The sequence below is a fragment of the Stenotrophomonas sp. STEN031 genome (assembly GCF_056759975.1).
The window spans coordinates 1-53,669 of the sequence record NZ_JBRREA010000010.1 but is presented as its reverse complement, the minus strand read 5'-3'; the positions used below and the strand labels follow the sequence as shown (position 1 = coordinate 53,669).

Below are 53,669 nucleotides of genomic sequence, written 5' to 3'. Positions count from 1 at the left end.
ATTGCCACGCAGGCGCAGGACGATGCTGGGCAAGCGCTGTCGCTCGACCTCGGAGGTTTCCTCAAGTCATGAGCACCGTCGCCACCTACTCGTACACGCACTCGGTTACCTATGTGACCGACAACATCCTCAAGAGCTTGAAAGACATCATCCTGCTCAGTGGGCTGGACCCTGAGCACTTTGCGGATCGCTGGGAGAGCAATACCCGAGCCATCAAGACGTGGCTCGGGACCGGTGATCTGCGCAAGGTGATTCTGGAGATCTACAACCCGGCAACCGACAAGCTTGTGACCCGATGGGATATCGACATCGTGTATGGGTGGTCCGATGGCGACGGCAGCTTCTGGACAGATACCGAGCAGTTGAAATACGCGATCAAGAAGGCTGGGCTGTTGCCATCGCAGGCTAAGTACAAAGTCATGCTTGATACAAAGCCCGGGCGGCCTGACGTGGATGGGTGGAGCAAAGGAAGCTATCGCTCGACGGATGGGATGGTCAAGCAGAGCCTGGGCTCGACTGTGGAACACAGCGGCCTGGCGGGTCAGGCTGGATATTGGAGGCAACGCTGATGCTGTCGATCGATGAAGCTTTTCGCAAGTTCAAGTCGCGCCTGGAACTCAACGAGCGCGAGCAGAAGAATGCCTCGCAGCGCCAGAACGAAGTGCGAGACTACCTGCAGACGAAATTCGGTATTGCGCGCAGCTTCCTGACCGGCTCCTATGCTCGATACACGAAGACGAAGCCGCTCAAGGATATCGACATCTTCTTCGTGCTGAAGGACTCGGAGAAGCATTACCACGGCAAGGCCGCATCGGTAGTGCTGGATGATTTCCACTCTGCATTGGTGGAGAAATACGGTTCGGCAGCCGTGCGCAAACAGGCGCGCTCGATCAACGTGGATTTCGGTGTTCACATCGACGCGGAGGACAACACGGACTACCGGGTGGTCAGCGTGGATGCGGTGCCCGCATTCGACACCGGCGACCAGTATGAGATCCCCGATTCGGCGTCCGGAAAGTGGATCAAGACGGACCCGGAGATCCATAAGGACAAGGCGACCGCAGCGCACCAAGCCTATGGCAATGAGTGGAAAGGTCTCGTGCGCATGGTGAAGTACTGGAACAACAATCCCAAGCACGGCGATCAGAAGCCGGTGAAGCCCTCATTCCTTATCGAGGTGATGGCACTGGAATGTCTCTACGGCGGCTGGGGTGGATCGTTCGATCGCGAGATCCAGTCATTCTTTGCCACGCTCGCTGATCGTGTCCATGACGAGTGGCCTGACCCGGCCGGCCTCGGGCCGGCGATCAGCAACGACATGGACGCTGCGCGCAAGCAGCGCGCGCAGCAACTGCTGTCGCAAGCGAGCCAGGACGCAAGTGTCGCCATCGACCACGCGCGTCGCGGTCGCAATCTCGAAGCGCTTCGAGCCTGGCGTGCGCTGTTTGGCCCCAAGTTCCCGCTTTCCTGACCCCGTCGGCTGCCATACGTCCAATCGAGGTACAACATGTCCCAGTGGTCGCTTTCCCAACTCTTGTCGTCCTTGCACGAGGACATCCAGCAGCGCCTGTCCGTAGTACGCAAGACCTTCGGTCACCCGGGCACGAAGGGGGATGCGAGCGAGAACGTCTGGATCGACATGCTGGATACCTATCTGCCCAAACGGTACCAGGCGGCCAAGGCGCATGTGGTGGACAGCCTGGGGAACTTCAGCCAGCAGATCGATGTGGTGGTGTTTGATCGGCAATATTCGCCTTTTATCTTCACCTACGAGAACGAGACGATCATCCCAGCCGAAAGCGTGTACGCCGTGTTCGAGGCCAAGCAGACGGCTGACGCGGGGCTTGTGGCCTATGCCCAGGAGAAGGTCGCCAGTGTGCGCAGGCTGCACCGCACGAGCCTGCCGATCCCGCACGCTGGCGGGACCTACCCAGCGAAGCCGTTGATTCCGATTCTGGGTGGCTTGCTCACCTTCGAGAGCGAATGGAGTCCAGCATTGGGCCCATCCATGGACAAGGCGCTGAACGCAAACCTCACCGAGGGGCGTCTGGACATCGGATGCGTTGCCGCCCACGGGCACTTTTTCTATGACCAAGCCAGCGGCGCGTACAGCTACACCAACGAAAACAAGCCGGCGACCGCGTTTCTTTTCAAGCTGATCGCGCAGCTTCAGTTCAGTGGAACGGTCCCCATGATCGATGTGGAGGCTTACGGTCAGTGGTTGACCAAGTGAGGGGTCGCTGTGGCAAGCATACGTTCGGAGTACCACCGGTTCCTAGCGCACTTGGCGCAGCGGCACGTGCACGACGACGTGCGCCGGCTGGCGCACCTGGTGCTCGATCACCTGCAGCCACTGGCCGAGGTCGGTGCTGCACGCCGGGGGCGCTCCACGCGCTTGGCGCCGCTGGCCATCGCGCATCTGGCGCAGATGCCTGTCGCCTACAACGGGGACGCGCGCGGCCCCGAAAACGGGCCGGCGCTCGGGCGACTGCACCAGCTCGAAGTCGGGCCGTTTCGAGGATTCATGCGGCAGGAGACGTTCGACCTCAGCCATGACATCACCTTGGTCTACGGTGCCAACGGCACCGGCAAGAGCAGCTTCTGCGAAGCCTTGGAAGTGGCGATGCTCGGTTCGATCAGCGAAGCGCAGGCCAAGCGGGTCGACCAGCGGACGTACTGCAACAACGCTCGCCTGCGCCGTCATGTCGCGCCTGTCCTATCGTCCCGGGCGGAAGACCAGCCCCAGGCCGTCCAGCCAGATGAAGCCGAATACCGCTTCTGCTTCATCGAGAAGAACCGCCTTGACGACTTCGCCCGCATCGCCGCGCGGACGCCGGGCGACCAGCGGCAACTGATCGCAACCCTGTTCGGCGTGGACCAGTTCAGCGAATTCGTGCGGGGCTTCAACCCTTTGCTTGATCAGGACCTGATGCTCACCGGTGTCCAAGCTGCGCAGCTGGCACAACGCCGCGTACAGTTGGCGAACTCCGAGCAGACGATCGCCGCCTATCCGCAGAAGATTGCTGCGGTCGAGGCCCTAGAGCAGGCCTTGGCGCAGCGCATGTGGCCTGGCGCGACCTACCAGGCCTGCGTCGACTGGCTGCTCGGCACACCGCAGCAACAAGGGCGGCTGCCGTACGTCCAGGCACAACTGGACGCCAACCCGCCTGCCATTTATGAAGTGACGCAGGCCCGTCTGCAGGCGTTGCTGGCAGAGGCTTATCGGATCCAGGGACTGTGGCGGGCGTCTTCCGGGCAGCTTGCCGCCCGCGCCGGCGAGGTGTCATACGCGAAGCTCTACGAGGCCGTGTTGGCGCTGGCGGACGGGGCGACGGCTTGCCCCGCCTGTGGAACTGCACTGGCCGCTGTGGCGCAGGATCCGTTCGCGAAGGCACGCGCGGGCCTGGAGCAGCTTGCTCAACTGGCTGCCCTCCAACAGCAGGAGACCGGACATCGCACGCAGTTGAGCGAGGCGGTCCGAGTTCTGTGGGAGGAGATGCGCCGCGTGGTAACGGCGGGTGCCGTTGCCTGTCCGGCCGAATCACAGGGTGCTGGCCTGCCGCTGCTGCCTCCCACTGCGGCCGGCAATTGGCTTGGTGCCTGGGTCGATGGAGATCGACGTGCCTGGAACGCTCTGCTGCGGATCGCCGAGATCATTGAAGGGGTCGACGCGCAGGCGCGGGAAGTGCATGCCCAGCGCGGCGCATTGGCACAGGAGCGAGATGGCCTACAGCAGCACCAGTTGGAGGTCCAACGACTGCGCACCTTGCGGGGGGCGGCCGATCAGGATCTGGCCACTGCCCGCCAGACCGTCGCCCAGTTCGACGAGGCGAACCGCGAACTGATCGAGGTCGTTGCTGCGGAAGTGGCGGTGGTGGCGCACCATCAGCGGGTCAAGGTTGCCTACGACGGCTTTTTGCCCGAGATTCAGGCCTACCTTGCCGCACTTCCAGGTGTGCTGCTCCAAGGGCTGGGAGAGCAAGCGCGCCAGCTCTACAACGCATTCAACCGGGCCGATCCGCCCGGCGATCTGCTGCACGCGCTGTGGCTGCCAGTGGCCGAGAACGGCAAGATCGAGGTGGAGTTCGCTGGGGAGCCGGGTGTCCGTTACGACGCGCTAATCGTGTTCAGCGAGGGGCACATCAAGTGCCTCGGCCTGGCGATACTACTCGCCAAAAATATCGCGCAGGGTTGTCCCGTCGTCATCTTTGATGACGTCGTCAATGCGATCGACGATGACCACCGCGACGGCATCTGGCGCACCTTCTTCGAGGATGGCCTGCTCGACGGTAAGCAGGTCATCCTCACCTCGCACGCCGAGGAATTCCTGCATCGCATCCAGCAGGAGCTGGGCGCCCGGCGCGCTGGCGCCATCAAGCGCTACAAGTTTCTCCCGCATCAGGGAGAGCACGAACTGCGGGTCGACAGCGACCCGCCAGCGAAGAACTATGTTCTTCTGGCCCAGCAGGCGTTGGCGGCTGACGAGAAACGCGAGGCACTGCGTCAGGCCCGGCCGGCGCTGGAGAGTCTGACGGACCGCCTGTGGACGTGGCTGGGTCGGCGGACGGACGGCCGGATCGACATCAAGCTGAGCGGGCCCCGCGCGCCTTGGGAGCTGAACAATAAATGCACCAAGTTGCGGTCGGCCGTCGAGCGTATCGCGGCGCAACACGCGGGTGCGCCGGATGCCGTGGGGGCGTTGGTCAGGCTGCTCAATGTCAGCGGTACGAGTATTGAATGGGGTTACCTCAATAGCGGTGTGCACGACGCTCAGCGCGATCATGAGTTCGATCGGGCGACGGTAAGAACGGTCGTCGAGGCGGTTACGGCGTTGGATGCTGCTCTTGATACCCTGCAGAACCGATGAACGGCACACGGCTTTGCAGAGCAGTGCCGCCCGTGTCACCTCATAAGTACTTCTTGAAGCTGCCTGCGGTCAGGCTAACTGCCATCCCCAGCAACGCCGCGCTGGGCAGCAGGATGACCAGAGGATGCACCGATATGGGCAGAGCGAGATAGGTGACCCAAGGCAGCACGGCCAACGGCATCAGGCTGGCCTTCGCGCGGTGGTAGATGAAGCCGGATTCGCGGCCCGCGCCGAACCGGCGCACATCCCGTCGCACCAGGCCGTCAATCAGGCCGACGAATGCCGCCGTGAGGATCAGCGGCAGCGTGAGCACCAAGACCAGCAGGCGCACCAGGAAGGTGAGCGTCGTGAAGGCCGCAGCGATCAGGTAGCTCTCGGTCCAGACATAGACCTGGCTGATCCAGTAGCGGAAGTTGTGGGTCTGCCCGTGGCTGGGCGCTCGGGCGCGCTCGGCGGTCTGGCTCATGTGCTCCAGCAGCCCCGAGCGCACGAACACCCATTCGTATCCGGTGTCCACCAGCTCGTGCGCCGTCCGTCCCGGCTCCTGTACGACCACGCTGCGCGTGAAGTGGCTGGACAGGTGCCCGAGTTCGTACTGCAGCATCTGCTGGGAGTGGCGCCAGCCCTGGTCCTTCCAGAACAGGTGCATGCCGACGCACTCCACCACGATCGAGAACAGCAGCGAGCCGATCAGCACCCCGAGTAACCGGAACGGTAAGGTGAGGGTGCCGACGATCAAGCCTTGGCGTTGGTTCTGCTCCCGCTGCGCGGTCGAGGCGGCATCCTTCATGGCACGGCCTCGTTGCCCGCGCCATCGTCGGCGCCGGTGGCCACCGCGTCGGGCTCGGCCGCAGCGGCATCGTCCAGCAGGTCGTCGGGCAAGGCCGCATCCTGCAAGGCCGGCGAGCTGGTGAACTCCCACCACTGCGTGGCCTCGCTGTAGCTCTGGCGCATGTACCCGGCCAGTTGCTGCAGGTCCGCCGGCATCACTTCATCCGGGTCCGGCGCCGGCAGCGGCATGCGTACCTTCCAAAGCTGGCCGCCCTGCAGCAGCGCGAAGCATTGGCCTTTGGGCAGTCCAACGACGTGCGACGGCTCGATCATCGGCACGCTGGACATGCTGATGCGGTCCTGCGTGTTGCTGGTGAAATCCGTCGCCCCACGGATGTCCGAGCTATCGGTCGCGCCGGAGACGATGGTGGTGGTATAGACCTCGACCTTCGGCAACTGCCTCGTCAGCAGTTCGGCCGTGGCCGTCTCCCTGACCCTGAGCATGAACAGGTTGTTGAAGTTACCGATCACCTGACCGGCCTTCGCGCGGTTGCCGATGCGGGCCTCGATGTCCGAGAGCGTCTGCGTGTACGCCGTGACTTGCAGGCCGGCACCGCCGCCCTTGTTGATTAGCGGGATGAATTCATCGCCCATCAATTCATTGAATTCATCGGCATGAACGTTGATGGGCACGCGCGCACCGGCCGTTGCGCCCGGGAGGCCATCGTCGATCCCGTGCTTGTAGATGTGCCCGGCGACCGACACGAGATCGCTGAACATCGAATTGCCGACCGCTGCGGCAACCTCGGCGTCGGATAGCGCGTCCAGACCCACATAGACGACTGCGCGCTTTCGGATGACCTGCATCCAATCGAAGATCGGGCGCGGGTCGGCCAGGTCGGAATAATTTGGGGCCAAAAGCTGGGAAATCTTCCCGCTGGTGAGCTTCTCCAGCAGCGGCAGCAACGACGCGACGATCTTGTCGAAATACGTCTTGTCGTAGCGAACCGCCGAGCGCAGGCCGTCGAGAACCGGGTCGTAGTTGCGGGCCTGGGAGAGGTACTGTTCCAGCGCCACCACGCGCTTCTCGCGCCCGATCATGTTGCGCGGGATGTTCTTCTCGTTGAGCTTGGCCTCGATCTGGACGATCACCTCCCAGGCTTTGGGCTCAGTCTTGGCGAAGTAGTGCTGGGCGTACTCGATGAACAGCGCGTCGATGTTGATGACGTGCCGCTGGATCAGCATGTAGTCCGGGCGCTGCCCCAGCTCCACCAGGGCGCGGGCAATGATGTTCACGAAGCGCCATGCGAACTCGCGGAACGCCGCGCTGTTGCCTTCGCCGGAGAGCTGCCCCGCCACCCGGGTCGCCACTTCGCTGATGCGGCCGAAGCGGCCCACCGCGTTGTAGCGCGCCGAAATGTCCGGCCAGCCCAAGTGGAAGACGTAAAACTCGCCTTCACGGCCCGCGCGCTGGGCCTCGGCATACATCCGCTTGAGCAGGTCCGCGTCCCCCTTGGGGTCGATGACGATCACGACCTCGTGCTCGCCTGCGGCGTTCTTGCGGCGGATGTCCTGCGTGACGAACAACTCGGCCAGCCGCGTCTTGCCCACCCGCGTGGTGCCCAACACCAGCGAGTGTCCGACGCGCTCCCCCAGCGGCAGGCTGACGTCCACCTCGTCGGGCTCGATGCCATGCAGGCGCGGCAGGCCGCCGACAGGCGGCAACGGGCGCACGGGGTTGAAAGGCACGTCCCAGCCCGTGAGCGCGGGCAGCCGGGACAGCGGGAACGGCGCGAACTCCAGCCGTTCCTCCAGGCGCCTGGCCAGCCGGTAGGCCGGCGTCGGCTCGACGTAGCGGCGAAACTCCGGCCGGTACGTCTGCATCAGCCTATGGGTGTGCTTCTGCTCCCAGAGAAACCCGCGCCCCACGAACAAGCGCTGCTGGCTGACCGGCACGTCCTTGCTCGTCATCACGTACCGCGGCAGGCGGCGGATGTTGTGCCGGTAGCGCAGAATGACGCGGGCATCGCGGTAGCGGATCGCGCCGTAGGCACCGAATGCCAAGGCGCTGCCGACGCCCATCGAAGGGCTCAGCGCGAGCGACCATGGGGCCACCAGGCACAGAAACGCGGCGCCTGCACACGCCGCGATGGTGTATAGCTCCACCGCTGGGCGTAGCAGAACCTCGACCGGCTGTTTCCCCGACATGGCTTCATTGCTCGATGCCAGTGGCCGTGATCAGCGCCGGGTAGTGCCGCAGGCCCAGGCGATCGGCCAGGTCGTCGCTGGCAACGGGGGCGAGCGGCAAGCCTGGCGCCAGCGCGCGCAGCCGCGCCAGGCCCTGCGCGGTCTCGACGTTGACCACCAGGCCGACCGCGCCACGTTCGCGCAAAGCGGCGGCGCGGCGCTGCAACCAGGCCCGGGAAGCCTCGTCGTCGCCGATGACCACGAACGGCCGCAGGCCGGGCGCTTCAATCACACGCCGCGCGACGGTGCCAGGCGTGAGCTTGGCGCTGCGCACCGGCAGCATCGCGGCTTCGTCCGCCGGTGTGGCAGGAAGCTGGGGCGTCGGGATGGACGGCCGCGCCGGTGCGTTGGCGCGCGGCTGGAGATTCAGGGCTTCGTAGTACGGCAATGCCGACGTGCCGCCACGGTCCTCGACAACGATCAGTGGCTCGCCGGCACGCGAGGCCAGCGGCAGGCCTGACAGCAGCATGAGTAGGCCCGTGAACGCGAGATGGGCGGGATGGGGTTTCGTCATGGGGAGGTCTCCTGGCGCGCCGCGAGGACCGCGGCGGCTGGTCGCGTGCCCTACCCGCGGGCAAGGTGGCGCGACACGCTGCGCCGATAGCGGGCGGCGGGCTCGCCGCCTGCGGGGCGGTGGTAGCGGCCGATCGCCAGCAGCCAGTCCTCGCCGGGGGTGTGCTGCTCCTTCAGGATCTCGGCGGCAACGGCCAGGTTGCGATACGGATCCAGCAGGTCGCACGCGCCGGTAAAGCGGTGCTTGTGGTAACCGAGGTTGATCTGGCCCAGGCCCGCATCAATGCGCGTGTGCGGCGTGGCGCGCATCGCCTGCTGCAGGCCAGCGCAGGCGTCGGCGCGCGTGGCGAAGCGGCGCGACTGGCCGGCGACGTTGAGGGACCACGGCCACGGCACCAGGCGCCCGTTGCGCCGGATGCCGCTCTCCTGCAAGGCCACGGCGTAGAGCACGGTCGAGGGGATGCCTGCGCGCTGGGCGGCAAGCTGGTAAGCCGGTGGCGGAACCTCCTGGGCCAGGGCGGCAACGGCATACAGGCCGGCAGTGAGCACCAGTGCGCGCAGGGGCATGGCTACGGCTGGCGCTGCCATTGGCCGTTCACTTCGCGCACGGCGGCGGGCAGATCGCCGGGCAGGCCCAGCGACAGCCAGCGGCCGCCGTCGTGGTTGAGCGTGATGCTGCCGGCGCGCACGCGCGCCGGGTCGATCTGCGCGCGCTTGGCCCAGTCGCGGATGCGCGCGTCATCCTGGCGGCTGCCCACCATGTACAGGTCGAACTCCGCGCCCGAGGATTGCAGGCGCTGCACGAGCTGTCCGCAGGCTGCGCAGCCGTCCTTGACGAACACCGCCATGCGGCCGCTGCCGCGCAAGGGACTGCTGGATGTGCCGGCGCCCGGCTTGTCGTCGGGCAGGTTCACGCGCTGCATCCCCGGATTCAGGCGCTGCCAGGCCTCGTCGTAGGCGCGCTGGTAGGCGAGCAGCTTCTCGACGCGGCGCGCTTCCACCTGCACCTGCAGTTCCGCATAGCGGCGCCGTTCTTCGTCCGTGCGAGCTTCGATGCCCAGGGCGGACAGCGGGTCCAGGTTGGGCGAGTAGATACCCAGCGGCCCATCCATCAGCTCGCGGTAGCGTGCCCATTCTTGTGGCTGCAAGCCCCATTCGGTTGCCACCCGGTCGTCCAGCACGCGGGCGGCCAGCGGGCGCTCCTGGCTCTGTGCGTTGCGCGCCGGGGTCGTTGCGGGCTGCTGCGCCCAGGCGGGCCATTGCGACGACGCCACCAGGACCGCGAAAAGGAGGATCGACGGCTTCATGGGGTGCTCCGGTCAGGGAATCGCCACGCGGCGGGTGTGGTTGCCGGCCTGGAACACTGCGGTGTTGCCCTCGATCGCCTGCAGGCGCCACGGGCCGACCGCATCCCCGGGCAGCAGCACCTGAAGTTGGGCGGGCGTGAAGTCCCCGGTGCTCGGCGCGACGGACACGCTGCGCTGGCCGGCGCGCAGTTCGGCGCCGACGACGCGGAATGACAGCGGCGACAGCTCGGTCTTGGAGGCGGCGGACGTGCGCGATGCGCGCCGCTGGGCGGGTGCGGTGGCACGTGCGGCGGCTTGGCGCGCCTTGATCTGCTCGACCTCCGCGCGAAGCGCCTGGAGGTCGTCGGCCGCTGCGTAGCCACTGAGAGATTTCTCGACCTGGGCCGCGCGTGCTTCCAGGATCTGGCGGGTGTCTTTGAGGTCAGCGTCCGTCGCGACGGCCGGGCGCTGCTGGATGGCCTCGATCGTCTCGGCCAAGCCAGTTGCCTGCACTTCCAGGCGTTGCAGGCGGGAATCCAGCCGCTCCTGGTCGGCCTGGTCGCTGAGGGCCTGGTAGCCCAGGGCCACCAAGACGCTGAGGAAGACCAACCAGAGCCACAGAAGGCTCTGCACCACCACGACGGCGCCCGGGCGCCGGGCAGACTGTGGGGAGCTCATGGCTGGCCTCCCGAAACCGAAGGCTCCAGCGGGAACGTCTGCACCGCCTCGGCGGCGGGTGGCTCGGATGCGGGTTCGATGACCGCGCTGTCGGCGGGCCGTTCGAAGCAGATTTGCCGTGCGCGGTCATCCGCGTGCAGTTCCCAGGCCGGGCCAGCCAGCGTGAGCAGCGCATCGCGCAAGGTCATGGGGCCGAGGTGCAGGTGCGCCGCCGGCAGCGGCAGCGCGTACAGCTCGATTACCGCGTGTGCCGTCTGGCACAGGCTGTAACCGCTACGCTTGAGCACATGCCGCAGCCCATCGCCGACGGTGGCACGGGCATCTTCGGGCATGGACACGTCGATGGTCTGCAACAGCAGGTCGCGCTGCGCCGCTCTGGGTGCCAGCTCGACCAGCGTGTAGCGACCGTAGCGCACGACGGGGATGTACTCGGGCGCCTCGGGTTCGGGCGCGGCCGAGACTTCCTCGATGGCATCAGGTGCGGGCGGCGCAGTCGTCGTAGCGCAGCCGCCAGCCAGCACCGACCAGAGCAGGCCGAGGACTCCAGCCAGCAGGCGGCGTTCGGGATGGTGAAACCAAGGTGGAGAGGGGCACATAAGCTCGGCGTCCTGAAACATCGAGCCCTCACCATCGCCGCTAAGACCCGGGGCAGCAGCAAACAATGCGAACCACGCTGCGTCCGATTTACCGGCAGCGGTCTAGTCGAACAAAAGCGGCCTTGAGGGGGCCGTAACGGAAAAGCTCGGTCGCGGTCGGCGGATGGAGGCCGGCCGCTTGACTGCTACTATTTGTTAAAACACCAGTGGACGGGGGCGTAAATGAGGGTTTCTCGGGTCAGGTTGATCAATTTCGCCAATTTCTCGGATGTTGATGTCGAGACGGGGGAAAGTATCGTCATCGTGGGAGAGAACAAGGTTGGCAAGAGCAATTTCATTCGCGGCCTGCAGTTGATCCTTGATCCGGGCTTGTCTGAGCGCGATCGACAACTGGGGCTTGAACATTTCTGGGACGGACTTGGCGAAGACAAGGTTGGTGCGACCATTGAGGTCTCTGTGGATCTAACGGACTTCACAAACGATCCCCGACTGATGGCTCACCTCAACGATTGCGTGATTGATCCTGGCCCACCCATGGTGGCCCGACTCACCTACCGCTTCCAGCCTAAGGCGGGCCTGGGGCGCGCTCCGGAATCGTTGAAGGACTATGAGTATGTGATCTTCGGTGGCGACGATCCCGACATGCGTATCGGCGGCGCACTCCGCCGGATGTTGCCAATAGATGTTCAGGTAGCCCTGCGTGACGCTGAGAAGGACCTTGCGAGCTGGCGCAATTCGCCATTGAGGCCGCTCATTGAGGATCTTGCCGCGTCGTTGGATGATGACGCCCGTGAGGAGATTCAGGATCAGGTCGACCAAGCACAGCGAGAGCTGGCTGGACACGAGGAAGTGGTAGCGACAGCAGAACGGATCAGCGAACGGCTGATCGCCATCGCTGGGGGGCAACATGCCGTTCCGGTATCGCTCGGACTTGCACCAACTAGAGTCGACGCGTTGCTGCGCAGCCTGCGGCTGCTGATCGACAACGGCGTACGCGGAGTCGGCGATGCCAGTTTGGGAACCGCGAACCTGATCTTCCTGGCGCTGAAGAGTCTCGAACTGGACCGCCTCGTTTCCGATGGAGAGCGCGACCACACCTTCTTCGTAGTCGAGGAGCCCGAAGCGCACCTGCACCCGCACGTGCAGCGTCTAATCTATCGTTACTTCCTTGGCACGGGGGCGGAAGATGGTGAGGAACAGCCACCGCTTACGACAATCCTCACAACCCACTCGCCACATATCGCAAGCGTTGCGCCGATCAGATCTATTGTTCTGCTGCGCCATGACACAGCGGAAGGCAAGACTGTCGCGGTCTCGACAGCAAACGCACCTTTCACGCAGCGGGATGAAGAGGATCTTCAACGTTACATTGACGTCACTCGCGGCGAGATTTTCTTTTCTCGGGGGGTGATTCTGGTCGAAGGCGACGCCGAGCGCTTCATCGTTCCCGCGTTTGCCGAGGTACTCGATATTCCCCTCGATATGCTTGGAATCACTGTGTGCTCGGTGGGGGGGACTAACTTCACCCCGTATGTGAAGCTACTGGGCCCTGAAGGACTCAACATTCCCCATGTGATCCTGACGGACCGGGATCCAACCAATGGTAATCATCCATTGGTTCGCAGGCGGCTTATCAATGTCCTTGACGTGATTGAGGGCGGTGTCGATCACGAAAACTTGGATGCGGATGAAGTGATCGAGCTTGCCGAGCAGTACGGATACTTCGTCAACGAGAACACGTTGGAGCCCGAACTATTTGCAGGTGGACTGGCGCAGGACATGCAGGAGGTAATTCGGGAGGAACTGCCGCGATTAAGGAGAGAAACTCTGAATGCCTTGCAGCAGTGGGTGGACGATCCTGATCAGGTTGATGAAGACTGGCTGCTCAGATTGATCGAGAGGATCGGAAAGGGGAGGTTTGCGCAGGCACTTGCACCGTCGGTGTCACAGGACGTTTGTCCGGCTTACATTCGTTCCGCTCTGGAGCATATCCGTGACGCCATCGCGTAGTGTCAGCACAGCCTACTTGGCTCAGGCTGCCGAACTGGCTGGGAATCCGGGTCAGTTGGCAGCCTACAACTCTCAAGGACATTGTGTGGTACTCGCCGGTCCCGGGAGCGGTAAGACCAAGACACTCGTCCTAAAGCTCGCCCGCATCCTAGCCGAAGACGTCGAGGCCCCTCGTGGCGTTGCGTGCATCACTTATAGTCAGGAGTGCGCTCGCGAACTCGCTCGCCGAATTGAAAGCTTGGGACTTCAGCAGGCACCTAATCTTTTCATTGGTACGGTCCATGGGTTCTGTCTGCGTCATCTCTTGATGCCGTATGGACGCCTGGCCGGCCTGCCCATATCTTTCCCACTTTCGGTGGCCACTCAACGAGTCAGTGATCGGTTGTTGAAGCAAACTGGAGATGCGCTTTTCGGCCAGAACCATCCGTACAAAGTTATTGACCTCGGACGGCATCGCCGTTCCGTGCTCAATCGAAATAGCGTCGCTTGGCGTAGCGAGGAGGAACTCGCTGCCTGGGCCGAGACCTACGAGGCCGCTCTGCGCGACGAGGGGCTGATTGACTACGATGACATGGTTGTCTTCGGCCAACGTTTGATCGCCGAGCACGACTGGGTACTACCTCTGGTTCAGGCAAAATTCCCCGTGCTCGCGGTGGATGAGTACCAGGATTTAGGTGTAGCACTGCATCGCATCGTCAAACGCCTTGCCTTCGACGGGGGTGTCCGACTTTTCGCTGTCGGGGATGCGGATCAGTCGATATATGGATTTACGGGGGCTGATGGCGCGTTGCTCATGGAATTGGCGGCTCGCAGAGACATTGAGCCTGTCCAGCTTCAATTAAATTACCGTTCTGGTGCAGGGATCGTGACTGCGTCAGAGATGGCGCTTGGAGAAGCCCGAGGCTATCAAGCGAGCGATCCTGCGCGACAAACGACCATCGAATTTGTCCTGCGCCCGGGTGGTACGGCGGACCAGGCTGCGCACGCCGTCGCGCAGATCATTCCGGCGGCCTTAGCCTCCAAGCCGGGACGAACACTGGGCGATATCGCGATCCTATACAAAGACTATCGCGCAGGCGATATCGTGGCTAAAGCTGTGGCAACCGGCGGTCTCGATTACATCCGTGTGGATACCGCAGCACCTTACCGCAAGGTTGCCCTAACAAGTTGGGTAGAAGATTGTGCGGCGTGGTGCGCGGGTGGCTGGCGTGTTGGACGCCCACAATTGCGTGGACTACTCGACCGCTATCGCGCATTTCATCGGGCGAGCTTGGACGATTCACAGGCCAAGCGCGAAGAGCAAGAGCTAACCGCCTTGCTATGGGAGCTGCGCGCTGACCAGCAACCTGCGCGAGAATTTGTTGCTTCGTTGCGCAACGGTGTAGTGGATCATCTGCTGGCGGCTGAATTGGCGCTCGCTGATCAGAAAGAGCAACTGGATCGCATGACGGCAGCGCTCGCCGAAGGCGGTGCACTGGCTTCGCTAGACATCACTAGTTTGGGCGGTCGGGACGGTTCGCCCGATCACCTGAATCTGCTGACACTGCATTCCGCAAAGGGCTGTGAGTACGACGTCGTCATCATGGTTGGACTCGACCTCGGAAATCTGCCGTGGCGCAATGAAACTCCAGAGAAGTTGCGCGAAAGTCGCCGGCTCTTCTATGTGGGACTCACACGTGCTCGCGACGAGGTCCACATGCTGTATTCGGGCTTCGTTGATGGCCGCTATGGCCCTATGCGCTTTGGGCGCTCGCCATTCCTTGATGAGCTGGAGGCGCGAATGCGTGCCGCTGGCATTTGAGTGTGAACCAGGGAATCTGGAGTGTCGGTGCTGCGTCGGCGCATGTCGAGCAACACCACAGTCGAGCTACATCTTTGCAGCCAAGCGATTGGCTGCAAAACGCTCGCGCGAGAGTCTGGCGGCGTTATTCATCGAGTCTAGGTTATCGATACACCATAGACCGTTGATGCAAAGAAAGCGCTCACTAAGCACTGCTTCAAGTATGTTTGGAAGGGTTGCGTTGAAGAATCCGGCACCCTTGACCGTTGGGGCCGGATCTAGCTCAAGCATCGCGACCGGCAGGTCAGAAAGGCACGGGCCGAAGTGGCCGGCCGAAGGGAACTTGCCCCCAAACTCGGTGCGCAGACGCTCCTTTCCCATGCTCTTGGTGAGTGTGCTATATCGCTCCTGCCGCAGCAACCAAAGAGACTTGACGCCCGCCTCGCGGTACCGCTCTTGGCGTTTACGGTAGTCACGGAGCGACTGATACGATCTTTGGATCTCGACAGCCAACCTAACCCCATTGCGCTCACCCCAGACATCAGCCTGCCAGCGACCTGCATCACCCGAACCCGGCATTTCAACCGAGGCACGGCATCCAAGATCTTCAAGCACGCTGCGCACAAGTATCTTGGCCGCCAGGTGCCATTGGCTTTCTTCGGAAGTACTGCACGCACCTCCTAGATGCGCAAAGAAGGGGTACCCATTAGCACTAACCTTGGGAATCGCTGGAGCGTTGCAGCAAGGCATCAGCAGATCACCGACGCAGTACGCCCGTTGCAACTCTTCCCACTGCGCCTGAGACATATGCAGTGCGTTGGCTGCACCAGTACCATCTGCATATGCTGCTTCGATCACCATAGCCACAGTGCCTCCTTGAATCTCGGTATTGTCTAATCAGTTTAGCCTTCCCCGCGCTGGGAGCGGGGCGGTGATCGAATCCTCCGAGCAGCAATTTCCTAGAAAAATGCCGGCACCCCCGAAAGGATGCCGGCAGACAGCAGATCACGCAGTTACCAATTGCCGGGCCAATGCGACCTCCACGGAATCACCATCCTGGTTCAGGACATCGAGCCCCGATTCGGGTACATCGCCCGAAGTGGACTGCGAGACCATGATCTTCTTGGCCATCAGCTCCAGGCAGGTCATCTGCGAGGAGCCGGCGTAGCCCAGGTACATCACGCGCACGGACAGCTTCTGCCCGATACGCCAAGAGCGGCGTGCCGCCTGCTGGAGCGAATACACGTTGTAGCCCGACTGCATGAACACGATCGTCGGAAACTCCAACAGGTCCAATCCCGTCTTGACAAGCTCCGGATTGGTGATGAGCACGTCGATGCCACGGTCCAACTGCTCGGCGATCCAGTCCTCGCGGCGGCTGGCATCCACGCTTGCGCGCAGTACCGCCACTTTGAAGCCTTCCTGCTCCAGCAATACCTTCAACCGGCTAGTCGTGTCGCGCGTGCCGGTATAGACGGTGTAGGCCAGAACCTTGCGGCCCTGTGCTTTCTCTTCCCTGCAGATGTCGATCAGCTCACGCTCCTTGGGGCTGATCTCGAACTCGTTGAACTGAGCCGGGACAAACGCCAGGGTGTTGCGCGTACGCGGATGCACAACGGTCTCCGACCGGAAGCAGCAATCCGGCCAGGCCAGCAGCACATTGAGGACTACACCGAGCAAGGTAGTATCGCGTCGCGCCAGAGCCTGTTTCAGCTCCGCGGTCAGCCGACCTGCCAGATCGCGGTAGGCCGCGGCTTGCGCCGTGTCCATCGCGACTTCACGAAACTCTTCGTCATACGGCGGCAGGACATTGCCGCCGATGTCTCTGAGCTTGAGGAAGATCGTGAACGGCAGGATGCAGCGCAGCACACCCTTCGGGCCGAAGCCCGGGGCCTTGACCGTTCTGACACTGACTTTCGTGCCTTTCGCGGTCTTGTGCGCCGTCCCGGTGCTCTCGGAATAAATGTCCTTCAGGACACCGTGATCGCGCATGAACGCCATCGCGGCCGAGGTCATGCTGCCGCTCGTGGTCGGGCGATAGCCGTCTTCGATCATCCGCCCGGGAAGGGCTCGGAACAGCAGGTAGAACAGATCGTCGCCGTAGCCGCCCATCAACGTGCCGGTCAGCAGCAAGGTCTTGCGAGCCTTCGCCGCCAGCACGCCCATGGCCTGGCCCTGGGCGCTGCCGCCGTTCTTGTACTCGTGGGCCTCGTCGGCGATGAGCAGGTCGAACGTGCCTTGCGGCAGGTAGCGCTTGATGAACTCGGACGGTTGATAGCCGCCCTCGCCAAAGCCGAACTCCATGTTGGCCATCGCACGTTCCATGCGCGTGGCTTGACGGTCGGAAAACACCAGCTCGCCGTTGCCATCCATGAGGTTGATGAACTCGTGAATGTTGTCGCCGAGCATCGAGGCCAGGAAGCCGTCGCCGAACTTCTGCATCAGCTTCTGCGCGGTGACTTCCCCGATCGTCGGGATGCGCTTCAAGGCTTTGAGCACGGCCGAGGACTGGTCGCTGCCGGACAGGCTGCGCGGGCGGATCAGTGTCCACAGGGGCGCAGCGCAATGGCCGCACTTCCTGCGGGATTCCTCGGCTTCGAGCGCGACCGGGTTGACCGGCTCGCCGTCGAGGTCGGTGATGACCGTGCCGCAGTCCGGGCACGCTGCCACGTCGCCGTGGCGGGTGCGCCGCGTGGTGAAAACGGGCTTCCAGTGGAAGCCCATCCGCATCCTCACGCGGCCCAGGACGAAGAACTCCTGACCCGTGGGCTGGACACCCAACTGCTCACGCAGCTTGATGAGCTTGACGAGCGTATCCGGCCCGTTGAGCACCCACACTTTGGCGCCCGCTACCGTCTCCTGGATCTCGCGCCGCCACTTGTAAACCAGGTGCGGTGGCGAAAGCACCAGAGTGCGGCGGTAGCCTTCGGCGTTGAGCACGACAGCCGTGGCGATGCCGACGGTCGTCTTCCCGCAACCCATCTCGCCGTTGACGATCGCGGCGCGTTCGCCACGGTCGATCAGCAGCTCGGCAGCAGCGTGGACGACTTCGGCCTGGGCCGGGAACAGCTTGCGCTTGAGGCTGGCGACGATGAGTTGCCGGTGCGCCTGCGGTTGGCCGGTATAGACCGGCGGATTGGCGCTGTTGAGGGCGTCGAGCAGTTCGTCGCCGAACTCGCCAACGAAATCCTGAAGGCTCAGGGTCAGAGGGTTGGATTCCGCGTCGAGCAGTTCGCCCTGCACGGGTGTGGCTTCAGCGGTAGTGGTGTCGAGATCGAGGGACATGGTGATGCTCCAAAGAAAATGGGGCATGCACCACCCCCAACGGGGCTATGGCATGCCCCGGAGTGGGAAGAGAATCGGCGCGTGGCCGAAGGTTGAAGGTGCGGGCCTGGGTGGCCTGCGAGTGAACCGTGCTCAGTCCTCGGACGGCAACACGATGACGGTGGCGCTGCGCTGCGCGTCGGTAACGATGCGAATGGCCAGCCCTGGGTGGATCACGTAGTGCGACTCCAGCGAAGCACCTGATTGAAGCGCGGTGCTGTTGGCCTGCCATTGCTGGACGTTGACGTCTCCCCAGTCGCCACGGGTGTGGCGCCTGAAGTACGGGATTGGGTCGAGGCGACCCGCGCGGACCAGGCGGTCAACGGCTCTGCTGAAGATAAGCGCCCCGATGGGGAACGCCAGCCTCTGGCAGTAGGTTTCGATGCGATGCGATGCCATGGGCTCCTCCTTGGTTATTGAGCCACGACACCCCTGGCGGAGTGAAGTGGCTCCGTCAGGTGGATGGGATGACGAGGCGGTGCCTTCAGATCAGGTCGCGCTCTTCGGGAAGCTGGACCACCGTGGTCTGGTGGTCTTCGCTGGTCTTCACGATCAACACCAGTTCCGGCGTGATCCGGTACTGGGAGATCATCAGGTTGTCCTGATCGAGTGCGACATCGTTGGCCTGGCGGGTGGCCTCGTCGATCTCGCCCCAGTCGCCGCGCACGTGGCGCTGCACATAGGACAAGGGATCGATGAGACCTCGGCGGGCCAGCCAATGCACCTTCTCGCTCAACTGCAACGAGGCCGGTGCGAACAAGGGTTGCTTGTGCGGCGCGGGCCGCTTGAACGGATTGGGGAACATGGTGTTTCTCCTTCGATGAAGTGCAGCGGGACGTCAGGCGTCCGGGGGATTAGCGGATGGTCAGCACCTCGCCCCGTGTCGGGGAGCCAGGCGTCATGTCCCATGCGCGGATGACGGGAACAAACTTGTCGGTGAGGATGCGGGTCTCGGCGATCGAGCCGTCTTCGCGTTCGGTGAATTCCCGCTGGAGCGTCTTGTCCTTGTGGGTGTCACCTTTGACGACGAGCACGCGCCCGGTCTTGGAGCGCACAACCCCCGAGATCGCACCCGCGGCCAGAGCCAGGGCGAGATGCCAGTGGGACAAGGCACGCGCCGGCGGACGCAGCGACTGCTGCGCGGCCCCCAGGTGCGTGTCCAGCGACGGCCAGAGGCCTTGCAGCCGGCCGACTTCATCGGCGAACTGCTCCGGCTCCATCGTCACGCGGAAGAAATGCTCCGGCTCGGCCGGACTGGCGGGGACGATGTACGGCAGGAACGGCCAATCGCTCGGCAGCTCCTCGGCTTCGACTTCGCCAAGCCCAACCTGCAGCAGCAGATTGCGCACGGCCTTGACGCCATCGGGAGCCTGTTCACGCTGTCGCACCCTTCGGCCGAAGATCACCACCTGCTTGAACTGCGTCTCCACCGCTCGGTAGATGCGCAGGTCCGTGTAGTGGCGTGTCAGCCAGCCGACCAGCTCCGCATCGAGCACGTAGGCGGGGACGATGAAGACCAGCACGCCGCCGTACTGCAACAGCGACAGCGAACGCTGATAGAACAGCTTTTCGAGGCGGGCACGGCCCTGGCCCTGATAGCCGATGTTGCCGTTGACGTCCTTGGACAAGTCGCCATACGGCGGGTTGAGCCAGAGCAGCCCGAACGACTGCTTGGAGACCATCGTGTCCATCAGGTCCGCGTGCAGGCAGTGATCGACCAGGCCGCGGGCATGGCGTGCCCGCTCCGCGTCGAACTCGACCGCGAACGCCTTGGCCTGCTCGCGCCCGAGGGCATGGGCGGCTTCGGCGATCGCCACGCCTTCGCCGGCGCAGGGATCGAGGATGCACATGGGCCCGTCGCTGGGCATCAGTGCGTTGAGGGCTCTTTCGAGCGTGGGTTCGTCAGTCGGGTAGTAACCGTTCTTAGCGAAATTGCGGGCGAGCCGCGGGAACATGAGGGCCATGGAAGTCTCCTGGTTGGCGGGGAGGAAACACGGAAGCACGCCAAGGCGTGCCTCCGTGGGTGGGTCAGGCCGCTACCACTTCCGGCGTCCAGATCTTGGCCGGGTATGGATAGGCGGTGAGCACATCACTGCGGATCAGCGAACCCAGCGCCAAGGTCAGCGCCGGCACGTCGATGGCTAGCCGATGGCCTTCCAGCGGCCCGAGGGCGAACGGAAGGCGGGCCAGCATCTCGCGGCTTTGCAGCAGTTCCAGCACGGTCTCGCGCCAGTGGTCGAGCAGCGGCAATGGGCAGGTGTCCCGCACCAGCATCCACAGGCGGTCGAGCCGGTGGGCGCTGTCGCGCGGCAGCAGTGCCAGTGCGCTGGCGTTGGCCTTGTCGGGCTTGACGCAGCGGCGGTCGAACAGCCACACGTTGGACAGCGAACCGAACAGCGTTCGCCGATAGGCGCGCGTGACGCGCTTTTCCAGGCGATCGACGTTGCCGATGAACACCGGGACGCTGCCGCCCTGGTCGGTGATGATGTGGAACTGGTCCAGTCCCTGCTCGTCGCGCCCGAGGGTCAGGCGAGCCAGGAACTGCTGGACGGCGGTGTCGCGCGCCCAGATGGACAGGAAGATCAGGTTGCCCTGGTCATCGCCGACGCAAGCGTCGGCCATCACGTCCGGGCATTCGTCGATGCGGTACAGCGTGGTGGAAGAAGTGTTTGCGAGCATGGTGGTGTCCTCGGATTAACGGGAACAGCACCGCCCGCTGGGGCAAGTACTGCCCCAGGGGGTGGAAGAAAAACGCTCAGTCCGGCTCGAATTGCCGGGTGTGCGGGTTGAAGTGAAGCGCCTCGTCCACCGCCGTGATCGGCGTGAAGCCGTCCAGGTAGATGTTGTTGAGGTACTGATCGCGGTAGGTCAGTGCCTGCCGTGCCTGTTCCTCGGTGAGGCCGTTGCTGATGAAGTACTCCAGCATCTCCTCGTCGGAGGACACTTCGTCGTTGGACAAACTTCCTTCAACGAGTGCCAGCAGCGAGGGTGAGAGCGCAGCCAGGATCGGGTCCATGTTGGTTCCTCCTGGCTCAGGCCATCAGCGTCGCGGCGGGAGCCGTGACAGCCGTGGGTGTGCGCCGCCGTGCGTGGTAGGCGCGAACGCCTGCACGCCAGTCGGCGGACTGCTCCGGTGCGAGGTCCAGATAGGACAGCGGGCACGAGTAGTAGTACGGGTGCATGGACTCTTCCAACGGCTTGTAGCCCCACTGGTTGCCGCTGCGTTCCAGCAGATCGCAGCGGATGTAGCGCAAGGACTGGCCCGGCGCGAGATCACGATGCACACCTTCGACCTTGGCGGTCAGTTCGACCACTGACCACAGCACGTTGCCGCGCAATGCGTGAGCGATAACCTTCGCGCTGACGCGCTCGGTCTGCTGTGGTGCGATCAGTTCCGCGATCAGTTCAGACCGCGATTGGGGAGAGAAATACCAGCCCATGAGAGGCCTCCTCGAAAAGTTGAGCTGGAGGCCTCCCCGTGGGGAAGAACCCCCAGTGGGTGATGGAATGCCGCAGGTGCAGCGAAGGAAAACCTATGCCTTACCCTTAGTCCCAGTCGTCATCGTCGCGATCACAACCGGCCGGACAGCAGCCGAACTCGATCCCATGCGAGCAATAGCCATGCTCCGCATTCCAGTCCTGGGTTTCCTGCCGTTCGGCCGGTGTTGCGTAGTCCCATTCCTGTGCGATCTTCAGCGCCTGTGCGCGCTGTTCTTCCGGCAATCGACCGAGTTGCGCGTCGATCGCCGAACTGAAGCGTTCGACGTAGTAGTCGTGAGACAGTCCGCAACCCTTGGTGGCTTGTGCGGCTGCCGTCTCGCAGAGAGCCCGCCACGCGGGTTCATCCAGCGCGGAGCGGGGGATATCGCAAGCGATGGTGGACATGATGAAGACCTCCAGAAGATGGCCAGGGCCTCCCCCGCATGGGGAAGGAACCCCGGCGGGTGGATGAAGAACACCGCGCATGCGGCGTCTACGATCACGCAGGTTGCAGTTCGGCCTGGCGGCTCCACTCCTGCGTCTTGAAGTCCAGCGCGTAGCCCAGCTCGCCCAGGCGGGCGATCTGTGCACGCAAAGCGCGGCGGTCGATGGTCGAATCCAGTTTCACGGACTCGCCCAGCGGCCACAGCAGGCCGAAGAGCGCGGGGTCACCGTCTTGGGTGCTGCCGGGGGCAGCAGCCTCAGCAGGTGGCGGCGCATCCACGCCAAAGGGCGTGGTATCGACCATCGGGTCCGCGGACGCCTGCACGGGTGCGGGCTTGGCGGGCCTGGACGCTTTGGTCGGCTTGGCCGGCGTTGTCGCAGGCTGCGCCCCTTGCTCTTCATCGAGCGGATCGACGTCCTGGGTGGCGAAGCTGCGGGCTTCGTCGCGGCTGAGTTTGTCGATGCCGTTGAGCGTCATGCCGTCGAGGCTGGCACGGATCTCGAACCGCATGCCGCCGCCGACCGGATAGGACTTCGGGAAGATGTACCTGATGATGAATTCCCCGTCGTACTTGCCTTCGGGGTACTGCTCCAGCTCCGGGTCTTTGACCTCGAAAGTACCGAGGTGCGTGGCGAGGCGGCCAACCGTGAACGGGCCGTTCTTGCCGCGGATGGTACGCAGCGTGAGCTGGCCGGGGACGACGATGGGCGCAACCGATTTCTCGGAAGCCGATGGGGTTGCCATGATGGTTCTCCTGATGATGAATGACGGGCCGCCGACGGCACCCGGTGGATGAGAGGAAATGGCCTCGCCCGAGGTGGGCGAGGTCCGCGTGGCATCACGCCTTGAGCTGGCGCATGCCTTCGGCCAGCAGCCACAACGCCCGGTTCAGGCGCAGGTTCTGGTCGATGCCTTGCACCGGACGGGTGCGCTGATTGCGGCCGTTGGCCGTGCGTCCGTTCAGGCCCCCTTTGACGAGGTTCTCCTGGACGCGGTTGAAGACGGCCCACAAGTCGTTCTTGCGGTCGTCCCATCGCCGGGGTGCCAGCAGTTGGCTCTCCGTGACAGGCGTGGACTTGGCTGGATCGTCGTACTTGAGTGCGAGCGCGGAGTTTGCAAAGACCTCCGCTTCGCCCTCATCGAGGGTGATGGTGCGCATCGCATCGCGCGCGTTCTGCACGCGCTCGAAGCCTTCGAGGACTCCGTAGGCACCTTCGATCACCTGGCTGGCCACGTCGCCCTTGTGGGGAACGCGGATGTCGGCGGTGGTGTCACCGCAAACCAGGCCGTTGTGGCAGACGAACCGGAACATGCCGGCGAGCATCTGATAGCTGCTCGTGCCGTCGTGGCTGTTGAGCAGGATGATCTCGTTCGCCTCGTCGCCGTTGATCTGGCTCGCATGGCGAAGTCGGATGAGGTGCTTCGTGTACTCGCGCCGGTCTTCGTTGCGCACGCGTGTCTGGCACACCATGAAGGGCTCGAAGCCCTCCTGGCGCAGCTTGGTCAGCACGGTCGAGGTCGGTATGTAGGCATACCGATCGGACCGGCTCCCATGCGGAGCGTCGGCGAAGATCGACGGAACGACGGCACGAATGCGGTCGTCCGAGAGTGGACGATCGGAGCGCAGGATCGGGGATTGCGGAGCAAAACGGGATGCCAGAGACATGGCTGATCTCCTTTGAGAAATGCGGTAACCGCGCGGCGGTGAGACCACGCGGAACTCGGGGGATGAAATGCGCAAGCGCGCGTCATGGGGACGCGGCGGATGCGGGAAGAGAAGCGACAAGGCCCCGTGAGGGGCCATGCCGTATCAGAACGAAGCAGCCAATGCCGGCTCCTGCTCCTCGACTTGCGCCTCGGGCTCGCGCTCGGCGGGCTCGGTGGCCGTGTCGATGGCGTCGTCGGCTTCGGACGCGGATGCGTCTTCGGCCGGCGGCGCCTCGGGTTGCGCCTGGCTCGTCGGATAGACCTGGGTGCCGTCGATCTTGATCAGACCGATGTGGACCAGCGTCGATTCCAGGCTTGCGGCCGGTTCCCCGGCGTGCTCGCCCTTGGTGCGGATGTACGGATCGATCTTCATGTCGTTCAGACGGAAGGCGATCAGCACCTTGCGGTCACCCTCGATGGCCTGAACGCACCGGCGAACCAGATGCTCGGCTTCCGGGGTGGCGACGATGGTGTCGAAGTACCGATACTCCGGTTCATCGACAGGCCCGGCCAGTGCTGCGACGGTGCAAGAGAGGAACGAGTCGCCAGCCTTTGGGGTGACGTCCTTCACACGATTGAGATAGCCGATGCCGCGGGTGATCAGCTCGTGCTGCTCGATCGAAGCCAGTTCGGCCCGGTCGATCAGTTCGGCCTTGAGCAGTCGCGCCTTGAGGGACGCGGCGGCCTGACCCTTCTGCTCACCCTTGTCGCGGATGTACGCATCGCCCCACAGGTCACCGAGGCGAAATCGCACCAGCGGGCGCTGCTTGGGATCGTCAACGCCGATGTAGCGCTGAACGAGCTTCTTGGCCTCGGCACCCGAGACCTTGACGTCGAAGTAGCGGTAGCTGGGGTCCCGGGCGGGGCCGACCAGCGCGGCGATGGTGCAAGCAAGGAAAGGCTGCGCACGGCGGCCGCCCCGGACGGGCACTTCACGGACACGCTGGACGTAGCCGATGCCCGAGGTGTGGAGGTCGAAATACGATTTCTCGTTGGACGTGGTGTTCATGGTGAATCTCCATTGGGATGAAGCGGAGACACACCGGCCCACGCATGCGGGGAAGGTGCGTAACCCCGCGGTGGGTTGATAAGGCGAAAGCATCCGCCACCAGAGGCTGGTGGCCGCTCGCGGATGGATGCGGTGCGAGCTGGCTCGGTCACGCAGTGGGAACTGCGCCGCAACCTCGAAGACCGATGGTTGCCTGGCATGTCGCTGACAACGTCAGCAGGCATGGGGTCAGCATGGCCGGGCCTCGCGCGCGCGGCAGCAATCAATCGGCATCCGGGTGCTTCCCTTTGTCCGCGCCGCCCGGCGCCTGCCACAGGCATTTGGGGCGGCGCAGGTGCTCGGGGTATCGGCGAGGGGGCGGCTGGGACGGCTCCAGGCGCCGCCGCCGCGCGCGCCAATCAGCCGCCAGCCGGCGGCGCGCGGGCTGGCGCCGCCTTCGTCGGGTAAGGTGTAGGTGATCAGGCGGATGTAGCCCAGCGACTTTGCCGCCTGCCAGGCCGCGCCGTATAGCTTGCTGCAGGCGTTGGGTGTGCTGTCGGTGCACAGCCGTGTGACTTCCCGCGTCCAGCCATCGTCCAGGTGCCGCGCGACCGGCCGGCCGACGATGGCCACGCCGCGGATCAGGTCGCTGTCGACCAGCGTGACGGCCAGGGCGAACTTCGCAGCCTGGACCGGACGGTGATGGTGTGCCAGCACGAAGACGTTGGCCGTGCGCAGCGACACCGGCAGCAGGTGCAGCCTCGGCGAGGTCGATGATGTGTTCATGCGGTCGTCTCCGGTGGCATGCCGGCGCTGTGGCCCGCGGGGCGTGCCTTGGCGGCTGGAGACGAACGCGCATGCGCGGCGATGGCCGCGGTGCGAACAAAAGAAAGCCCCCGGTGCGGGGGCTGCGAGGGCTGCGCGGCGGTTGCCGCTTCAGGCGGGAGGCACCACGGCCAAGGACAGGTGCGTGGCGGTGGCGGACAGCACGAGATCGTCCGCCGAGTGCAGGAGGCGCGTGAACAGGCCGTCCTTCGGGTCGAAATACTCCGCAAAATCGTCGCCACCCAGCTCGCGGCCGGCGAGGTGCCACCAGTCATCGAACGGGTCGGTGTCCGGGTTGCAGCCGACGGCGTAGGCGAGCAGTTGCTGGCGTCCATCCGGGCGACGCTCCCCACGCTCGGCGAGGAAGTACACGCCCTGGTCCTTGACCAGGACGATGCGGCACTGATTGGCGATGGCTTCGGTCAGCACGGGGCGCAGGTCGGCGCCTTTGAATCGCAGTGACATGGATGAAATCTCCTGTGTTAAAAAAAGAGAAAGGCCCTCCACCCGATGGGATGAAGGGCCTGTAGGTCACGCGGCCGGAATGGCTGGAACGCCGTGGCGGGTGCCTCGGGTCAGCCGAGGGGCGTCATGCCGGGACGGCTTGGCGCTTACGGGCCGCCTTCGCGTCGAGGATGCTCACGTCGATCTGGCGCCAGCGCCCGTCGTCGATGAGCCGCTCCAGCACTTCGCCGAGCATGTCGAAATACACCTCGTCGTGCCGATCGACCAGTTCGACCGATTCACCGTTCTGACGGTGCAGTTCCACCACGTAGGTGTCTCCGCCGCGGTCGTAGAGGATCGTCACCCGGCCCTCGAACTTCGCGGTCGAGACCGTGAAGCTGATCGCCGGCGGGGTCTCGATGATCTTGGAGGGCGTGGGATCGACCCAGGTGAAGTCGCGGGCACCGGCATCCACCAGCATGTGGGTGATGCGCCGGAAGCGATCGGGGGCCGGCATCTCTTCCAACTGCTCGATGAGCTGGCCCAACTCCATGCACTGCGGCGTGGGAATGGGCAGCTTGGCCGGCGCCGAGCCGAGGATGTGCCTCGTGATGGTGTACGGCGTGCCGTCCGAAGTCTTCTCGGTGATGACCTCCGGCGTGTCCGCGCGCAGTCCGTCGAAGCGACGACGGGCATAGGGTTGGACATGCACCTTGGCGCCTTCGGCAGGAACCGTGGTCACCAGGCTGGGATCGAGCACCGCGAACTCGGAAGGCTTGAGCTTGACGACGATGGCATCGTCGGTCGCAGCGACCACCTTGCCGTCGAAGGGTTGGGGGTCGATGGCAAAGCCCAGCGTTGAGGACAGCGGCTGATCATCGAACACGCGGTACTTGAACGATCGCACGTTACGGGGCACATGGCCTGCGACCAGCGAAGGCATCATGGATTTGATGAGGGAACGGTCCATGGGGAAACTCCTTGAGAAATAACAAGGGATTCCCCGCCCGCAAGGGAGAGGTCCCTTGTGGGTGGCGTGGATGGACGCGGTAGGTCCGTAGGAAGAAACGACCAGCACGGTTTCCCGTGCTTGCAGCCTCGAAGGTCTCGACTGCCTGGGCATGTGTCGGCAGCGCCGACGGACATGGGGTAAGCATGGCCCCGGGGTGGTCGGCCTGCCCGCAGGAAACGGCACCGCAACATGCCCGCATTCCTGTGCTGCGTACAAGAAAAAGCCCCTCGAAAGGGGCCGGAGGGGTCAGGCTTGGTACACGAAGTAGTGCTCGCGCTGACGCGGAAAGAACACGTGCTTCCACGTGTCCCCGCTTGTGTTGCCACCGTCGAAGATGACCATTTCGTAGTCGTCCACGTCGGTGTCCATCAGGTCGGCGCTGGCGATATGGCGCATGTGCAGCATGCCGCTCATGCGCTCGACTACCAGGATCTGGCCGATGGCATCGTCCTGGCTCATGGCATTGAAGCAGGCTCCAAGCTGGTGCTCGAAGTCCGATACGGGCGAGATGAGATCGGGGAACATGGGATCGCTCCTATGAAAGTGAACCGGCCCGGCTCCCTGGCGGGAGACGGGCCGGCATGCGGTGAGGAAAAGGTAGGCTGGGGATGTGTCTGGCAGTTATTCGCCGGCCAACGGCAGGCCCGGCAACACGGGTGCGTCGGCATCGAGAATGAGGATGCGCACATCGGCCTGGCCGGCCAGTGCAAGGATCTGTGCCAGGTCGTCCGGCATGCCCTTGCTGCAGTGCTCCTGCCGAAGCTGCTCGGCGGAGATCTCCTCGACGTCCTGCAGGTGCTGGCCCGTCCAGGGCGTGGAAATCAGCTTGACGCCGATCGCCGGGCTGTAGGGAACCCGGAACGCAATGAACAAAAAGGCTTCCGGCGTCGCGAGGTCAGCCAGGTTGGCCAGGTACTGGCCGGTTTCGTGGCTGATGTGCGCGCTGCTGATTTCCCAGCACCGGCTGTAGTAGCCGGTCTCGAAGCTCAACCGCTGCACGACTTCCCGTGCGGCCTCGGCCGAATAAGTGTCGCCAATGTGGACGGGGAGGCCGTCGAAGTCGTCGCCGTGGATCGCGTACACCACGGCACCCACCACGCCGTAGGCGCCTTCACCGGCATCGCGTTCGGCCAGCACCTCGGCACTCACGGAGTCTGGGCCATTGCTGACTACGGCGAAATCGCTGGTGACGATGCAGGATGCTGAAACCAGCTCCTCATCGGAGAGGTGTTCTTGGCTCTGGTGGATGTTTCGCCAGACATGCGGGCTTCCGTCCTCGTGGCTGATGGACAGCGTGCGGACGATTTTCAGATTCCAGTAGCCGCGTAGAAAGGGATTGGGATTCTGGGACATGGGATTTCTCCAACAGAATAATGATGGAGCCAATCCCCGCCACCGGGAATTGACCCCGGTGGGTGGAAAGAAAGGAAACAGCGTCAGGTGACGCTGATCGTTGGCGTTTGGGCCAATCGCTCGGCGACGCGTCGGCGCAAATTCATGCGGAATGGCTCGTCGCTGACGCCCGCCAGCAGATTGATGGTCTCCAGCGCAATCAGGGCCGAGGCCTCTTCGATGTCGGCGGCCACAATGGCCTTGCGCAGTTGGTCGCCGAGCTGGAGGGCCTGCGAGGAGGAACTGATGACGCGGACCTCGCGGCTCAGGTAGCAGCCGTTGCCGCCGAACTCGAACAGCCGCGGCTTGCTGCAATACCAGCATCCCTCGAACTGGATGGCGGTCAGGTGGTGGCCGTCATCGAATCGGGTGGCGATCAGAAACAATGCGTCGAGATCGGCGGTGTCCTCGAACGAATGACGCTCGATCAAGTTCCCCAGCTCTTCGTCCTCATCGGCACCGAAGTGCACGGCGAGCAGTTCGAGCAGCGGCGGGATCGAAAGCCCTTCGTCGTCCGGCATCGGAATGCCGAGTTGCGTGGCCAGGTCTTCCAGGCCATCGAGCACGTCCGGCCATTGCGGATTGGTGGTCTCGGCGATCTGGGCGATGTAGGCCTGCCCGTTGCCGGGATGGCTCTCGTCCAGCGCGAAGGCGCCGAACAGCGCCTGGATGACGGGCGTCACACGGTCGAGCACGAGAACGCCGGTGGCTTCGTAGTAATTGTTGGCCATGAAGGCTCCTTTCGATGAATGAACGGAGCCAGCCCTTGCGGACGATGGCATCCGCAGGGGAACCGCCTGATGCCGGATGGCACTGGGCGGGGAGAAACGCGAGGGACATGGCCTCGGGCGAGGCGCATGTCCCTCATGGGGTCGCGTGAACGCAGTGATGAAGGTGTGCCGGGGACCGGCTCACCAACCGCTGTAGTTCAGCAGGAGGTCGGCGATCACCTGGCGACGAGGCAGATCGAGGCCGTCGAAGTCCGACAACCCGTTGAAGTGGCAGCGCTTGAGCATGGCACCGCCCTCGCGCGCGTTGTAGAAGCTGACCATCGCGGACAGGAACATGCGTTCCCCGCTGCTCAGGACGCCGAGGGCGTCGTTGAGGCGCAGCATGTCGGGGCGCAGATCCCACTTGCTCTTGGCCTGGTTCAGACCTTCACGGGTGCCATCGCCAAACCATTGCGGGCCGGCGATCTCGACACCACGCTTCCATGCCTCGAAAAAGGCTTGGGGCGCGGCGCTGAAATGCCGTTCTTCCCGAACGATCTGATCGACGACTTCCTGCGGCAGTAGCTGGTTCATGACGTGATTCCTCCAGTTGGATCAGGGAACGGCGAGCTGGGACCAGCCGCCTCTTTCGAGGGCACGTTGAGCCGCGGCATGGCTGCGGAAGTACTCACGAGATTCCCGCGAAACGGGACCTTCGGTATCGCGCGTGCCGATGTAGTGGCCGGCGGCGCTGTGCAGGACTTCGAGCGGCAGGAACTTGCCGCAGTAGGTCAAGGCCAATTGACCGAATCGGCCGAAAGAGGCTTGCTGGGACATGGATGGGCTCCTTGGAAAAGCGGGGCCCTGTCCCTCACGGGATGGCAGCTCCCGCACGCGGTTGAAAAAAAGCATCAGCGTCTTGGCGACGCGCGTCCGCGCAATGGATGCGATGCGGACTGGTGGGTTGCGCGGGGAGAACCCCGCGGCAGCCTGAAACCCTGGCTGCTGGCATGTGCTGACGAATCAGCGAGCATGCGGGCAGCTTCGTGGGGGGGGCGCGCCACGTCAGTTGGAAATCGGCATCTGGTCCAGCCCCGATTGATGTACGCAGAGACAAAGAAAAGCCCCGCAGCAAGTGCGGGGCGGTCATGACGGTGCGGTGAGGCTGGATCAGCGGGGCTTGTCGCCCAGGACATGCTGCTTCCAGATGGCGAATGCCTCGTCCGCTGGCAGCTCGGCCAGGATGACGATGGGCTGGTCCTGTCGGCTGCGCAGCTTTGCGAAATACGCTGCGCGGTCGGCAATGGCCTTGAGCTTGATGCCCTTGAGGAACAGCAGCCTGCCGTCCTTGATGAACAGCACCTTGTTGCCGATGTCGCGGTTGAACGCGGTGCGCAGCTTGCGCTCCGCGTGCATGGCATCGGCCAATTGGTCCACTAGGAAGTCGAGCGTCATGTCGATGAGAAGCGGCTCGTCGTCTTCGCGTTCGACGTCGAGCGATGCCGGCGGCAGGCTCTTGGCGAATTCCTCGGCCTGGGCCAGCAGCGCGGCCTGGCCTTGCAACGCGCGCACGAACGTCGAGCCGCCGTGTCCGTCGTTGCGGGCTTCGGCGATGGGCCTGCCGTCGAACATGACGGTGGCGGTGAAGCACAGCGTTTCCTCGCTCGCGAAATCCGCGACCTTGAGGTTCTTGAGGGTGATGCGGTCTTGTCGGGTGATGGTGTCCATGGGAAGTCCTGATATCGACCGGGTTGACGACACGCCCCTGACGGGACGCGGCATACATCCCGTGGGTTGGAGGAAGGTGGCATCGATGCCCGGTGGGCAGCGTTCGCCGGAGAGATGCCGGGGCGAACTGGCGGGTGGCGTGGGCGGAACCCACGGCAGTCTGGACACCCTGGCTGCTGGCTGTTGCCGATGCGTCGGCAATGCAGGAGGGAGGATCGCGCGACCCGCCGGCCGCGTCTTGCATCAATCCGAAGCGATCGATCCCGTCTTGTGCAGGTACTGCACCAGCCGGCGTCCCCAGCCACGCGACGCACAGCACGGCCATGGAATTGCCGATCGCCTTGCAGTTCGGTGCATCGGCGGTGCGTAGTGAGGCGGATTGCAATGTTGGCGGTCATGTGGGTCTCCCGTTCGTGTGGCGCAGGGCCATCGCCCTGGCCGGGGCGTTGAAAGGCAGGAGAAAGGCGCCGAAGGCCCCAGGGGCCTTCGGCTCGGGAGGAAAGAAGAACCACCCGTGGGCTGATTGGCAGGCCCGGTCGTCGCTAGAACCGTCTGCTCATCCAGCAATCACACCCGGCCCATGTCGTGGCTGGGGCCGGCATCGTCTGGCGCACATCCGCGCACAAAGGGAGCCCGTTTTTGCGCCGGCGGGCACCGGCACCGAATACCGCTGACCGCGAAGGGTCTCCGGATGGCTCGCACAGGCAAGCCATCGGGGGACCCTTCGCAGCGGCGGAAGGAATGCAGACGAGGAGAACGCGCGGGGTGCGGTTCGCGGAGAAGCCACCTTCAGGTCCCGCGGCCGGGGCCGGCCGGACGGGACGCGCACACGGAGCAAGAAGGCGTTGCGCGCTGGGGCGTCCCGCAGGGCATGCGGGACACGGGCCACGCCGCCGATGGCGGGCATGGCTCACGGGGAACGGGGGCGGTCAGGCGCCTTTGCGGCCACCGCCACTGGTACGGCGTGGACGCGAGGCACCACGCCTGGACGTGCCGGTTGCCACCGGCAGCGTGCCTTTGCAGTCGGGGTAGCGACTGCACGACCAGAACGGGCCGCTCTTGCCGGTTCGCTGGCGCGTGGGTGCGCCGCACTGCGGACAAGCCGGTCCTTGGGGAACCTTGATGGACAGGGACGTGCTGCCGTATTGCGCGATCAACTGCGAAATCCAGGCGGCCTGCTTGCCGATGAACACATCCAGGGTGAGTTGTCCGCCCTCGATCATGTCCAGCGCCTGTTCCCAGACGGCGGTGGTGCCGGGGTCGGCAATCGCCGCGGGCACGGCGTCGATCAGCGTGAACGCCGCATCCGATGCGCGGATGGAGCGCCCCTTCTTCACGATATAGCCGCGGGCGATCAGCCCGCTGATGATGTTGGCCCGCGTCGCCTCGGTGCCGATGCCCGTCGTGTCCTTGAGCTTCTGCTTCAGGCGCGGGTCGGTCACGAAACGCGCAACGCCCTTCATCGCCTTGACCAGTTCGCCCTGGGTATAGGGCTTGGGCGGCATCGTCTTGAGGGCCTTGATGTCGGCCCCGGCGACCTGGCATGCCATCCCGTCACGCAGCGCAGGCAGCACCTGGGTGCGCACGGGGGCGTCGCCATCCTCATCGGCGCTGCCTTCACGTTCGGACTCGGCCAGCACCAGGCGCCAGCCGCGGGCGACGACCTGCTTGCCCGTAGCCACCAGCTTCTGCTGGCCGCAGGAGAGATCCGCCACGGTGCGGTCGAACTCGTGGTGCGGGAGGAACTGGGCCAGGTAATGTGCCCGGATCAGCCGGTACAACGCCCGTTCCTTCTCGCTCATGGCGGAGAGATTCGCGGGTTCGAGCGTCGGGATGATGCCGTGGTGCGCCGTCACCTTGCCGTCGTTCCAGGCGCGCGAGCGCTGGGTGCGGTCGAGCTGGCCCATGATCTGGGCCAGCGTGGGATCGGTCTTGAGCAGGCTGTCCAGGACCGTGGGCACTTCGGCGAACATGCTTTCGGGCAGGTAGCCCGAATCCGAGCGCGGGTACGTCGTGGCCTTGTGCGTCTCGTACAGGGCCTGGGCGATCTCCAAGGTTTCCTGCACGTCCAGCCCAAGCTGCTTGGAACAGACTTCCTGCAAGGTGCCCAGGTCGAACAGCAGCGGCGGGCCTTCGCGCACGCGCTCGGTCTCGACCGACACCACCTGGGCACTGCCCGCGGCGCGGATCTGCTGCGCGGCCTGCTGTGCGACGGGCTGCCGCAGGCAGCGGCCGGCGTCGTCGGTGCTGGCATCGGGTGCCACCCACTGCGCGGTGAACGTCTGACCGCCTGCGGACAGCGACACGTCGATGGCCCAGTACGGCACGGACACGAAGGCCGCGATCTCTCGGTCGCGGTCCACCACGAGTTTGAGCGTCGGGGTCTGTACACGCCCGACCGACAGCACGCCATCGTAGCCGGCCTGCCGCCCGAGCACGGTGAACAGCCGGCTGAGGTTCATGCCCACGAGCCAGTCGGCGCGCGAGCGCGCCAGCGCCGAGTAATACATCGGCAGCGTCTCGGCCGAGGGCCGCAGCTTGGCGAGCGCGGTGCGGATGGACGCATCGTTGAGCGCCGACAGCCACAGGCGTTCGATGGGACCGCGGTAGCCGCACAGGTCGATGATCTCGCGTGCGATCAGTTCGCCTTCGCGGTCGGCGTCAGTGGCGATGACAAGCTGGGTCGCCTTCGCCAGAAGCGCTTTGACGACCTTGAATTGCGTGGCGGTCTTCGGCTTGACCTCGACCCGCCACTGCTGGGGAATGATGGGCAGCTGTTCCAGCGACCAGCGCTTGAGCGCCGCGTCATAGACCTCGGGTGCTGCCGCTTCGACGAGATGGCCGATGCACCAGGTGACCGTGACACCGGAGGCGTTGAGGCAGCCTTCACCGCGCTGCGTGGCGCCGAGAATCCGGCCGATGTCTTTGCCCTGGGAGGGCTTCTCGCACAGAAACAGCCGCATGTCCGTCCATCCGCTTCCCGTTGTTCATGGAGTTGCTGGGATCGAGGATGCCGAGCGCCTGTTGGGGCAGCAGCAAACAAGCTGCATGCGGCAGCGACCGCTTTCACGCCGATGGAACGGCTTGGGCGGGATGGCGTGCGGCCGGCGGTGTGCGAGCCGGGAGCCGCGATGTTCGGGAGCGCGCGGAAGCCGGTGGACGCTGATGGAGCTATCCCCTGGGGATAGCTCGCGAGGACATGGGGGGCGGCAACGTACTGCGGCCGCCCCCACGCCGGATCACTTCCTGCGCTTGGGCTCCTTCGACGCTGCCGGTTCCTGGGCGGCCTGGGGCTTGGGCTGCGCGTCCTGTGCGGTCTCCTGCGATTTGGGGCTCAGAACGACGGACTCGATGCGGAACGGCAGGATGCCGACGCTGCGCGCGTTGATCTGCCAGGTCTCGCGCGGCTGATCCTCGTTGTCGGTCCAGGGTTCGCGCTCCATGCGGCCGACGACCAGCACGCGCATGCCCTTCTGGTAAAGGTCCTTCCAGTGTGCGGCGTCGCGGTGCCAGATTTCCACCGGCGCCCAGAAGCCGCCGCGGTCCTCGAAGTCACCGCCCTTGGTGGGAACGGGGTTGTCGAAATACACGTTCAGCCGCAACAAGCGCCGCGGTTCGTCGTTGCCGTTGGGGAACTCCCGGTACTCGGGGGGCGAGCCGATGTTGCCTTCGCCCGAAAAATGCGTGCTCATGGTGCAATCTCCTTGGTGGTTGAAATACCCGTGCCATGTCGGCGTCGGGCGCGTGCTGGGGTGCCCGACGCGATCACCGATCGCGCACTCCGGGGGGTATGGACGCGAGCCGGCGCAGGTAGGCGTCTTCCGCCTCGGCGGCCTTGCTGGCGCACTCCTGGGCCTGCCTACCCAGGGTGTGCAACAGGCTGATCTGCATGTTCAGCGTGATGCGCTGCAGCTCGATCGCGTGCAGGTCGGCCAGCAGGTTGACCGGCGTGCTGGTGCTCGCCATCAGCTCCTGCCACAGGGCCACGCCCATGGCCGAGCGGTCGTTCCTGCGCCAGCGCAGGAACGTCGTTCCCGCGCCAGTGGTCTGCTGGGCCAGTTCCACGGGCAGCAGATGGAAGGGATGCCCACCGGCCTGTTGCAGCACTTGTCGCTGCGCCAGGCCGATCAACTCGTCGCGCATGGCGAAGCACTGGCTGGCCCAGGCCTCCAAGTCCCCTTTACCTTTAAAAGGCTTTAAAAGGCCTTTTAGAGAGGCCGCGTGTTCCAGGCGCATGAAGGCTCCCTGTTGCAGGCCCCGGAAGTAGCGGGTCGGCTGGTTCAGATCGCTCATGCGGATTCGTCCTCGCCGGCAGTGGCTGCGCCTTCGGACGGGTCGGCAGCAGCGGCCGCATCACCATCGACGCTGGTAGCGGCTGCGGCAGGATTCTCACCGCGCTGTTGCAGACCACGGCGCACCATGGGTGGCGCAAACGTCGAGCGGCGCGTGCCTTCGAGGACGTCCTGCGGCAACTCGCCGAACTTCTCCAGCGCGACCCGCGCTGCGGCATTCTTCGCCGCGAAATCGTCGCGGGTGCAGCCCGAGTAGCGGTACTGCTGGGCCAGCGAGAACAGGCTGCGCAGCGCGTGCGCGCCCTCGTTGAGCCAGCGCTCCAAAGTGCTGCGGTCGATCAGCGCGGTGTGGTGGGCGAGGATCAGCTTGCGCGCGATGTCGTCGTAGTCGGCCAGGAGATAGACGGCGGCAAAGCCCAACTGCGCATTGACGAACAGCGGCAGCTTGACGGGCTGCACGTTGAGGTTCTCGCCCAGGCTCAATGCCGCAGGCACGCCCGCCAGTGCCTGGTCCACTTGTTTGCGCAAGGTCTGCAGCGTGGTCCTGGTCTGGTCGAGCTTGTCCTCGATGCGCAGCATCCACCAGTCGCTGTAGGGGTCGTCCTGCTCCGAGCCGCGCTTCATCTTATTCATCACCGCGATGTAGCCGTTCAGGCCGACGATGCCGGGTCGCCCTTCGGCGGCGGCGCGGCCGTGCCAGATGCGGGAAGCGTGATGCGTGTGCAGCGTCAGCGACATCGCGCTGCGCAGGGAGCCGAGGTTGAGTTGCAATGGTTCGTTGCTGGTTGCCATGGTGAGCGCTCGCAGTTGGACAGGGAGCCGCCAGCATCCGCATGCAGCGGAAGGCAGTCAGTCAACAAACCGAAATGAGCCGGCCCCCGGTTCTATGCGCGCTGGCGGCGCAGCGCGCAACGGTCCCTTGGAGGCCGGAGCATTCACGTTGGCGCTCCGTGCCTCGGTCGTTGACGGTATGCGTACTGCACCGCACGTCGCGCTGCCGTTCGACACGATCCTTCGCCGCGCAGCCGTCCCCAGTGGACCGTTCCGTTGAGCGCCATGGAGGTCTGCTTCATGGTCTTGCAGGCGCTCTACTCAGGTTTTGCGCAGCATGTCGCGCCGTCGTCCGGCGTTTCACCACACAGCCGTCCCCTGGGGACCGTTTCTGCCGACCGCCAAGGAGGTCTGCTTCATGGCCTTGCCAGGCCCTGCGCTCAGGATTTGCGCAGCAGATCGCGCAGGCGCTCGATGTGCTGCCGGGCCACCGCGGGCGGCACGACGTTGCGCGGCGGCTCGGGCGGTGGCGCTCGCGCCGCCGATGGTGTTGGCGCTGCCGGGCTGGTCTGCTTGGCCCACGCATTGAACTCGCCGCGCATGGCGCGCTGGATGATGCCGAACAGGTACCCGGCGGGGTTGCGGATGCCATGCTTGCCGCACCGTGCGGCCCACTCGTCCAGCACAGCCTGCCGCAGGGCAGCGTCCACTTGCTGCAACGCCATCCTGGCGCCGGCTTGCTGTTCCGCCTTCAGTTCCGCGAAACGCTTGGGCCATTGCAGGTCGCCCAGCGCGCGCGCCTGCGCGGTAGTACGTACTTCATCAATACGACTACTACGTACTGTACGGTCCTGCTTCGGATTCCGAAGAGCGCCGTCTGGCGCGGGTTTCGGCCCTGCTTCGGATTCCGAAGAAGGGCGTTCGCCATTCCGAAGAAGGCTGGCGGGCCCTTCTTCGGAATCGTGGATCGCATCCTCCTGTGGATAACTTGCGGTGGCGGTGATGCCCTGGTCGGCCAGGCGCTCGGCGAGCACTTGCAGCCGCGACGGCAAGGTGCGTCCGGACAACATCGGGTCGTCCGCGATCTCCTGGAGGGTGTTGAGTCCCACCACCTGGACGGCCTTGGCGGAATGCCCCAGCGACTGGCTGACCAGGGCCAGGTAGTCGGCGTCGAGCTGCATGGCCTCGAACAGTGTCAGGGGTTCGTCGTGCAGGACGTAGAGGTTTCCGAGGATGCGGCCGGTCTTGGGGTCGCGCCGTCGTCGCACGAGGCTCAGCCAGCGCGTCAGGCGCAGCAGCGTCAGCGCCCGCGCGACGGTCTCGTGGGAGGCTTGTCCCGCGCAGGGCATGGACGCCAGCCATGGGCGCAACTGCTCATAGGTCGGGAACGTCGTGACGCCGTCGTCGTTGAGCATCAGCCGGAACACCTGCCAGGCGTTGCGCTCCAGCGGTGTCAGGCGGCGGTCGACGAACAGCCGCCGCGGCACGCTCTCGTGCCGATTGCCACTGAATAGGAAGGCGTCGCCGGACGCCGCAGGCGTGGGCACTGCCATGGGCGCTGGCGCGCGGGGATTTGGATTGGGCGTGAGGTCCTTCAGCGCAGCGTCGAACAGGTCGGCGAGTGCGATGGGGCCTTGACGCGGGGCTCGTGGGGCGGTGTCGTCCACGGCCATGGCCTAGTCCAATCCCTGATCGACCCAGTTCCTGATCGCGGCCCAGACCACCGAGAGCGGCAGTGACATGCCCTCGGCCAGGTCCATGGCCGCATCGAGAATCGAGGTCTCATCCTCCAGATCGACGTTCCTGCTGCTGGTCACGGCTTTCCATTGCCGCCAAAGTTCGGTGTCCTGGGTCTCGTCCAGGACGGGGTGGCGCCCCTTGCGCTTGGGCAGGCCGAGGATCTCCCGCCGCAGGGCGACTTCCTGATGGGTCAGGCCATAGAAGCGGCTGACCATCTCCGTGCTGGCCCCCAGCCGCAGCATGCGATCGACCGTGGCGATTTCCTTCTCCACGTCCTGTGCCTGGTTGAGCAGGCGCTGCAGCACTTCGCGGTTGACCGTGACCGAGCACCACGAGACGCTGGCGTTGGCCAGCACGCTGATCAGCGCGGGGTGCTTGAGCGCATCCAGCTCGGCCTCGCCGAAGCCCATGGCCTTGCAGCGGCGCAGTTGGCCGTTGCGAAGGTCATACAGCGCCTGGGCAATCACGGCCTGGTTGAGCGGATGCGATGTGGACATGCGGCCTCCCTCGCTCACGTCCCGGGCGCCGTGGTGCCGGCTTCCAGGTCCAGCAGACGCCGGGCCAGGCGGAGCAGCCGAAATAGCTTGACCAACGCCGTGTCGCTCAAGCGCCTTGTGCAGTCGCCGTGGTGTTGACCCTGGCCGTGCAGCAGTGCTGGCAAGTCGGCGGCGAGCTGCGCGCCATCCACGCCCGCTTCAGCAGTGGGCTGACCCGTCAGAGTGATGAGCAGCGCCAGCACCGCCCGGCCGAGCGGCGATGGTGCATGGGCGGGCGCGCAGCAAACGAAGCCGATGCCATCGGAGCGATCCTCGATGCACTCGTCCAGGGCTGCCTCCCCGGCGATCTCGCGCGCGAACTGCGCGATGTGGATGCGCAGCCGATCGGGCGTGTCCAGGCCGGCGTCGATGTACCAGACGTCGGAGATCGGATAGAGCCCGCCGGCTTGCACCGGGATGGACTGCAGCACGCTCGCCGAGAAGTCGGGCGGCAGCGCATCGCCCAACTGGTCGGCAACCATGCGCTGGATCGACTGCAGCCGTTCGGTCGTCGGTGCCGGCGAGACGATGTGCTCGAGAAGCAGATCGCCTGGTGCGGCCGTGGGGCTTTCCGTTGTCGTCTCTCGGGCCGTATCCTCGCGCAAGGTGGGCTCGGACGCCGGAGGGCTGGCGGGTGGAGGACTGGCCGCCGCTGCAGGCTTGGCGATGGACGATGCTACGCCCGGGGGAGGCGGCGTGCCGGCGGTGGGCGAAGGCAACGCCGGCGGCGCCGCAGGTGGCGTCGGGTCACTGACCAGCGCCCGGTGGCGGCTTTCCGATTCGGTCAGGTCCAGCGCCAACACGTCGTAGCCGATGCCCAGCAGCTCGGACATCTGGCCGATCAGCTCGTCCTGCACGCGCTGCGGCGCGAACTCGTCGCCCTGCGTGTCGAACTGCGCCAGCACCTCCTGAAAGAAGCTGTCGAAGTCCAGCGGCAGCGTGCGGTCCTTGGCATAGTGCTCCCAGGTGCGCTTGCAGGCCGTCCGCATGACCGACAGCCGCTCGACCTGGTGGCGCCCCAGGCCGCCATAGAGCACAGTGGGAATGGCGGGCAGCAGGTAGCGCACCGCGTCGGCCATGCGGGTGATGTGCGACCGCTGGACGGGGAACCCATCGGCCGCCAGGCGGCGGGCCAGTTCCGACTGGCTCAGGGCGGCGCTACTCTCCTGCTCGTAGAACTCGCGTGCTTTCTCGACGCCGAGCGCGCGCTCGATGAACGTGAGGCCACCGCGCAGTTCGTTCTCGGCAAGATGCCCGGTCAGCGCGACGATTTCACCGCGCTCCGGCCATGGCCGAAACAGGCACGATATGCGGAAGAAGCGTTCGTCCTTGGTCTCCGACCAGAGTTCGCGCAGGATCGCCAGCCGCGTGTTGCCGCCGTTGCGGATGATGTAGTGGTCCTCGCCGGGCCGGCGGGTGATGGCTGGCGCCGCGTCCAGGCCGCGCTCGCGGATGGACGCCTTGATTTCCTCGTAGGCGGGGTTGCGCTTCATGCGCGGGTCATGGTCGTAGGGCCGCAGCTGGTCCAGCGTCACGACCATGGGCGTGTCCGCGATCGGGTCGCTCAAGGCCGTAGCCGCTGGGCCGCTGCGCTCGAAGCCGGCCGCGAGCAGCTTGCCGGCCATGTCCTGCGAGGTCATGTCAGCCATGGCCGCACCCCTCGCAGTCCCCACGACCGCCGGCCGGCGCCATGCGGGCCTCTCGCTCGGCGCGGCGGATCTGCGCACGGGCGTTCAATTCGGCCCGGTGGTCGCTCGCGGTCGAACTGGTGTAGATCGCCGCGCAGCCGGCCTTGGTGAACTTGAGGTGCCCGCCCGGCGTGCGCTTGACGTGCCAGCCTTCACCGACCGCGAACTCGATCAGCGCGCGCAGCCGCTTGTGGCCGCGGGCCAGTTCATGTGCGTTCGCCATGGGACCTCCCGGCATCAAGAGGACGTGGCGGGCGACCGGACATTGCGGCAAATCTGTCCTGCCATTGCGGGAACAGCTCGCTTGCGAGCGCGCGCATCGTGTCGAGCGAGGCCGGCGCGACCCTGCCGGGCGGCTGGCGGTGCTCGACCCGATGCACCGGCAGGCCGCGCGTCGCGGCGCGCGGATAGGCTTCGATGGCTGGCACGTCGGTGGCGAGCACGCGGATGCCGGCATGGTCTTGGAACAGGTCGCGCAGGGCCTGCTGGATCAGTCGGGCGTTCGCCGACACCGGGTGGACGCGGTTGATGAGCAGGTGCAGCGGCGGCGGTTCGATGCCCAGGTGCCGGTACGGCGCGATGTCTTCGAGCAACTGCATGGTGCCGCGTCGAAGCTCCCGGGCCGCGAGGATTTCCGGCGTGACGGGCGACAGCGCAAGGTCGGAGGCGAGCACCGCCATCTCCAGCAGCACGGAACGCGCGCCCTGGGTGTCGATCAGCACCAGGTCGTAGAGGGGAGCAAGTGCTGGCAGCAGATGCCGCAGCCGCAGGCGGCCATCCGGCGCATGCAGCAATAAGGTGTTCAGCTCGCCCCGGTGGTCGTTGGACAGCACCAGGTCCAGGCCCGCGATGATCGTGCGGGACACGAGCTGGCCAAGGTCGCGCTCGTTGAAGGCCAACAGCTCATAGATGCCGCCCGGCGCGCGCTGGGTCAGTTCGTAGTAGGAGGACAAGGTGGGCTGCACGTCGAGATCGAGCAGCAGCACGCGCAGGCCCGCGTCCGCGGCGAGCCCGCCCAGGTTGGCGGCCGTCGTGGTCTTGCCGACGCCGCCCTTCGTTGAAATGATGGATACGACCTGCATGGCGCTCTCCGGCTGGGAATGGGAAGTCCGCGGGAGAACGGGTCAGGTCCGGTGGTTGAGGCGCTCGGCGATCCACTGGTCGATTTCGATCGAATCCCAGCCGACGGCGCGCACGCCCAGGCGCAGCGCCTGGGGAAACTGGCGCTTCTTCATCAGGTTGTAAATGTGGGCGCGTTTGAAGCCGGACTTGGCTTCGACTTCATCGAGCCGCAGGATGCGGCGCTCGTTCGGCGGGAGTACAGGGGGCTGCGACATGGCGGTCACTCCTGAACGCTCGGTGGCGTTTGTTGGCGTGACCTTTATTCAATAGACCTGGCTGCGGAAAGACATTGCAAATGCAATCTCCGCGGTTGCACATACAAGCTGGAAAAACCTCATGCGCTTGCGCTACGGACGTACTTCCTGGCGTTGGCGAACTTGCCGTTCAAGGTTCGCTCCGTGATGCCCATGGTGCCGCCGAAGTGGGCGACCAATGCCGAGACGAGTGCCTCCTGTGTTTTGAAGCTGGAATAGGGCACACCCGAAGGGGACTGGCCCAGCATCAGCGTCAGCATCCCGCCGATGATGTTGAGATACGTCGTCTCCGCTCGCTCGCTGATCTCGCATTGCTTGGAAGCCAGCAGCGCGGTGGACTGCTTGAGCAAGGTGTCGCGCTGCTCCTGCAATTCCTGCATCTGGCGACGCGCATGCTCCAGGGCCGCCTGAAGGGCCAGTCGCTCGATCAGGATCGCCTGTCCTGTTTCCAAGGTGATAAAAGGATGCGCCATGCGTTCGCCACGGCTGAACAGGAATCCTGGCCGGTGCTCGGGATAGTGGTTGCGCATCCAGCGCTTCAGATCGACATGGCGAACGGTCAGATCCGGCGACTGCAGCAGCTTCGGATCATTGAGCGTGATGCCGTTCTGGCCGTAGGGCAGCTCCCCGTTGAGGATGCCGTCATAGATACGCTCCGAGTACAGCCGGCACTCATTCCATCGCGGGCAATTCAACGATGGAGGCAGGAAGCGCGGTGACGCGATCGCAGCCAGGATCATCGGCAGGTACCGCAGCAACCCGGCCCACCGTATGGCAGCCTCGATGGGACGATAGAACACCTTCGATGTTGGAATGTCCTTGTGCATGTCTTCGTCTCCTTTCGGAAGCGCTACATCACCGGCTCCTTTCTTGCCCTGCCAAGGGCTGCTGTGTCGTTATGACCTTCCGCGGGTGCCTGGGAAGATGCCCTGAACGTAGACGGGCGAGGTGATTGGTTTGGCGTCCGCTGTAGGTGGCCTCGTCTTGCTCGTTGTGCAAGAATCGATCGGTTGCCGGCCCATCGAGCGATGAGGACGAAAGCTCGATATTGGCGCTCACGGTACCAGCGTCATGCGCTGCGCTGTTCCCCGCAAAACCGATTTGGTATGGTCTGATACGGCGATGGTTTCAGAAGCTGCGATCAACGGCTTCTGTTCTCCGGGACCTAGGGTCGGCAGAGAAAATCCGGCGGTGTCATATCTGCCCCGGATGCTGATATAGCGATATAGCATCACCCGCGCAGGTCCAGATGACTGCCAACCTGAGATTCGATGCTCACAAGTCCGTAGCAGTTGGTCTACTTGCTCTCTGGTTTCGAGACTGGAAGTGTTGTCGTCCGGTCCGAGGTAGATGGGCGGGGTGATGAATGCCCTGGCATTCCAGGAAGTGGCTTTGCCTAACATGCTCATGGTAAAATTCCCCAGGCTTACTTTGGAATTCCGTTCGGGTGTACTCGGGCCGAGTTCTGGCTTTTAAATTCAACACTTTGGTCTGTCCATGACCCGTACCGCTTCGACCAACATCGCTCTGTGGTGGCGCTTCCAATAGGAAGCGGCATGTCGTTGCGGTCTTGACCGCACCTTGCCGCCGTACCGGCAGGCAAGGTTTCAAGAAGGCTCCCCGGCACGGCGGCTCCAAGATTTGAGGAGATTGCCCGATGCCCTTGGCACCCCAGCCCCGTCGTAGAACTGATGCCCCGCGCGCTGTGTCGCCGCGAGGGGTAGGTCTGTCCGCCCAGTCTCAGCACTTGGCCCTGGCATGCGGGCGCCGTCGCTGCGTCAGTACACCGCACTGGCGCACGCCAAGACATCTCTCAGGAGCCCTTGCTACCTTGAGCCAGCACATGCTCGCGCTTCGTCCATCGCAATCAACTGTCGATGTGTGTAATAAAGTGGGTAATGGAGGTTGTGTGTAATGGAAAACATTAATGAAATCAAGGACTTAGAATCATGAGACTCCTGATGATCGACAACTACGACAGCTTCACCTTCAACCTCGTGCAATACCTGCAGATGCTGGGTGCCGAAGTGAAGGTGGTGCGCAATGACGCGATGAGCGTCGCTGAAATCGCCGCGCTCAAGCCTTCGCATATCGTGGTATCGCCCGGCCCGAAGACGCCGAACGAAGCCGGTGTGTCGCTGGAGGTGATTCGCCAGCTCGGCCCCAGCATTCCGCTGTTCGGTGTGTGCCTGGGCCACCAGGCCATCGGCCAGATCTATGGCGGTGACGTGATCCGCGCCAGCAACATCATGCATGGCAAGGTCTCGCCGATCCGGCATGAAGGCAAGGGCGTGTTCGCCGGCCTGCCGGACCGCTATGAGGCCACCCGCTACCACTCGCTGGTGGTGGACAAGAACACGCTGCCGGCAGCGCTGGAAATCACCGCCTGGACCGAGAATCCGGACGGCTCGATGGAAGAGATCATGGGCCTGCGCCACCGCGAATATCCGGTTGAAGGCGTGCAGTTCCACCCCGAATCCATCCTCACCCAGCACGGCCACGCGCTGATGAAGAACTTCCTGGACCGCACATGTTGATCGAGCCGAGCCAGTTGCTGTTGTTCATGCTCGCAGGCTGGTTGTTGAACCTCACACCGGGCCCGGATGTGCTGTACATCATCAGCCGCTCGCTGCGCGGTGGCCGCCGCGCTGGCGTTGCCGCGATCGCCGGCATCAGTGCCGGCTGCCTGGTGCATGTGGCCCTGGCCTCGCTGGGACTGGGCGTGCTGCTGGCGACGTCGGCCACCTTGTTCACCGTGATCAAGTGGATCGGCGCAGCCTACCTGTTGTGGGTGGGCGTGCGATTGCTGCGCAACACCGGCGAATCGACCCTGCAGGCCGATATCGCCGCCAGCAGCGGCAGTGCCGGTTCGTTCTGGCAGGTGTTTGCCGGTGGCTTCCTGACCAATGTGCTGAACCCGAAGGTGGTGCTGTTCTTCCTCGCCTTCCTGCCGCAGTTCATTGCGCCGTCGGTGCAGAACAAGGCTCTGGCATTCGCCGTGCTCGGCTTGGTGTTCACCGTCAACGCGCTGCCGATCAATGCCGCCTATGTGCTGGCTGCCGACCGCGTGCGCAGCAGTCGCTGGGCTGCGCGTGGCATGCAGTGGCTGGACAAGCTGGCCGGCGTGCTGTTCATCGGCTTCGGCTTGCGTCTGGCGCTTACTGCGAGGCCGACGCCGTGAGCCTGGAAGACCTGCGCCTGTTCGTGGTGATGCTCGGTGGCCGCCATGCGCGTGCCAATACCGAGGTGCATGACGTGGTGTTTGCCGTTGGTGCGGACATCACGCAGACCTACCCGCAGCTGCGCCAGCAATGGTTTGGCGAAGCGGCAGGCCTGCACCTGGATTCGTGGATGACGGTAGAAGGTGTCGAGGACTGGCAGGTGCGCCTGTCGGCGGAGGCACCTGCCGCCGATGCGCCGACGCTGTTCTTCGTCAATCTCGGCGGTTACGTCGATGGCCAGTTCGGCGAGGACCACCGTTACCTGCTGGTTGTTGCCGCCGATGCGGTCGAGGCCAAGCGCAAGGCGCTGGCACAGGCCGCAGCGCAATGGATCAAGCCGCACCGCGATGCCTTGCTGGAAGTGGACAGCTGCCTGCCGGTAGGCCCGATCGGCGGCCTGCACGTACAGCTGTGTCACGGCGCGCATGCCGGCATCCACAGCCAAAGCGACTACATCGTTATTTCCTGATTCTGGAGTTGTCATGACCATCACCGCGCAGGAAGCCCTGCAACGCACCATCGAGCACCGCGAGATTTTCTTCGACGAGATGGTCGACCTGATGCGGCAGATCATGCGCGGCGAGATCTCGCCGACCATGACCGCCGCCATCCTCACCGGCCTGCGGGTCAAGAAGGAAACCGTGGGCGAGATTGCCGGTGCCGCCACGGTGATGCGCGAGTTCGCGCGCCCGGTGCAGGTGGCCGACAAGACCCATCTGGTCGACATCGTCGGCACCGGCGGCGATGGCTCGCATACCTTCAACATCTCCACCTGTTCGATGTTCGTGGTCGCGGCTGCCGGCGCCAAGGTGGCCAAGCACGGCAACCGCAGCGTCTCGTCCAAATCCGGCAGCGCCGACGCGGTGGAAGCGTTGGGTGCGGTGATCGAGCTGCAGCCCGAGCAGGTGGCGCAAGCCATCGAGCAGACCGGCATCGGTTTCATGTTCGCGCCCATGCACCACCCGGCGATGAAAGTGGTCGCGCCGGTGCGCCGCGAAATGGGCGTGCGCACCATCTTCAACATCCTCGGCCCGCTGACCAATCCGGTCGGTGCCACCAATATCCTGATGGGCGTGTTCCACCCCGACCTGGTCGGCATCCAGGCGCGCGTGCTGCGTGAGCTCGGTGCCGAGCGCGCACTGGTGGTGTGGGGCCGCGACAACATGGACGAAATCTCGCTCGGCGCCGGCACCCTGGTGGGTGAGCTGCGCGACGGCAAGGTGCGCGAGTACGAAATCCATCCGGAGGACTTCGGCATCGCCATGTCGGCCAGCCGCAACCTCAAGGTCGAGAACCCGGAAGAGTCCATCGCCATGCTGCGCGCGGTGCTGGACAACCAGCCGGGCCCGGCCAACGATATCGTCGCCCTCAACGCCGGCGCCGCCCTGTATGTGGCCGGTGTGGCCGACAGCATCGCCGACGGTCTGGCCCGCGCCCGCGCGGTGATTGCCGACGGCAGCGCCCGCGCACGCATGCAGCAGTACGTTGCCGCCAGCCGCGTGCTGGCCGGCAATCCCTGATAATCCCCCAATCACCCGCGTCAGCAACGCCCGTCTTCCAGGAAGCAGATCCATGAGCGACATCCTCAACACCATCCTCGCCCGCAAAGTGCAGGAGGTAGCGGAGCGCAGCGCCAACGTGCCGCTGGCCGAGTTGAGGGCGCGTCTGGCCGATGCCTCGCCGGTACGCGGCTTCGCCAATGCGCTGAACGCGGCGATTGCCAATGGTGACCCGGCGGTGATTGCCGAGGTAAAGAAGGCCAGCCCGTCCAAGGGCGTGATCCGCCCGGATTTCCATCCGGCCGATATTGCGGTGAGCTATGAGTTCGGCGGCGCCAGCTGCCTGTCGGTGCTGACCGATGTGGATTTCTTCCAGGGCGCCGACCTGTATCTGCGCCAGGCCCGCGACGCCTGCACGCTGCCGGTGCTGCGCAAGGACTTCGTCATCGACCCGTACCAGGTCTACGAGGCGCGCGTGCTCGGTGCCGACTGCATCCTGCTGATCGTCTCGGCGCTGGATGATCGCCAGCTGGCCGAGCTGTCGGATCTGGCCATGCAACTGGGAATGGATGTGCTGGTGGAAGTGCACGATATCGACGAGCTGGAGCGCGCCATCCAGGTGCCGGTGCCGCTGGTCGGCATCAACAACCGCAACCTGCGCACCTTCGAGGTGTCGCTGGACAATACGCTGTCGATGAAGGACGCAGTGCCGCGCGACCGCCTGCTGGTCACCGAGAGCGGCATCATGGGCCCAGCCGACGTCAAGCTGATGCGCGACGCCGGGGTCAATGCCTTCCTGGTCGGTGAGACCTTCATGCGCGTCGAAGAGCCGGGCGAGGGTCTGCGTCAGCTATTCTTCCCGGCATGACTGATCCCTATCCGAATCCGCGCGACGACGCGCAACTGGTCGTCTTCGACTTCGATCACACGCTGTACGACGGCGATTCCGGCAGCCACCTGTTCGCCTGGCTGATCAAGCGCAATCCCCTGCGGCTGCTGGTCGCCATCCTCGCCACGCCGCTGCTGGGGCCGCTGGTGGCGATGCTGCCGACCCGGCGCTTCGGCATTTCCGGCTATGTCTGGATCGCCACCTTCGGCCTGCACCAGGCACGTGATTTCAACAAGGTGATCGACCAGTACGTGCTCAAGCACGAGGACGAGATCCGCCAGCACCTGCTGCCACATGCCCTGCAGGTATTCGCCGCGCACCGCCGCGCTGGCGACCGGGTAATCGTTGCCACTGGCGCGCCGCCGGAGTTGGCCCGCGCCATCCTCGCCTTCGTGGCCGAGCAGGGCGTGCCGGTGATCGGTAGCGAAGTGGGGCCGCGGTTGGGCGCGATGGGTGCCACCCGTCACTGCCACAACGAAGAAAAGATGCGCATGCTGCGCGAGCGTGGCTACGGCGACATCGCCATCGCCTATTCCGACAGTACCGCCGACCTGCCGCTGCTGAAGGCCGCCAAGGCACCGGTGGTGGTGAACCCCAAGCATTCGCGGGTGGCGTACTTCGGCAAGGTATTGCCGGCCGGCACCCCGATCCTCAACTGGGGCTGCCCGGGCCGCGGCGGCAAGCCGCTGCCCAACTAATCCAAAGCGGAGCCGGCAACGATCCAACCGGAGCCGACATCCCTTCTCCCGTTTACGGGAGAAGGTGCCCGTAGAGCCTGCCCCCGCGAAGGGGGGGGGCGGATGAGGGGGCTTTTGACGCACAGCAAGGCCTGTCGAAGCCGACATCCCTTCTCCTGTTTACGGGAGAAGGTGCCCGAAGGGCGGATGAGGGGAGCTTTTAAGGCTTTAAGGCAAAAGCTGCCCTCACCCCAACCCCTCTCCCGTGAACGGGAGAGGGGCTATTAAGAGCAAGGCCGCCTCAAGCGCCCCGCAGCTTCACCACCGCCATTCCAATCTGGAACAGGCTGATCGACAGCACCAGTACGCCGACGGCGATCAGCACCCAGCGTTCCTTGACCCGCTTCACCAGCAGCGCCGCTACCGGCGCGGCCATCATGCCGCCGACCAGCAGGCCGGCGACGATGGACAGGTGCTGCAGGCCCATCGACAGCAGGAAGGTCGCCGAGATCGACAAGGTCACCACGAACTCGGCTGCGTTGACCGAGCCAATCGTGGTGCGGGCCTGGCCGCCACGGGCCAGCAGGGTGGAGGTGGCCACCGGCCCCCAGCCGCCACCGCCGGTGGCGTCCAGCAGGCCGGCGAAGAAGCCCAGGACCGGAACCCGTTTCACTTCCTGCTTGGCCACGAACCTGCCCGCCGCACGGGCCAGGATGAAGATCGCCAGCACCAGCAGGTAGAGGTAGATGAACGGCCGCACGACGTCGCCGGGCAGCTGCGTAAGCACGTAGGCGCCGATCGCCCCGCCAATGGCACCGGGCACCGCCAAGCGGAAGAACAGGCGTTTATCCACGTTGCCGGCAACCAGGTGCGAGACCCCCGAAGCACCCGTGGTGAACACTTCTGCGGTATGGATGCTGGCGCTGACCGCCGCTGGCGGCAGCCCCATGCTCAGCAGTACCGACGACGAGATCAGCCCGAACGCCATGCCCAGTGCGCCATCCACCAGCTGCGCACCCAGGCCGATCAGGATGAACCAGTAAAATTCATTGCCAAATTCCATCCTCCAAGACTGCGGGCCACAGCTGGGCAGGTCAAGGAAAGCTACATCGGTAAGTAATGTTTCGAGTTGATTCCTGACCCTTATAAGCGCCGAATGGACGCTAATTCACGGCTATGTCGGCGAAATGTCCACGCGCCGGGTTTGTTGGAATGACGTTCCGGGCGCTGCATCGAGCCATTGCGTGACCCTGGCCTTCGCAAGGGTGAATGAGATTATTGGCGCCGACAGACATCACACTTTGACCGGGTAGCCCGGGTGAGCGCAGCGCACCCGGGAAGCGGGCAAGGCAGGGTGCCTGGCGGAATCGTCACCAACGCGCGAAGAGCCCCGGGTGCGCGTCGCTTATCCGGGCTACCAGCGCGCCAGCAAAGGGCTTTCCCGAGGTAAAGCAGAGCGGAGAGCCCCCTTTGGTAAAGGGGGCGCGCCGACAGGCGCGGGGAATCGGAGAGCGAGGAGCCGGGGCCCATGGTTTGCTCCGCAAATCATGGGGTTGCTACGTGAATACGTATCAGGCTGGGTAGCTCGGGTAAAGCGCAGCGCACCCGGGAAGCAGGCAAGGCAGGGTGCCTGGCGGAATCGTCACCAACGCGCGAAGAGCCCCGGGGGCGCGTTGCTTACCCGGGCTACTGGAGCGCTGGCAAAGGGCTTTCCCGAGGTAAAGCAGAGCAGAGAGCCCCCTTTGGTAAAGGGGGCGCCGGCAGGCGCGGGGAATTGGGAGCTGATGAGCCAGGGCCCATGGTTTGCCCCGCAAACCATGGGGTTGATACGTGAATACGTATCAGCGCGGACGTCACCGCGTCCCGTACAGAACCACGGTCTTGCCACGGGCATGCAGCAGGCCGTCGGCCTGGAGCTTCTTCAGCACGCGGCCGGCCATCTCCCGCGAGCAACCCACCAGGCGGGCGATCTCCTGGCGGGAGACGCGTAGCTGGGTGCCTTGCGGATGGCTCATCGATTCCGGTTCCTTGGACAGGTCGTGCAAGGTGCGGATGATGCGGTCGGTCACGTCCAGGAAGGCCAGGCGGCTGGCCTTGCGGCTGGTGTGCAGCAGGCGGCGGGAGATCTGCGAGCCGATGGCGTACAGCAGTTTGGGCGCATCCACGGACAGCGGGCCCAGGAACAGCTGATGCAGGCGCTCGTAGCTGATCTCAGCCAGCTCGCAGGGGGTGCGGGTGCGCAGGATGACCTCGCGCTTGTCAGACTCGATGAACAGCCCCATCTCGCCGACGAACTCGCCGGCACCGAAGTAACCCAGGACCAGTTCACGGTCGTCGTCTTCCTCGGCAATGATACTGACCGAGCCGCTGATCACGTAATACATGGTCCCCGCGGGGTCGCCCGGGCGGAACACATCAGTCCGCGCCGGGTAGCGGCGGCGGTGGCTGTGGGCCAGAAAGCGGTCGATGGTAGCGATATCCAGCGCCAGCGGGCTGGAGGCAAGACGCACGTTAGACACGGTGGTGGCGTTACCTAGGCTCATGATGGCGTTCACAGTTTGGATGAACTTGCTTAATGGGCAAGCTTAACGAGGCCGAGCATAAGGGGCAAACGGGCATAAAGGAGCAAGTATCACAGCGCCCCACTTTGCCCCATACTTCCGCCTTTCCCACCATCTACAGGATCGACCGCCGTGGTCAAGCCGTTGCCTCGCCTGAGGTTGCAAGGATTCAACAACCTCACCAAGGCCTTGAGCTTCAACATTTATGACGTCTGCTATGCGCGTACCGAAGAGGAGCGCCAGCGTTATATCGAGTACATCGACGAGGAATACAACGCCGATCGTCTCACGCAGATCCTCACCGATGTGGCTGAGATCATTGGTGCGAACATCCTGAATATCGCGCGTCAGGATTACGACCCGCAGGGTGCCTCGGTCACAATTCTCATTTCCGAGGAGCCGGTGATCGACAAGAAGGCCGCTGGCAAGGAGTTGATCTCCGACGCCGTGGTCGCGCACATGGACAAGTCGCACATCACCGTGCACACCTATCCGGAAACGCATCCGCAGGAAGGTATCGCCACGTTCCGTGCCGACATCGATGTGGCCACCTGTGGCGTGATCTCGCCGCTGAAGGCGCTGAACTACCTGATCGAGAGTCTGGAATCGGACATCGTGATCATGGATTACCGCGTGCGTGGCTTCACCCGTGACATCAAGGGCAAGAAGCACTACATCGACCACAAGATCAATTCGATCCAGAACTTCCTGGCCAAGAACATCAAGTCGCGTTACGAGATGTTCGACGTCAACGTCTATCAGGAAAACATCTTCCACACCAAGATGCACCTGAAGGACTTCGACCTGGACCAGTACCTGTTCGAAGAGAAGGCCAAGAACCTGTCGTTCAAGGAGCGCATGAAGATCGAGGCGCTGCTGCGCCGCGAGATCGAAGAGCTGTTCCACGGTCGCAACCTGGCCGAATAAGCACTAACTGCGCAGCGCCGGCTTGCCGGTTCTGCGCAACAACAGGCGGGACGGCCCGCCCTGCAGTGATGCAGACGTTTGTCGACGGCGGCTCGGTGCTTATGCATCGGGCCGTCGTGTTTTCATGTAAAGGAAGTTGGCGATGCCCTGGATCTACCTGCTGCTGGCGGGCCTGTTCGAGATCGGTTTTGCGCTGGGCCTGAAGTACAGCGAAGGTTTCACCCGGCTCTGGCCGAGTGCGTTCACCGTGGTGTTTGCCGGCATCAGCCTGTGGCTGCTGACCCAGGCATTGCGCACGATCCCGGTAGGCACCGGCTATGCGGTCTGGACCGGGATTGGCGCCGTTGGCGTAGCCATTGCCGGTCTGATCCTGTTTGGCGACAGCGCCAGCTGGCCACGGCTGCTGTGCATCGGCCTGATCGTGACCGGCGTGATCGGCTTGAAGCTGGTCAGCTGAGACCAGGGTTGAGGTAGTGCCGAGCCATGCTCGGCGGAGGCGTTTCGCAAAAATCCACCCCATGTAGTGCCGAGCCATGCTCGGCAGAGGCTTTTCCGGTAAGGCCCAGCCGAGCATGGCTCGGCTCTACAGGGGAAGCGTTCCGCAGCCGAGCATGGCTCGGCTCTACAGGGGAAGCGTTCCGCAGCCGAGCATGGCTCGGCTCTACAGGGGAAGCGTTCCCCAGCCGAGCATGGCTCGGCTCTACAGGGGGAGCGTTCCGCAGCCGAGCATGGCTCGGCACTACAGGTGGTGCGCTACATCCGGTAGGCCACGGCCTTCATCGCCTTGGAGGCCAGTGCCATCATCGACGGGATCGGGAACGGCAGCTTGCGCGCGCCGGCATGTTCGGCGTGCTCGGCGTGGCGTGCTTCGTCGAGCTTCATCACCTTGAGGATCTCGCGGCTGCGCTGGTCGGCCGCCGGCAGGGTCTGCAGATGCTCGTCCAGGTGCGCTTCCACCTGGCGCTCGGTCTCCACCACGAAGCCAAGGTTCCAGCCATCGCCGCGCAGGCCGGCGAGCGTGCCGATGGTGTAGCTGCCGGCATACCAGAGCGGGTTGAACAGGCTGGGGCGGCTGTCCAGCTCGCGCAGGCGGTCGGCGCACCAGCTCAGGTGATCGGTCTCTTCCTGCGCGGCATCGAGCAGGTGCGCGCGGGTAGCCGGGTCGCGGGCGACCGCCGCCTGGCCGAAGTACAGGCCCTGCGCGCAGACTTCGCCTACATGGTTGATCCGCATCAGCCCCGCCGCATGGCGGGCTTCAGCCGGTTCCAACACCACCTCGGGGGTGTCGCCGGCCGGGTTGGGGCGGGCCGCCGGCGGGTTGCCAAATACCGTATCCAGGGCGCGCTGGGCTTCAGTCAGCAGGTGGTCCAGGGGCGTGTGTACGCGGGTGGGGGTCATGGCGGGGCGTTGCAGTGGGGTAGACCCGATTCTCGCCGCTGGCCTGCGGCCTGCCAAGGCTGAGGCGGGGTGCCGTTCAGGGGATGAGTTGCGCCAGGCGGCTGCGGCCAGTACAATCCCGCCTCTTCTGTTTCACCTTCACAACGCGTGGCAAAGTTCCGGTGGTTCATCTCGCCGCAATCAGCCCGACCTACCTGAGTTCTTTATGAGCACTTTCACTGCAAAGAACGAGACCGTCCAGCGCGACTGGTACCTCGTTGACGCCGCCGGCAAGACGCTGGGCCGTCTGTCCACCGAGCTGGCTCGCCGCCTGCGTGGCAAGCACAAGCCGGTCTACACCCCGCATGTTGACACCGGTGATTACCTGGTCGTCATCAATGCCGACAAGATTGCTGTAACCGGCAAGAAGCTGAAGGACAAGAAGTACCATCGCTTCACCGGCTACATCGGTAACCTGAAGACCGAAACCCTGGAGCAGGCGCTGGAGCGTCACCCGGAGCGCGTGATCGAGATCGCGGTCAAGGGCATGCTGCCGAAGGGCCCGCTGGGTCGTCAGATGTACCGCAAGCTCAAGGTCTACGCCGGCACTGAGCATCCGCACGCCGCACAGCAGCCGCAGGTTCTGGATATCTAATCATGGCTATCACTCAAAACTACGGCACTGGCCGCCGCAAGTCCTCCACCGCTCGCGTGTTCCTGCGCAAGGGCACTGGCAAGATCACCGTCAATGGCCGTCCGCTGGACGAGTTCTTTGGCCGTGAGACCGCGCGCATGATCGTGCGTCAGCCGCTGGAACTGACCCAGAACACCGAAAGCTTTGACATCCTGGTCACTGCTGCCGGCGGCGGCACCACCGGCCAGGCCGGTGCGATCCGTCTGGGCATCGCCCGTGCGCTGGTCGAGTACGACGAAACCCTGAAGTCCGAGCTGCGCAAGGCTGGCTTCATGACCCGTGACGCCCGTGAAGTCGAGCGTAAGAAGGTCGGCCTGCACAAGGCACGTCGCGCCACCCAGTTCTCCAAGCGTTAATCGCTTCGGGGTGGGGTTCTTCGGAATCCCACTGGGAAAGCAAAAGCCCGGCCTTGGCCGGGCTTTTGTCGTTTTGGGGGTTGGAGATTGGGGGTTCTGCGGGGTAAAAGCCGGGGATGAGGCCAAAGCCCAAAGCCAAAGCCAAAGCCAAAGCCAAAGCACCCCTCCCCAGCCCTCCCCTGGGGAGCGCCGCCGCGGGGGGGGGGGGGCCGGCGGGTCGGGGCCCGAGGGCCGACGGGCCGCCCGCGGGCCCCCCCCACGG

At 64.5% G+C, this 53,669-nt stretch carries 60 protein-coding genes (1 of these 60 running past the window's edge); 17 read left to right on the top strand and 43 right to left on the bottom strand.

The genetic code is table 11. The features are described 5' to 3' along the window. From cap8 to ACVOLQ_RS06775, 5 genes are all read left to right on the top strand, one after another. Positions 1-72 carry the end of a type III CBASS phage resistance system CD-NTase-associated protein Cap8 gene (gene cap8, locus ACVOLQ_RS06795; RefSeq protein WP_003050260.1) on the top strand. The gene continues 399 nt to the left of window position 1, outside the view, so only the last 72 of its 471 coding nucleotides appear in the window; its start codon lies beyond the left edge, outside the window; the stop codon is at positions 70-72. Continuing rightward, complete coding sequence (gene cap7 / locus ACVOLQ_RS06790) at positions 69-569, top strand: type III CBASS phage resistance system CD-NTase-associated protein Cap7 (protein WP_003050262.1); 501 nt, start codon at positions 69-71, stop codon at positions 567-569. The genes cap8 and cap7 overlap by 4 nt, the downstream gene beginning before the upstream one ends. Continuing rightward, positions 569-1,471 (top strand): CBASS oligonucleotide cyclase, encoded by a 903-nt coding sequence (locus ACVOLQ_RS06785; RefSeq protein ID WP_003050264.1) that lies wholly within the window; start codon positions 569-571, stop codon positions 1,469-1,471. Before cap7 ends, ACVOLQ_RS06785 begins: the two co-directional genes overlap by 1 nt. Positions 1,472-1,507: 36 nt before the next feature. Next, positions 1,508-2,233, top strand: coding sequence for a CBASS effector endonuclease NucC (gene nucC / locus ACVOLQ_RS06780; protein ID WP_003050273.1), 726 nt, complete (start codon positions 1,508-1,510; stop codon positions 2,231-2,233). A gap of 66 nt (positions 2,234-2,299) precedes the next feature. Next, on the top strand, positions 2,300-4,867 hold the full coding sequence (locus ACVOLQ_RS06775) for an AAA family ATPase (protein WP_425505367.1): 2,568 nt from the start codon (positions 2,300-2,302) through the stop codon (positions 4,865-4,867). A 40-nt stretch (positions 4,868-4,907) separates the two neighbouring features. Here ACVOLQ_RS06775 and ACVOLQ_RS06770 read toward each other — a convergent pair whose 3' ends face one another. The 7 genes from ACVOLQ_RS06770 to pilL2 are packed head-to-tail and all read right to left on the bottom strand — an operon-like array spanning position 4,908 to position 10,958. After that, entirely contained in the window at positions 4,908-5,657 is a 750-nt protein-coding gene (locus ACVOLQ_RS06770) for a TIGR03747 family integrating conjugative element membrane protein (RefSeq protein ID WP_003050279.1), read from the bottom strand. Continuing rightward, entirely contained in the window at positions 5,654-7,846 is a 2,193-nt protein-coding gene (gene traD, locus ACVOLQ_RS06765; RefSeq protein WP_003050282.1) for a type IV conjugative transfer system coupling protein TraD, read from the bottom strand. Before traD ends, ACVOLQ_RS06770 begins: the two co-directional genes overlap by 4 nt. Positions 7,847-7,850: 4 nt before the next feature. Next, the gene (locus tag ACVOLQ_RS06760) at positions 7,851-8,399 is read right to left on the bottom strand and encodes an integrating conjugative element protein (protein WP_003050285.1); all 549 of its coding nucleotides are present in this window, start codon (positions 8,397-8,399) and stop codon (positions 7,851-7,853) included. A gap of 50 nt (positions 8,400-8,449) precedes the next feature. After that, positions 8,450-8,965, bottom strand: coding sequence for a transglycosylase SLT domain-containing protein (locus ACVOLQ_RS06755; RefSeq protein ID WP_481527505.1), 516 nt, complete (start codon positions 8,963-8,965; stop codon positions 8,450-8,452). A gap of 2 nt (positions 8,966-8,967) precedes the next feature. Continuing rightward, complete coding sequence (locus tag ACVOLQ_RS06750; protein WP_003050292.1) at positions 8,968-9,705, bottom strand: TIGR03759 family integrating conjugative element protein; 738 nt, start codon at positions 9,703-9,705, stop codon at positions 8,968-8,970. Positions 9,706-9,717: 12 nt separating this feature from the next. Then, complete coding sequence (locus ACVOLQ_RS06745; protein ID WP_003050295.1) at positions 9,718-10,362, bottom strand: hypothetical protein; 645 nt, start codon at positions 10,360-10,362, stop codon at positions 9,718-9,720. Beyond that, complete coding sequence (gene pilL2 / locus ACVOLQ_RS06740; protein WP_020307822.1) at positions 10,359-10,958, bottom strand: PFGI-1 class ICE element type IV pilus protein PilL2; 600 nt, start codon at positions 10,956-10,958, stop codon at positions 10,359-10,361. Before pilL2 ends, ACVOLQ_RS06745 begins: the two co-directional genes overlap by 4 nt. A 243-nt stretch (positions 10,959-11,201) precedes the next feature. Between pilL2 and ACVOLQ_RS06735 the strand changes: the two genes are divergently transcribed. Beyond that, positions 11,202-12,968 carry an ATP-dependent nuclease gene (locus ACVOLQ_RS06735; protein WP_228480065.1) on the top strand — a complete coding sequence of 589 codons (1,767 nt, stop codon included), beginning with the start codon at positions 11,202-11,204 and terminating at the stop codon, positions 12,966-12,968. Next, positions 12,952-14,769, top strand: a complete 1,818-nt coding sequence (locus ACVOLQ_RS06730) for an ATP-dependent helicase (RefSeq protein WP_023656982.1) — start codon at positions 12,952-12,954, stop codon at positions 14,767-14,769. Before ACVOLQ_RS06735 ends, ACVOLQ_RS06730 begins: the two co-directional genes overlap by 17 nt. Positions 14,770-14,835: 66 nt before the next feature. Here the strand turns inward: ACVOLQ_RS06730 and ACVOLQ_RS06725 are convergent, their stop codons facing one another. From ACVOLQ_RS06725 to ACVOLQ_RS06565, 33 genes are all read right to left on the bottom strand, one after another. Further along, positions 14,836-15,609: a competence protein CoiA gene (locus ACVOLQ_RS06725; RefSeq protein WP_003050307.1), complete on the bottom strand. Its 774-nt coding sequence runs from the start codon at positions 15,607-15,609 to the stop codon at positions 14,836-14,838. A 144-nt stretch (positions 15,610-15,753) separates the two neighbouring features. Beyond that, on the bottom strand, positions 15,754-18,033 hold the full coding sequence (locus ACVOLQ_RS06720; RefSeq protein WP_003050309.1) for a helicase-related protein: 2,280 nt from the start codon (positions 18,031-18,033) through the stop codon (positions 15,754-15,756). A gap of 132 nt (positions 18,034-18,165) precedes the next feature. Then, positions 18,166-18,471, bottom strand: a complete 306-nt coding sequence (locus tag ACVOLQ_RS06715) for a hypothetical protein (protein ID WP_003050312.1) — start codon at positions 18,469-18,471, stop codon at positions 18,166-18,168. 85 nt (positions 18,472-18,556) lie between these two features. Next, complete coding sequence (locus ACVOLQ_RS06710) at positions 18,557-18,877, bottom strand: hypothetical protein (RefSeq protein ID WP_003050315.1); 321 nt, start codon at positions 18,875-18,877, stop codon at positions 18,557-18,559. Between the two features lie 49 nt (positions 18,878-18,926). Further along, the gene (locus tag ACVOLQ_RS06705) at positions 18,927-20,075 is read right to left on the bottom strand and encodes a DUF6094 domain-containing protein (protein WP_219641870.1); all 1,149 of its coding nucleotides are present in this window, start codon (positions 20,073-20,075) and stop codon (positions 18,927-18,929) included. 25 nt (positions 20,076-20,100) lie between these two features. After that, a complete protein-coding gene (locus ACVOLQ_RS06700; RefSeq protein ID WP_003050322.1) occupies positions 20,101-20,751 on the bottom strand; it encodes a hypothetical protein in 651 nt (216 codons plus the stop codon). 76 nt (positions 20,752-20,827) lie between these two features. After that, complete coding sequence (locus ACVOLQ_RS06695; RefSeq protein WP_003050326.1) at positions 20,828-21,088, bottom strand: hypothetical protein; 261 nt, start codon at positions 21,086-21,088, stop codon at positions 20,828-20,830. A 16-nt stretch (positions 21,089-21,104) separates the two neighbouring features. Then, the gene (locus tag ACVOLQ_RS06690; protein ID WP_003050329.1) at positions 21,105-21,512 is read right to left on the bottom strand and encodes a hypothetical protein; all 408 of its coding nucleotides are present in this window, start codon (positions 21,510-21,512) and stop codon (positions 21,105-21,107) included. A gap of 106 nt (positions 21,513-21,618) precedes the next feature. After that, entirely contained in the window at positions 21,619-21,957 is a 339-nt protein-coding gene (locus ACVOLQ_RS06685) for a hypothetical protein (RefSeq protein WP_003050341.1), read from the bottom strand. A gap of 94 nt (positions 21,958-22,051) precedes the next feature. Beyond that, positions 22,052-22,741, bottom strand: coding sequence for a DUF3275 family protein (locus ACVOLQ_RS06680; RefSeq protein ID WP_003050344.1), 690 nt, complete (start codon positions 22,739-22,741; stop codon positions 22,052-22,054). 94 nt (positions 22,742-22,835) lie between these two features. Beyond that, positions 22,836-23,663: a DUF932 domain-containing protein gene (locus ACVOLQ_RS06675; protein ID WP_003050347.1), complete on the bottom strand. Its 828-nt coding sequence runs from the start codon at positions 23,661-23,663 to the stop codon at positions 22,836-22,838. Between the two features lie 144 nt (positions 23,664-23,807). Next, on the bottom strand, positions 23,808-24,713 hold the full coding sequence (locus tag ACVOLQ_RS06670) for a DUF3577 domain-containing protein (RefSeq protein ID WP_003050351.1): 906 nt from the start codon (positions 24,711-24,713) through the stop codon (positions 23,808-23,810). A gap of 228 nt (positions 24,714-24,941) precedes the next feature. Then, the gene (locus tag ACVOLQ_RS06665) at positions 24,942-25,478 is read right to left on the bottom strand and encodes an XF1762 family protein (RefSeq protein ID WP_003050355.1); all 537 of its coding nucleotides are present in this window, start codon (positions 25,476-25,478) and stop codon (positions 24,942-24,944) included. A 150-nt stretch (positions 25,479-25,628) separates the two neighbouring features. Continuing rightward, positions 25,629-25,982 (bottom strand): DUF3085 domain-containing protein, encoded by a 354-nt coding sequence (locus ACVOLQ_RS06660; protein ID WP_003050357.1) that lies wholly within the window; start codon positions 25,980-25,982, stop codon positions 25,629-25,631. Between the two features lie 124 nt (positions 25,983-26,106). After that, positions 26,107-26,931, bottom strand: coding sequence for a hypothetical protein (locus tag ACVOLQ_RS06655; RefSeq protein ID WP_003050359.1), 825 nt, complete (start codon positions 26,929-26,931; stop codon positions 26,107-26,109). Positions 26,932-27,219: 288 nt separating this feature from the next. After that, a complete protein-coding gene (locus ACVOLQ_RS06650; protein ID WP_003050361.1) occupies positions 27,220-27,498 on the bottom strand; it encodes a hypothetical protein in 279 nt (92 codons plus the stop codon). Between the two features lie 96 nt (positions 27,499-27,594). Continuing rightward, the gene (locus ACVOLQ_RS06645; protein WP_003050363.1) at positions 27,595-28,326 is read right to left on the bottom strand and encodes a DUF5983 family protein; all 732 of its coding nucleotides are present in this window, start codon (positions 28,324-28,326) and stop codon (positions 27,595-27,597) included. Positions 28,327-28,409: 83 nt separating this feature from the next. Continuing rightward, a complete protein-coding gene (locus ACVOLQ_RS06640; RefSeq protein ID WP_003050366.1) occupies positions 28,410-29,096 on the bottom strand; it encodes a hypothetical protein in 687 nt (228 codons plus the stop codon). A gap of 180 nt (positions 29,097-29,276) precedes the next feature. Next, positions 29,277-29,669, bottom strand: coding sequence for a hypothetical protein (locus ACVOLQ_RS06635; protein WP_003050375.1), 393 nt, complete (start codon positions 29,667-29,669; stop codon positions 29,277-29,279). 21 nt (positions 29,670-29,690) lie between these two features. Beyond that, positions 29,691-29,912, bottom strand: a complete 222-nt coding sequence (locus tag ACVOLQ_RS06630; protein ID WP_003050378.1) for a hypothetical protein — start codon at positions 29,910-29,912, stop codon at positions 29,691-29,693. A 333-nt stretch (positions 29,913-30,245) separates the two neighbouring features. Further along, entirely contained in the window at positions 30,246-30,803 is a 558-nt protein-coding gene (locus tag ACVOLQ_RS06625) for a hypothetical protein (protein ID WP_003050381.1), read from the bottom strand. 929 nt (positions 30,804-31,732) lie between these two features. Further along, entirely contained in the window at positions 31,733-33,766 is a 2,034-nt protein-coding gene (locus ACVOLQ_RS06620) for a DNA topoisomerase III (protein WP_003050384.1), read from the bottom strand. Positions 33,767-34,042: 276 nt separating this feature from the next. Next, positions 34,043-34,495: a single-stranded DNA-binding protein gene (locus tag ACVOLQ_RS06615; protein ID WP_003050391.1), complete on the bottom strand. Its 453-nt coding sequence runs from the start codon at positions 34,493-34,495 to the stop codon at positions 34,043-34,045. A gap of 73 nt (positions 34,496-34,568) precedes the next feature. After that, positions 34,569-35,096: a DUF3158 family protein gene (locus ACVOLQ_RS06610; protein WP_003050393.1), complete on the bottom strand. Its 528-nt coding sequence runs from the start codon at positions 35,094-35,096 to the stop codon at positions 34,569-34,571. After that, a complete protein-coding gene (locus tag ACVOLQ_RS06605) occupies positions 35,093-35,887 on the bottom strand; it encodes a PFL_4669 family integrating conjugative element protein (protein ID WP_003050396.1) in 795 nt (264 codons plus the stop codon). Before ACVOLQ_RS06605 ends, ACVOLQ_RS06610 begins: the two co-directional genes overlap by 4 nt. Positions 35,888-36,306: 419 nt before the next feature. Then, complete coding sequence (locus tag ACVOLQ_RS06600; protein WP_003050398.1) at positions 36,307-37,539, bottom strand: STY4528 family pathogenicity island replication protein; 1,233 nt, start codon at positions 37,537-37,539, stop codon at positions 36,307-36,309. Positions 37,540-37,542: 3 nt separating this feature from the next. Further along, complete coding sequence (locus tag ACVOLQ_RS06595; protein WP_003050401.1) at positions 37,543-38,103, bottom strand: DUF2857 domain-containing protein; 561 nt, start codon at positions 38,101-38,103, stop codon at positions 37,543-37,545. A gap of 14 nt (positions 38,104-38,117) precedes the next feature. Further along, positions 38,118-39,791 carry a ParB family protein gene (locus tag ACVOLQ_RS06590; protein WP_003050404.1) on the bottom strand — a complete coding sequence of 558 codons (1,674 nt, stop codon included), beginning with the start codon at positions 39,789-39,791 and terminating at the stop codon, positions 38,118-38,120. Then, positions 39,784-40,053 (bottom strand): hypothetical protein, encoded by a 270-nt coding sequence (locus ACVOLQ_RS06585; RefSeq protein ID WP_003050422.1) that lies wholly within the window; start codon positions 40,051-40,053, stop codon positions 39,784-39,786. Before ACVOLQ_RS06585 ends, ACVOLQ_RS06590 begins: the two co-directional genes overlap by 8 nt. Further along, entirely contained in the window at positions 40,037-40,912 is an 876-nt protein-coding gene (locus ACVOLQ_RS06580; protein WP_003050424.1) for a ParA family protein, read from the bottom strand. The genes ACVOLQ_RS06585 and ACVOLQ_RS06580 overlap by 17 nt, the downstream gene beginning before the upstream one ends. A gap of 42 nt (positions 40,913-40,954) precedes the next feature. Then, a complete protein-coding gene (locus ACVOLQ_RS06575; RefSeq protein WP_003050427.1) occupies positions 40,955-41,167 on the bottom strand; it encodes an AlpA family transcriptional regulator in 213 nt (70 codons plus the stop codon). Positions 41,168-41,286: 119 nt separating this feature from the next. Next, positions 41,287-42,033 carry a hypothetical protein gene (locus tag ACVOLQ_RS06570; protein WP_003050429.1) on the bottom strand — a complete coding sequence of 249 codons (747 nt, stop codon included), beginning with the start codon at positions 42,031-42,033 and terminating at the stop codon, positions 41,287-41,289. A gap of 228 nt (positions 42,034-42,261) precedes the next feature. Beyond that, complete coding sequence (locus ACVOLQ_RS06565) at positions 42,262-42,615, bottom strand: hypothetical protein (protein WP_128457255.1); 354 nt, start codon at positions 42,613-42,615, stop codon at positions 42,262-42,264. 540 nt (positions 42,616-43,155) lie between these two features. Between ACVOLQ_RS06565 and ACVOLQ_RS06560 the strand changes: the two genes are divergently transcribed. The 6 genes from ACVOLQ_RS06560 to ACVOLQ_RS06535 are packed head-to-tail and all read left to right on the top strand — an operon-like array spanning position 43,156 to position 47,513. Continuing rightward, a complete protein-coding gene (locus ACVOLQ_RS06560) occupies positions 43,156-43,743 on the top strand; it encodes an anthranilate synthase component II (RefSeq protein ID WP_481527504.1) in 588 nt (195 codons plus the stop codon). Further along, on the top strand, positions 43,737-44,387 hold the full coding sequence (locus tag ACVOLQ_RS06555) for a LysE family translocator (protein ID WP_312370853.1): 651 nt from the start codon (positions 43,737-43,739) through the stop codon (positions 44,385-44,387). Before ACVOLQ_RS06560 ends, ACVOLQ_RS06555 begins: the two co-directional genes overlap by 7 nt. Next, complete coding sequence (locus ACVOLQ_RS06550; protein ID WP_481527503.1) at positions 44,384-44,896, top strand: DUF1543 domain-containing protein; 513 nt, start codon at positions 44,384-44,386, stop codon at positions 44,894-44,896. The genes ACVOLQ_RS06555 and ACVOLQ_RS06550 overlap by 4 nt, the downstream gene beginning before the upstream one ends. Positions 44,897-44,909: 13 nt before the next feature. Continuing rightward, entirely contained in the window at positions 44,910-45,947 is a 1,038-nt protein-coding gene (trpD, locus tag ACVOLQ_RS06545) for an anthranilate phosphoribosyltransferase (protein WP_481527502.1), read from the top strand. Positions 45,948-45,999: 52 nt separating this feature from the next. Beyond that, positions 46,000-46,794: an indole-3-glycerol phosphate synthase TrpC gene (gene trpC, locus ACVOLQ_RS06540; RefSeq protein ID WP_481527501.1), complete on the top strand. Its 795-nt coding sequence runs from the start codon at positions 46,000-46,002 to the stop codon at positions 46,792-46,794. Beyond that, positions 46,791-47,513 (top strand): haloacid dehalogenase-like hydrolase, encoded by a 723-nt coding sequence (locus tag ACVOLQ_RS06535; RefSeq protein WP_481527500.1) that lies wholly within the window; start codon positions 46,791-46,793, stop codon positions 47,511-47,513. The genes trpC and ACVOLQ_RS06535 overlap by 4 nt, the downstream gene beginning before the upstream one ends. Positions 47,514-47,793: 280 nt before the next feature. Here the strand turns inward: ACVOLQ_RS06535 and ACVOLQ_RS06530 are convergent, their stop codons facing one another. Together ACVOLQ_RS06530 and crp are read right to left on the bottom strand one after the other, a co-directional pair. Continuing rightward, entirely contained in the window at positions 47,794-48,555 is a 762-nt protein-coding gene (locus ACVOLQ_RS06530) for a sulfite exporter TauE/SafE family protein (protein ID WP_313170874.1), read from the bottom strand. A 790-nt stretch (positions 48,556-49,345) separates the two neighbouring features. Further along, positions 49,346-50,035: a cAMP-activated global transcriptional regulator CRP gene (crp, locus tag ACVOLQ_RS06525; protein ID WP_313170872.1), complete on the bottom strand. Its 690-nt coding sequence runs from the start codon at positions 50,033-50,035 to the stop codon at positions 49,346-49,348. A gap of 150 nt (positions 50,036-50,185) precedes the next feature. Between crp and speD the strand changes: the two genes are divergently transcribed. Both speD and ACVOLQ_RS06515 read left to right on the top strand, forming a co-directional pair. Further along, positions 50,186-50,980 (top strand): adenosylmethionine decarboxylase, encoded by a 795-nt coding sequence (gene speD / locus ACVOLQ_RS06520; protein ID WP_313170870.1) that lies wholly within the window; start codon positions 50,186-50,188, stop codon positions 50,978-50,980. Positions 50,981-51,122: 142 nt separating this feature from the next. After that, positions 51,123-51,437: a DMT family transporter gene (locus ACVOLQ_RS06515; protein WP_312370866.1), complete on the top strand. Its 315-nt coding sequence runs from the start codon at positions 51,123-51,125 to the stop codon at positions 51,435-51,437. Between the two features lie 296 nt (positions 51,438-51,733). Here ACVOLQ_RS06515 and coq7 read toward each other — a convergent pair whose 3' ends face one another. Next, on the bottom strand, positions 51,734-52,378 hold the full coding sequence (gene coq7 / locus ACVOLQ_RS06510) for a 2-polyprenyl-3-methyl-6-methoxy-1,4-benzoquinone monooxygenase (RefSeq protein WP_481527499.1): 645 nt from the start codon (positions 52,376-52,378) through the stop codon (positions 51,734-51,736). 205 nt (positions 52,379-52,583) lie between these two features. On the opposite strand from coq7, the gene rplM reads away from it, so the two are divergent. After that, a complete protein-coding gene (rplM, locus tag ACVOLQ_RS06505; protein WP_293705814.1) occupies positions 52,584-53,012 on the top strand; it encodes a 50S ribosomal protein L13 in 429 nt (142 codons plus the stop codon). A gap of 2 nt (positions 53,013-53,014) precedes the next feature. Next, entirely contained in the window at positions 53,015-53,407 is a 393-nt protein-coding gene (rpsI, locus tag ACVOLQ_RS06500; RefSeq protein WP_303748658.1) for a 30S ribosomal protein S9, read from the top strand. Positions 53,408-53,669 lie beyond the last annotated feature (262 nt).

Excerpts from the sequence above, each read along its gene's own strand:
- trpD (WP_481527502.1), top strand. The coding sequence starts at position 44,910 with ATGACCATCACCGCGCAGGAAGCCCTGCAACGCACCATCGAGCACCGC.
- ACVOLQ_RS06695 (WP_003050326.1), bottom strand. The coding sequence starts at position 21,088 with ATGGACCCGATCCTGGCTGCGCTCTCACCCTCGCTGCTGGCACTCGTT.
- ACVOLQ_RS06685 (WP_003050341.1), bottom strand. The coding sequence starts at position 21,957 with ATGTCCACCATCGCTTGCGATATCCCCCGCTCCGCGCTGGATGAACCC.
- traD (WP_003050282.1), bottom strand. The coding sequence starts at position 7,846 with ATGTCGGGGAAACAGCCGGTCGAGGTTCTGCTACGCCCAGCGGTGGAG.
- ACVOLQ_RS06650 (WP_003050361.1), bottom strand. The coding sequence starts at position 27,498 with ATGTTCCCCGATCTCATCTCGCCCGTATCGGACTTCGAGCACCAGCTT.
- ACVOLQ_RS06645 (WP_003050363.1), bottom strand. The coding sequence starts at position 28,326 with ATGTCCCAGAATCCCAATCCCTTTCTACGCGGCTACTGGAATCTGAAA.
- ACVOLQ_RS06655 (WP_003050359.1), bottom strand. The coding sequence starts at position 26,931 with ATGGACCGTTCCCTCATCAAATCCATGATGCCTTCGCTGGTCGCAGGC.
- ACVOLQ_RS06715 (WP_003050312.1), bottom strand. The coding sequence starts at position 18,471 with ATGGCATCGCATCGCATCGAAACCTACTGCCAGAGGCTGGCGTTCCCC.
- cap7 (WP_003050262.1), top strand. The coding sequence starts at position 69 with ATGAGCACCGTCGCCACCTACTCGTACACGCACTCGGTTACCTATGTG.
- rpsI (WP_303748658.1), top strand. The coding sequence starts at position 53,015 with ATGGCTATCACTCAAAACTACGGCACTGGCCGCCGCAAGTCCTCCACC.
- ACVOLQ_RS06530 (WP_313170874.1), bottom strand. The coding sequence starts at position 48,555 with ATGGAATTTGGCAATGAATTTTACTGGTTCATCCTGATCGGCCTGGGT.
- ACVOLQ_RS06565 (WP_128457255.1), bottom strand. The coding sequence starts at position 42,615 with ATGAGCATGTTAGGCAAAGCCACTTCCTGGAATGCCAGGGCATTCATC.
- ACVOLQ_RS06605 (WP_003050396.1), bottom strand. The coding sequence starts at position 35,887 with ATGGCAACCAGCAACGAACCATTGCAACTCAACCTCGGCTCCCTGCGC.
- ACVOLQ_RS06555 (WP_312370853.1), top strand. The coding sequence starts at position 43,737 with ATGTTGATCGAGCCGAGCCAGTTGCTGTTGTTCATGCTCGCAGGCTGG.
- rplM (WP_293705814.1), top strand. The coding sequence starts at position 52,584 with ATGAGCACTTTCACTGCAAAGAACGAGACCGTCCAGCGCGACTGGTAC.
- crp (WP_313170872.1), bottom strand. The coding sequence starts at position 50,035 with ATGAGCCTAGGTAACGCCACCACCGTGTCTAACGTGCGTCTTGCCTCC.
- ACVOLQ_RS06600 (WP_003050398.1), bottom strand. The coding sequence starts at position 37,539 with ATGGCCGTGGACGACACCGCCCCACGAGCCCCGCGTCAAGGCCCCATC.
- ACVOLQ_RS06770 (WP_003050279.1), bottom strand. The coding sequence starts at position 5,657 with ATGAAGGATGCCGCCTCGACCGCGCAGCGGGAGCAGAACCAACGCCAA.
- ACVOLQ_RS06660 (WP_003050357.1), bottom strand. The coding sequence starts at position 25,982 with ATGTCACTGCGATTCAAAGGCGCCGACCTGCGCCCCGTGCTGACCGAA.
- ACVOLQ_RS06625 (WP_003050381.1), bottom strand. The coding sequence starts at position 30,803 with ATGGACACCATCACCCGACAAGACCGCATCACCCTCAAGAACCTCAAG.
- ACVOLQ_RS06585 (WP_003050422.1), bottom strand. The coding sequence starts at position 40,053 with ATGGCGAACGCACATGAACTGGCCCGCGGCCACAAGCGGCTGCGCGCG.
- coq7 (WP_481527499.1), bottom strand. The coding sequence starts at position 52,378 with ATGACCCCCACCCGCGTACACACGCCCCTGGACCACCTGCTGACTGAA.
- ACVOLQ_RS06745 (WP_003050295.1), bottom strand. The coding sequence starts at position 10,362 with ATGAGCTCCCCACAGTCTGCCCGGCGCCCGGGCGCCGTCGTGGTGGTG.
- ACVOLQ_RS06575 (WP_003050427.1), bottom strand. The coding sequence starts at position 41,167 with ATGTCGCAGCCCCCTGTACTCCCGCCGAACGAGCGCCGCATCCTGCGG.
- pilL2 (WP_020307822.1), bottom strand. The coding sequence starts at position 10,958 with ATGTGCCCCTCTCCACCTTGGTTTCACCATCCCGAACGCCGCCTGCTG.
- ACVOLQ_RS06535 (WP_481527500.1), top strand. The coding sequence starts at position 46,791 with ATGACTGATCCCTATCCGAATCCGCGCGACGACGCGCAACTGGTCGTC.
- ACVOLQ_RS06580 (WP_003050424.1), bottom strand. The coding sequence starts at position 40,912 with ATGCAGGTCGTATCCATCATTTCAACGAAGGGCGGCGTCGGCAAGACC.
- nucC (WP_003050273.1), top strand. The coding sequence starts at position 1,508 with ATGTCCCAGTGGTCGCTTTCCCAACTCTTGTCGTCCTTGCACGAGGAC.
- ACVOLQ_RS06635 (WP_003050375.1), bottom strand. The coding sequence starts at position 29,669 with ATGAACCAGCTACTGCCGCAGGAAGTCGTCGATCAGATCGTTCGGGAA.
- ACVOLQ_RS06690 (WP_003050329.1), bottom strand. The coding sequence starts at position 21,512 with ATGGGCTGGTATTTCTCTCCCCAATCGCGGTCTGAACTGATCGCGGAA.
- ACVOLQ_RS06640 (WP_003050366.1), bottom strand. The coding sequence starts at position 29,096 with ATGGCCAACAATTACTACGAAGCCACCGGCGTTCTCGTGCTCGACCGT.
- ACVOLQ_RS06615 (WP_003050391.1), bottom strand. The coding sequence starts at position 34,495 with ATGAGCACGCATTTTTCGGGCGAAGGCAACATCGGCTCGCCCCCCGAG.
- ACVOLQ_RS06720 (WP_003050309.1), bottom strand. The coding sequence starts at position 18,033 with ATGTCCCTCGATCTCGACACCACTACCGCTGAAGCCACACCCGTGCAG.
- ACVOLQ_RS06725 (WP_003050307.1), bottom strand. The coding sequence starts at position 15,609 with ATGGTGATCGAAGCAGCATATGCAGATGGTACTGGTGCAGCCAACGCA.
- ACVOLQ_RS06785 (WP_003050264.1), top strand. The coding sequence starts at position 569 with ATGCTGTCGATCGATGAAGCTTTTCGCAAGTTCAAGTCGCGCCTGGAA.
- ACVOLQ_RS06590 (WP_003050404.1), bottom strand. The coding sequence starts at position 39,791 with ATGGCTGACATGACCTCGCAGGACATGGCCGGCAAGCTGCTCGCGGCC.
- ACVOLQ_RS06630 (WP_003050378.1), bottom strand. The coding sequence starts at position 29,912 with ATGTCCCAGCAAGCCTCTTTCGGCCGATTCGGTCAATTGGCCTTGACC.
- ACVOLQ_RS06675 (WP_003050347.1), bottom strand. The coding sequence starts at position 23,663 with ATGTCTCTGGCATCCCGTTTTGCTCCGCAATCCCCGATCCTGCGCTCC.
- ACVOLQ_RS06710 (WP_003050315.1), bottom strand. The coding sequence starts at position 18,877 with ATGTTCCCCAATCCGTTCAAGCGGCCCGCGCCGCACAAGCAACCCTTG.
- ACVOLQ_RS06680 (WP_003050344.1), bottom strand. The coding sequence starts at position 22,741 with ATGGCAACCCCATCGGCTTCCGAGAAATCGGTTGCGCCCATCGTCGTC.
- ACVOLQ_RS06760 (WP_003050285.1), bottom strand. The coding sequence starts at position 8,399 with ATGACGAAACCCCATCCCGCCCATCTCGCGTTCACGGGCCTACTCATG.
- ACVOLQ_RS06750 (WP_003050292.1), bottom strand. The coding sequence starts at position 9,705 with ATGAAGCCGTCGATCCTCCTTTTCGCGGTCCTGGTGGCGTCGTCGCAA.
- ACVOLQ_RS06610 (WP_003050393.1), bottom strand. The coding sequence starts at position 35,096 with ATGAGCGATCTGAACCAGCCGACCCGCTACTTCCGGGGCCTGCAACAG.
- ACVOLQ_RS06700 (WP_003050322.1), bottom strand. The coding sequence starts at position 20,751 with ATGCTCGCAAACACTTCTTCCACCACGCTGTACCGCATCGACGAATGC.
- ACVOLQ_RS06595 (WP_003050401.1), bottom strand. The coding sequence starts at position 38,103 with ATGTCCACATCGCATCCGCTCAACCAGGCCGTGATTGCCCAGGCGCTG.
- ACVOLQ_RS06755 (WP_481527505.1), bottom strand. The coding sequence starts at position 8,965 with ATGCCCCTGCGCGCACTGGTGCTCACTGCCGGCCTGTATGCCGTTGCC.
- ACVOLQ_RS06570 (WP_003050429.1), bottom strand. The coding sequence starts at position 42,033 with ATGCACAAGGACATTCCAACATCGAAGGTGTTCTATCGTCCCATCGAG.
- ACVOLQ_RS06665 (WP_003050355.1), bottom strand. The coding sequence starts at position 25,478 with ATGAACACATCATCGACCTCGCCGAGGCTGCACCTGCTGCCGGTGTCG.
- ACVOLQ_RS06620 (WP_003050384.1), bottom strand. The coding sequence starts at position 33,766 with ATGCGGCTGTTTCTGTGCGAGAAGCCCTCCCAGGGCAAAGACATCGGC.
- ACVOLQ_RS06560 (WP_481527504.1), top strand. The coding sequence starts at position 43,156 with ATGAGACTCCTGATGATCGACAACTACGACAGCTTCACCTTCAACCTC.
- trpC (WP_481527501.1), top strand. The coding sequence starts at position 46,000 with ATGAGCGACATCCTCAACACCATCCTCGCCCGCAAAGTGCAGGAGGTA.
- ACVOLQ_RS06515 (WP_312370866.1), top strand. The coding sequence starts at position 51,123 with ATGCCCTGGATCTACCTGCTGCTGGCGGGCCTGTTCGAGATCGGTTTT.
- ACVOLQ_RS06670 (WP_003050351.1), bottom strand. The coding sequence starts at position 24,713 with ATGAACACCACGTCCAACGAGAAATCGTATTTCGACCTCCACACCTCG.